The organism is Chromobacterium sp. FG89, from assembly GCF_057808735.1.
The window spans coordinates 109199-166230 of the sequence record NZ_JBMDIQ010000012.1; the positions used below are offsets into that span (position 1 = coordinate 109199).

Annotated in this window: 38 protein-coding genes and 1 pseudogene (1 of these 39 cut by a window edge); 13 read left to right on the forward strand and 26 right to left on the reverse strand. The window is 64.9% G+C overall.

Features of this window, described 5'->3' with window-relative positions; genetic code table 11:
• The 10 genes from ACODRW_RS13775 to ACODRW_RS13820 form a co-directional block, all read right to left on the reverse strand.
• On the reverse strand, window positions 1-1275 hold the 5' portion of the coding sequence (locus tag ACODRW_RS13775) for a penicillin acylase family protein (RefSeq protein ID WP_488905981.1). It extends 891 nt beyond the left edge of the window; the window shows 1275 of its 2166 coding nt (coding positions 1-1275); its start codon is at window positions 1273-1275; the stop codon falls past the left edge of the window.
• A 402-nt stretch (window positions 1276-1677) separates the two neighbouring features.
• On the reverse strand, window positions 1678-2787 hold the full coding sequence (locus tag ACODRW_RS13780) for an ABC transporter permease (protein ID WP_107799353.1): 1110 nt from the start codon (window positions 2785-2787) through the stop codon (window positions 1678-1680).
• Window positions 2780-3727, reverse strand: coding sequence for an ABC transporter ATP-binding protein (locus ACODRW_RS13785; RefSeq protein WP_107799354.1), 948 nt, complete (start codon window positions 3725-3727; stop codon window positions 2780-2782). Before ACODRW_RS13785 ends, ACODRW_RS13780 begins: the two co-directional genes overlap by 8 nt.
• 94 nt (window positions 3728-3821) lie before the next feature.
• Entirely contained in the window at window positions 3822-4601 is a 780-nt protein-coding gene (locus ACODRW_RS13790; protein WP_227108047.1) for an amidohydrolase, read from the reverse strand.
• A complete protein-coding gene (locus ACODRW_RS13795; RefSeq protein WP_107799356.1) occupies window positions 4583-5215 on the reverse strand; it encodes a hypothetical protein in 633 nt (210 codons plus the stop codon). The genes ACODRW_RS13790 and ACODRW_RS13795 overlap by 19 nt, the downstream gene beginning before the upstream one ends.
• Window positions 5216-5426: 211 nt before the next feature.
• Window positions 5427-6683, reverse strand: coding sequence for an SDR family oxidoreductase (locus ACODRW_RS13800; RefSeq protein ID WP_107799357.1), 1257 nt, complete (start codon window positions 6681-6683; stop codon window positions 5427-5429).
• A gap of 156 nt (window positions 6684-6839) precedes the next feature.
• Entirely contained in the window at window positions 6840-7604 is a 765-nt protein-coding gene (locus tag ACODRW_RS13805) for an SDR family NAD(P)-dependent oxidoreductase (RefSeq protein ID WP_488905982.1), read from the reverse strand.
• Window positions 7601-10693, reverse strand: a complete 3093-nt coding sequence (locus ACODRW_RS13810; protein ID WP_253315476.1) for a PfaD family polyunsaturated fatty acid/polyketide biosynthesis protein — start codon at window positions 10691-10693, stop codon at window positions 7601-7603. The genes ACODRW_RS13805 and ACODRW_RS13810 overlap by 4 nt, the downstream gene beginning before the upstream one ends.
• Window positions 10694-15022, reverse strand: a complete 4329-nt coding sequence (locus ACODRW_RS13815) for a hotdog fold thioesterase (protein ID WP_488905983.1) — start codon at window positions 15020-15022, stop codon at window positions 10694-10696. It lies immediately after the preceding gene.
• 241 nt (window positions 15023-15263) lie between these two features.
• The gene (locus ACODRW_RS13820) at window positions 15264-21986 is read right to left on the reverse strand and encodes an SDR family NAD(P)-dependent oxidoreductase (protein WP_488905984.1); all 6723 of its coding nucleotides are present in this window, start codon (window positions 21984-21986) and stop codon (window positions 15264-15266) included.
• 715 nt (window positions 21987-22701) lie between these two features.
• Between ACODRW_RS13820 and ACODRW_RS13825 the strand changes: the two genes are divergently transcribed.
• The 4 genes and pseudogenes from ACODRW_RS13825 (at window position 22702) to ACODRW_RS13840 (ending at window position 26873) form a co-directional block, all read left to right on the forward strand.
• Entirely contained in the window at window positions 22702-23829 is a 1128-nt protein-coding gene (locus ACODRW_RS13825; protein ID WP_107799362.1) for an ABC transporter permease, read from the forward strand.
• Between the two features lie 97 nt (window positions 23830-23926).
• Window positions 23927-24559 (forward strand): annotated as a pseudogene (locus ACODRW_RS13830) (ABC transporter ATP-binding protein); the annotation flags it as partial.
• Window positions 24556-25476: an HlyD family secretion protein gene (locus ACODRW_RS13835; RefSeq protein ID WP_235088887.1), complete on the forward strand. Its 921-nt coding sequence runs from the start codon at window positions 24556-24558 to the stop codon at window positions 25474-25476. The pseudogene ACODRW_RS13830 and the gene ACODRW_RS13835, both read left to right, overlap by 4 nt.
• Complete coding sequence (locus ACODRW_RS13840; RefSeq protein WP_488905985.1) at window positions 25473-26873, forward strand: efflux transporter outer membrane subunit; 1401 nt, start codon at window positions 25473-25475, stop codon at window positions 26871-26873. Before ACODRW_RS13835 ends, ACODRW_RS13840 begins: the two co-directional genes overlap by 4 nt.
• A 33-nt stretch (window positions 26874-26906) precedes the next feature.
• Here ACODRW_RS13840 and ACODRW_RS13845 read toward each other — a convergent pair whose 3' ends face one another.
• From ACODRW_RS13845 to ACODRW_RS13880, 8 genes are all read right to left on the reverse strand, one after another.
• Window positions 26907-28292: an ATP-binding protein gene (locus ACODRW_RS13845; RefSeq protein WP_107799366.1), complete on the reverse strand. Its 1386-nt coding sequence runs from the start codon at window positions 28290-28292 to the stop codon at window positions 26907-26909.
• Window positions 28289-28939 (reverse strand): response regulator, encoded by a 651-nt coding sequence (locus ACODRW_RS13850; RefSeq protein ID WP_107799367.1) that lies wholly within the window; start codon window positions 28937-28939, stop codon window positions 28289-28291. The genes ACODRW_RS13845 and ACODRW_RS13850 overlap by 4 nt, the downstream gene beginning before the upstream one ends.
• 72 nt (window positions 28940-29011) lie before the next feature.
• Window positions 29012-29440 (reverse strand): MarR family transcriptional regulator, encoded by a 429-nt coding sequence (locus ACODRW_RS13855; protein WP_107799368.1) that lies wholly within the window; start codon window positions 29438-29440, stop codon window positions 29012-29014.
• 4 nt (window positions 29441-29444) lie between these two features.
• Window positions 29445-29864, reverse strand: coding sequence for a DUF488 domain-containing protein (locus ACODRW_RS13860; RefSeq protein WP_107799369.1), 420 nt, complete (start codon window positions 29862-29864; stop codon window positions 29445-29447).
• A gap of 270 nt (window positions 29865-30134) precedes the next feature.
• On the reverse strand, window positions 30135-31265 hold the full coding sequence (yiaY, locus tag ACODRW_RS13865) for an L-threonine dehydrogenase (RefSeq protein ID WP_107799370.1): 1131 nt from the start codon (window positions 31263-31265) through the stop codon (window positions 30135-30137).
• A gap of 99 nt (window positions 31266-31364) precedes the next feature.
• Complete coding sequence (locus ACODRW_RS13870) at window positions 31365-32084, reverse strand: MarC family protein (protein ID WP_488905996.1); 720 nt, start codon at window positions 32082-32084, stop codon at window positions 31365-31367.
• Window positions 32085-32333: 249 nt separating this feature from the next.
• Window positions 32334-33860 carry an amino acid permease gene (locus tag ACODRW_RS13875; RefSeq protein ID WP_107799371.1) on the reverse strand — a complete coding sequence of 509 codons (1527 nt, stop codon included), beginning with the start codon at window positions 33858-33860 and terminating at the stop codon, window positions 32334-32336.
• A 701-nt stretch (window positions 33861-34561) separates the two neighbouring features.
• Window positions 34562-34810, reverse strand: a complete 249-nt coding sequence (locus ACODRW_RS13880; protein WP_488905986.1) for a hypothetical protein — start codon at window positions 34808-34810, stop codon at window positions 34562-34564.
• Between ACODRW_RS13880 and ACODRW_RS13885 the strand changes: the two genes are divergently transcribed.
• The 7 genes from ACODRW_RS13885 (at window position 34800) to ACODRW_RS13915 (ending at window position 47989) form a co-directional block, all read left to right on the forward strand.
• Window positions 34800-35780, forward strand: coding sequence for an isocyanide synthase family protein (locus tag ACODRW_RS13885; RefSeq protein ID WP_235088899.1), 981 nt, complete (start codon window positions 34800-34802; stop codon window positions 35778-35780). The two genes, ACODRW_RS13880 and ACODRW_RS13885, sit on opposite strands and share 11 nt — an antisense overlap.
• Before the next feature lie 35 nt (window positions 35781-35815).
• Window positions 35816-37552 carry an isocyanide synthase family protein gene (locus tag ACODRW_RS13890; protein ID WP_488905987.1) on the forward strand — a complete coding sequence of 579 codons (1737 nt, stop codon included), beginning with the start codon at window positions 35816-35818 and terminating at the stop codon, window positions 37550-37552.
• Between the two features lie 204 nt (window positions 37553-37756).
• Window positions 37757-39010 (forward strand): glycosyltransferase, encoded by a 1254-nt coding sequence (locus tag ACODRW_RS13895; RefSeq protein ID WP_235088902.1) that lies wholly within the window; start codon window positions 37757-37759, stop codon window positions 39008-39010.
• Between the two features lie 116 nt (window positions 39011-39126).
• Complete coding sequence (locus ACODRW_RS13900; protein ID WP_146176643.1) at window positions 39127-40380, forward strand: MdtA/MuxA family multidrug efflux RND transporter periplasmic adaptor subunit; 1254 nt, start codon at window positions 39127-39129, stop codon at window positions 40378-40380.
• Between the two features lie 15 nt (window positions 40381-40395).
• Window positions 40396-43497, forward strand: a complete 3102-nt coding sequence (locus ACODRW_RS13905; RefSeq protein WP_488905988.1) for an MdtB/MuxB family multidrug efflux RND transporter permease subunit — start codon at window positions 40396-40398, stop codon at window positions 43495-43497.
• Complete coding sequence (locus ACODRW_RS13910) at window positions 43494-46592, forward strand: multidrug efflux RND transporter permease subunit (protein ID WP_488905989.1); 3099 nt, start codon at window positions 43494-43496, stop codon at window positions 46590-46592. Before ACODRW_RS13905 ends, ACODRW_RS13910 begins: the two co-directional genes overlap by 4 nt.
• A 5-nt stretch (window positions 46593-46597) precedes the next feature.
• On the forward strand, window positions 46598-47989 hold the full coding sequence (locus tag ACODRW_RS13915) for an efflux transporter outer membrane subunit (RefSeq protein ID WP_488905990.1): 1392 nt from the start codon (window positions 46598-46600) through the stop codon (window positions 47987-47989).
• A gap of 52 nt (window positions 47990-48041) precedes the next feature.
• Here ACODRW_RS13915 and ACODRW_RS13920 read toward each other — a convergent pair whose 3' ends face one another.
• The 3 genes from ACODRW_RS13920 to ACODRW_RS13930 form a co-directional block, all read right to left on the reverse strand.
• Window positions 48042-48302 (reverse strand): hypothetical protein, encoded by a 261-nt coding sequence (locus ACODRW_RS13920; protein WP_227108020.1) that lies wholly within the window; start codon window positions 48300-48302, stop codon window positions 48042-48044.
• Between the two features lie 507 nt (window positions 48303-48809).
• Window positions 48810-49781, reverse strand: coding sequence for a protein kinase family protein (locus tag ACODRW_RS13925; protein WP_253315606.1), 972 nt, complete (start codon window positions 49779-49781; stop codon window positions 48810-48812).
• Window positions 49782-49835: 54 nt separating this feature from the next.
• Window positions 49836-50246: a CesT family type III secretion system chaperone gene (locus ACODRW_RS13930; RefSeq protein WP_081544576.1), complete on the reverse strand. Its 411-nt coding sequence runs from the start codon at window positions 50244-50246 to the stop codon at window positions 49836-49838.
• A gap of 273 nt (window positions 50247-50519) precedes the next feature.
• Here ACODRW_RS13930 and blaCRH point away from each other — a divergent pair, with 273 nt between their 5' ends.
• Together blaCRH and ACODRW_RS13940 are read left to right on the forward strand one after the other, a co-directional pair.
• The gene (blaCRH, locus tag ACODRW_RS13935) at window positions 50520-51392 is read left to right on the forward strand and encodes a CRH family carbapenem-hydrolyzing class A beta-lactamase (RefSeq protein ID WP_253315607.1); all 873 of its coding nucleotides are present in this window, start codon (window positions 50520-50522) and stop codon (window positions 51390-51392) included.
• Window positions 51393-51761: 369 nt separating this feature from the next.
• Window positions 51762-52091, forward strand: coding sequence for a hypothetical protein (locus tag ACODRW_RS13940; RefSeq protein ID WP_488905991.1), 330 nt, complete (start codon window positions 51762-51764; stop codon window positions 52089-52091).
• A 264-nt stretch (window positions 52092-52355) separates the two neighbouring features.
• Here the strand turns inward: ACODRW_RS13940 and ACODRW_RS13945 are convergent, their stop codons facing one another.
• The 5 genes from ACODRW_RS13945 to ACODRW_RS13965 form a co-directional block, all read right to left on the reverse strand.
• Window positions 52356-52829, reverse strand: a complete 474-nt coding sequence (locus ACODRW_RS13945) for a hypothetical protein (protein ID WP_253315609.1) — start codon at window positions 52827-52829, stop codon at window positions 52356-52358.
• A gap of 9 nt (window positions 52830-52838) precedes the next feature.
• Window positions 52839-53954, reverse strand: coding sequence for a hypothetical protein (locus ACODRW_RS13950; RefSeq protein ID WP_488905992.1), 1116 nt, complete (start codon window positions 53952-53954; stop codon window positions 52839-52841).
• 36 nt (window positions 53955-53990) lie between these two features.
• On the reverse strand, window positions 53991-54458 hold the full coding sequence (locus tag ACODRW_RS13955) for a hypothetical protein (protein ID WP_488905993.1): 468 nt from the start codon (window positions 54456-54458) through the stop codon (window positions 53991-53993).
• Between the two features lie 416 nt (window positions 54459-54874).
• Entirely contained in the window at window positions 54875-55450 is a 576-nt protein-coding gene (locus ACODRW_RS13960) for a hypothetical protein (RefSeq protein WP_488905994.1), read from the reverse strand.
• On the reverse strand, window positions 55447-57032 hold a 1586-nt coding region (locus tag ACODRW_RS13965), incomplete at its 5' end, for a hypothetical protein (RefSeq protein ID WP_488905995.1). The genes ACODRW_RS13965 and ACODRW_RS13960, both read right to left, overlap by 4 nt.

The window sequence follows — 57032 nt, forward strand, 5'->3', positions numbered from 1 at the left end:
CCTCAGCGCCTGACGCCAGATCAGATCGCTGCGGCTGCCGTCCACCGGCTGCGCCCAGAAGGCGGCGTCGCCGCCGGCACGGCGCGGGGTCAGACCGCCGAAAGCCGCCCAGACATTGCGTTGGGCATCGGCGTAGATGATGTTGTGGTAGGGATTGCGCAGCCGCGCCACGACGCTGCGGAAGGCCTTGAAGTCGGGCGCTTGCGCCATGTCCCACCATTGCTCCAGCACGCCGGGGGTCTGCAGCTGGTCCACGCCGACAATGCGCAGCGCGTAGCTCTGGCCGTCCTTGTCGAACACCGGGCCCTGCTCGGCGCGGCGCAGCGTCAGCTGCTCGGCTTGCAGGCTGCCGTCCGGCTGACGGATATACAGGGTTTCGCGCTTGGTTTCGAAGTCGCGCGCCACGCCGTCCAGCAGGTATTGCCGGCCGCTGAGCTTGAGTTGGTACAGGTCGCAGCCGTCCTGGGTGTTGACGGTGTGCACCCAGCCCAGCCGCTGGTTGAAGCCGATGCGCATCACCGGCAGGCCCACCAGGGTGGCGCCGTAGATATCGTATTCCGGGCTCTTGAATTGGGCTTCGAACCAGGTGTGGCTGCCGCCCCACAGCAAATGCGGGTTGGCCAGCAGCATGGCGTTGCCGGAACGGCTCTTGGCCGGCCCCAGCGCCCAGCCGTTGGAGCCGCCGATCAGATTGATGGGGGTGGCCACCGCGTCCGGATAGATCAGCGAGCAATTGGCCGCGCCGGTGGCGGTGGAGCCGCTCAGATAGCCGAAGAAGATGCGCAGGGTGTGGGCCAGCACGTCCTCGCTGCGCACCGGCAGCACCGCGCGCGCTGCCGGGCTCAGACCGCCGCTGGCGGCGGCCTGGTCGTTGACGCCGGCGACGAAGGCGTCCAGGTAGGCGCGCATGCGCGGGCTTTGCTGTTGCAGCCATTGTTTGGAGCGCTCCGGGAAGCCCATCGCGCGCACCAGGCGGTCCACTTCCGCCATATTGCTGGGGAAGGGCTCGCCGGCCTCGAACACCGCGCCGTAGTATTCCGCGCCGCGGCCGCGGCCCTGGGCGTACAGCCGCAACAGCAGCTCCGGATGCGCCTGCATCTGGGCGCGGCCGAAGGCGTAGGCCAGGCTGTCGGCGCGCGCGGCGTAGATGTGCGGCACGCCGCTGCGGTCCCACAGCACCTGGCTGCCGCGCGGCTTGCCGTCTTCGTCCAGTTCGCAGGCTGTCAACAAGGACAGCATGGCGATGCCCAATAGGGCGAGGATCAAGCGTTTCACTACCTTTCCTCCTTTTTGACAACTTAACAATGAGCTGTCGGCCAGCATGCTCAACAGCGATGCCCGGTTCTTCACACTCTTGAAACGACGGAACTGGCCAGCAAGAAAGGAAGCACGTATCCAACGCGCCCAAAGTCCCTTCAAGTCTGCCGCCGGGTGGCAGGCCCGAGGTTTTAGCTACGCAGAAACTTCGCTTCGCTCGTTTTAAGCGGCTGCCTGTTCGAGCTGCGCGACGTTAGCGTGCCATCACTGAGCGAATCCTTGATTCGCTCAGTGATGGGGGAATTTGGCCGAGTGGTTCCCCTTCCTGCCTTATTCCCTCGCGACGCTACGCTTGCCTCGCTCGGTCAGCGCAGCCCCGGCAATCAAAACCATCATCCGCGCAGCGGATGCCTCATGCCCCTAATACCAGCGAAACACCCGCGCGCCGCTGACGAAGCCGGCAATGCCGATCAGCGTGAGCACCACCGCCGAACGCGCGATTTCCAGCACTCCGGCCCCCTCGACGAAGATCATGCGCATGCCGTCCGCCAGGATGGTCAGCGGCAGCACCTCGATCACCGCCACCATCCACTCCGGGAAGTGCTTGTAGCTGAAAAAGATGCCGGAAAAGATCACCAGGAACAGGATGGTCATTTCCAGCAGGCCGTTGGCGGTCTGCGCCTTGGTGGCGCGCGAGGCGGCCAGGATGGCGATGCCGGCGAAGCAGACGTTGCCGGCCAGCAGCAGCACGATGAAGGGCAGCGCCCCGCCCTGGGCGTGCACGTCGAAATAACTGCTGGCGAACAAATACAGCACCAGGGTTTCCAGCAGGCTGAACACCAGGCAGGCCAGCACATGGGCCAGCAGGAAGTCGGTTTTGCGCATCGGGGTGATGCGCATCTGCCGGGTGACGCGGGTGGCGCGTTTTTCGATCAGCGACCAGCCGACGGCGATCAGGCAGGTTTCCATCACCGCCATCGCCACCAGGCCGGGCACCAGAAAGTCGATGTAGCGCAGGCCGGGGCTGTCCAGCACCGACATATTCTTGTCCACCGCCTGGCTCAGCGCGTCCGGGTCGTCGCCGAGGAAGAAGTAGGTCAGCAGCGCCTCGTTGTTCTGCGGGTCCAGATAGTAGATGCGCTTGCCGCTGTCGGCGCTGGGCTCCATGAACACCTGCACGTCGCCGCGCTTGAGGCCGCGCAACACCGATTCGCGGTCCGGGTAGTACTGGAAGCGGTATTTCATCCGTATCAGGTGGTCGCGCTTGATCTCGTCGGCGTTGATGACGCTGGACAGCGGCTGGTTGCGGGCCTCCACCTTGCTGATCCAGGCCTTGACCGCGGCCTGCTCCTGCAAGCTGGGCGGCAGCACCACGCCTATGGTGCGCTCCTTGATTTCGCCGCCGGAGAAGGACACGCCCAGCAGCCACACCAGCAGCAGCGGGAAGCCGAAGGACCAGAACAGGATTTGCGGTTCGCGCAGGTATTGGCGGAATTGAGTGACGATCAGATTGAGCAAGGCGTTATTCATGGAAACCTCGGCCGGCCAGTGACAGGAATAAATCGTCCAGCGTTTTTTTGCGCACGATGATTTCGTCGATGTCGATTTGTTGTTCGCGGATGAACTCGGACAGACGGAACAGGAAGGCCGAGCCGTTGCGCACCAGCAGCCTCGCCTTGGCGGACGCCTGGTCGTAGCTGTAGCTGATGATGTTGTCCTTGTGCTTGGGCTCGGCGCCGCCGGCGCCGCTCTTGACCCGGTACTCGACCACTTCGCCCGGCTCGTGCGCGGCCAGCAGCTCGTCCAGCGTGCCCTGGGTCAGAATCCGGCCCTGGTGCATGATGCAGATGCGGTCGCACAGGTATTCGGCTTCTTCCATGTAGTGGGTGGTCAGCAACATGGTGGAGCCCAGCTCCTTGTTGAGCTTGCGCAGGATGTCCCAGGTGCCGCGCCGCACCTGCGGGTCCAGGCCGGTGGTGGGCTCGTCCAGGATCAGGATTTCCGGCTGGTTGAGGATGGAAATGGCCAGGGCCAGCCGCTGGCGCTGGCCGCCGGACAGCCCTTCCACCATCACCTTGCGCTTGGGGGTCAGTTCCACCAGCTCCAATACCTCGTCGGCGCGGCTGCGCGGCCGGCGGTAGAAACTGGCGAACAGGTTGACGGTTTCGTCCACCCGCAGCTTGTTGATGAACAGCGATTCCTGCAGCACCCCGGCCAGGCGGTGGCGCAGATAGCTTTCATCCTTCTGCCAGCTGCGCCCCAGGATGCGGATGGAGCCGGCCTCCGGCTGTTTCAGTCCCTCCAGCATTTCCACCAGCGTGGTCTTGCCGGCGCCGTTGGGCCCCAGCAGGGCGACGAATTCGCCGCGATAGATGTCCAGCGACACGTCGTTGACCGCGGTGTAGTCGTTGAAGCGCTTGGTCACCGACTGGAATTCGATGACTTTTTCTCTTGTTGTGGCTTGGTGCATTTCACTTTCCATAGAAGCCGAAGGAGAACCGAAGCAGCGGAAAACCCCGCGCAGCCGCAGGGCTTATCCGCCTCTTTTCATTGCCGCCGCGCGGTCAAACGAGTTGATAACGGTCCGCATCCTTCAGGAAAGGGAACTGGGCGCGCACATCGTCCAGCTGCGCGCGCGACAGCCTGGCCTGATACACGCTTTCCAGTTGGCGGCCGTGGTACAGGGTGTCGCCCAGCGGATCGATCAGCATGGAGTCGCCGCTGTAGCGGATGTCGTTGCCGTCCACGCCCACCCGGTTGACGCCGATGACGAAGGCCTGGTTTTCGATCGCCCGCGCCGGCAGCAGCGTCTGCCAGTGCTTGGCGCGGCGCTCCGGCCAGCTGGCGATGTAGAGCGCCAGGTCGTACTGGCTGTTGTTGTTGCGCGACCAGACCGGGAAGCGCAGGTCGTAGCAGACGAAGGCGGCCACCGACCAGCCGTCCACCTTGACGATCAGCGGCGCGTCGCCGGCGGTGTAGTGCTCGTGCTCTCCGGCGAAGCTGAACAGATGCTTCTTGTCGTAGCTGAACAGGCTGCCGTCGGCCTTGGCCCACAGCAGGCGGTTGTAGTAGCGGCCCTGCTCTTCTATGGCCACGCTGCCCACCAGGTCGGCGCGCTTGGCGCGCGCGGTGTCGCGCAGCCATTGCACCGCCTTGCCGTCCATGGTTTCGGCGATCTTCTCCGGCCGCATGCTGAAGCCGGTGGTGAACATTTCCGGCAGCACGATCAACCGGCTGTCGTTCACCGCACTCAGGTGGCGCTCCATCCGCTGCAGGTTCTGGTCCACCGATTCCCAGGCGATGTCGCTTTGCACCAGGGTGACGGCTAAGTCTTGATTTGGCATGGTTTGCTTTCCCAATGGGTCAATATCACTTCGTTGTGGTCGCCGCGCTCGCGGCTGCTCTGGCGCACCAGCACTTCGCCTCCGTCGTCGGACAGATACCAGCCGGTGCCGCTGATCTTGCGCCGCTTTGATTGATAGGCCACCACCCTCGCCTGCCGCGGCTGGCCCAGCAGGTCCAGGGTTTCGTCCGGCAGCCGCTGGTAGCGGACCTCGTCGATGTCGAAGTGCTCCAGATCCAGCACCCGCAAGGTGGCCTCGGCCTGGCCGCCGACGAGAAAGCGCTCGGCGGCGTCTTCGCTGCTGGCGTCGAAATCCCCCAGCTTGAAGCGGCGCACCTCCAGCTGGCCGTCGTGCAGACGCAGGGTCAGCACGCCCTGACGCAGCCGGCCCTTGATCACGGTCTTGTCGCCGTCCTCGTCGGAGACGCCGGCGTAGCGGCACAGGCCGTCCGCGCCGAAATCCATGCTCTCGTCCGATTGCAGCGAGTAGTCGAACCACAGCCCGCTGCAGCGCAGGTCCATCCGGTTGCTGACCTGCAGCACCGGCATGTCGTCCAGCCAGCCGCGGCGGCGTTCGGTCCGCAGCCGGCCTATTGGTTCGCCGTTGCTCAGCACCTGATAGTCCAGCAGCAGTTCCGCGACCGGTGGGGACCTCGAAAAACCTGCTGCGCCGTCCGATAGCTGCGTTGCTCCGTGCTCGCTCCCTCGCTGTACTCCTTGTACTATCTCGGTCGCTGCGCGCGGTGCGTCTTGCTCTCGAACCGCTCGCGACGGTTTTTCGAGCGCCCCCGGCGCTTCGATCAGCGCTTCCTCGTCGGCCAGCATCTCAGCGCACCGCCGCCGCGTCGCTCAGGTCGGCGTCGTACAAGCTCTCCATATAGCCGCCGGCCATGCTGGTGTGACGCTTGATTTCCGCCAGCGGGGTCTGCTCCGCCGGCGCGTTCAGGAAGCCCACCTTGCAGGCGTAGTCCAGATAGCGGCCGAACAAGGCCTGGTCCGAGTCCGGGCAGCGGATGTCGGTGTTGGCCAGCAGCTCCTGGATCTCGCTGGTGTCGTACTTGGCGTGCTCCTTGCAATCGCTGCCATCGTAGAAGATGGCCATCAGATCGGTGAAGGTGGAGCGGTAGCCGGTGCCGCCGCGGTGCATGCGGCCTTCCTGCAGCGCTTCGAAGTAGTCCTTGGACGATACGTCGCGCAGGGTGTAGCCGTAGCCGCGCAGGCGGGCGACGATGCCGTCGTAGTTGATCGGACGCGGATTGGTCAGGTTGTAGGTGCGACGATTGCTGGACTGCAGATTCATCGCCGCGAACAGCGTGGCCTGGGCCACGTAGTCCACCGGGGAGATGTCGAAGGCTTCGTCCGAGGCGAAGGTCAGGCCGGTTTCCACCAGCGATTTGAGCATTTCGTAGTAGATGCCCTTGACCTTGGTCTGCTTCAGCGGGTAGCAGCCGGTCCGGCTGTCGCCCCAGATATTGCCCGGACGCACGATGACCCAATCCAGGCCGCGCTCGCCGGCCTCGTGCACCATGCGCTCGGCGGTGAATTTGGAGCGTTCGTAGTCCATGTTGACGAAGCCCTGGCCCACGTCCAGATCGGTTTCGCGCAGCACGAAGTCCGGCTGGTACAGCTTGTCGCCCACCATGCTGAAGCTGGAGGTGAACACCAGCGGGGCCTTGCCGGCCAGGCACAGCTCGATCAGGTTGGCGGTGCCGCCCACGTTGACCGGGGCGATCTTGTTGTAGGAGGCCACCAGGCTGACGTTGGCGGCGCAATGCAGCACCAGGTCCGCCAGATGAGCCAGGTCGCGGTAGGCGCTGGCGTCCAGGCCCAGCATGGGCTGGCTGATGTCGCCCAGCACCGGGATGATGCGCCAGGCTTCGGTGGCCAGTTTGCGGCCCTCGTCGTAGCAATACAGCACGTCTTCGATGCGGGCGCGCGCGGCGTCCTTGTTCTCGGCCCGCACCACGCAATACACGTTGGCGTCGGTGGTGGCCAGTATTTCCTGCAGCAAACGGCCGCCCAGCACGCCGGTGGGGCCGGTCAGCACGATGTTCTTGACGCTGGTCTTGGCTCGGTAATCCATGACTTCACCTCTGAATTTGGTTTGGTTCCAGTCGGGGGCCGGCGCGGCCGGCCCCCTGTCACGCTATGCGGCAGAACCTGATCCAAGTCTCGCGAGCTAGAGCGAAACCGGTTTCAACGCCGTATCGCCGAAGCGCAGCAGGCCTTGGACAGATTCTTACAAGGTGCCTACCCGCATGCCTCCATCCAGCGGAATGACGGTGGCGTTCAGATAGTTGGTCTTGCAGGTGGCCAGGAAGGTGACCACCTCGGCGATGTCCTCCGGCAGCCCCCAGCGCCCCACCGGCACGATGGACTTGACGATGGCATCGTCGGACGGCTCCACCATCTGACGGTCGACGAACTGGCCCAGCATCTTGGTCTTGCAGATGCCCGGCGCAATCGCGGTGACGCTGATGTTCAGCGGCCCCAGCTCCCGCGCCCAGGACTCCGACGCCTTGATCAGGCCGGCCTTGGACGCCGCGTACGCCGACCCGCCGGCCGCGCCCCAGATGCCGGCCACGGAGGCGATGTTGATGATGCGGCCGTACTTCAGCCGCGCCATGTGGCGGGAGAACACCGCGGTGGCGTTGAAGGCGCCGTTGAGGTTGACGTCGAACACCCGTCTCGCCAGTTCCCCGCTTTTTTCCGCCATGCAGTAGCCGCGGCCGATAACGCCGGCGTTGTTGACCAGCACCGTGATGTTGGCGCCCATGCGCTCGACAATGGCGGCGCTGGCGGCGTCCACGCTGTCGGGGTCGGTCACGTCCATCACGAAGCCGCGCAGGCTGTCCGGGCAATCCAGCTCCCGGCCCAGCTGCTCCAGCGCGGCGGCGTCCACATCGGTGGCCGCCACCGCGTAGCCCACTTCCAGCAGCGACTTGACGATGGCGCTGCCGAAGCCGCCGGCCGCGCCGGTGACGACGGCGACTTGCCGGGTCACGCCACCTCTCCTTCCTTGAAGGCGATGTCGATCACTTTGCGGGCGTTGGCCATGGCGTCGAAGATGCGTTCTTCGAAGAAGCGCACGTCGTCCTGGTTCATCAGCAGGTTGGAGTAGATCCGCGACAGCGGCGAGAACTGGATGCCGTAGCGCTTGGAGATCTCGCGGATGATGATGTCGCAGAACTTGACCTTGTCGCTGTAGCCCTCGGAGCGGTCCACCATGGTGTCCTGCGAGTGGTAGACCAGCGCGGTGGGCATGCCCTGCACCACCAGCGGCAGATCGTTGGCGTGAGCGGCCTTGATGAAGGTGTCGGAGATCTGCTCGGTGAAGCGGCCCATGCGCTCGTAGCAGCCCGGGTCCTGTTCGATCAGTTCGAAGGTGCTCTTGATCGCGGCCAGGCCCAGCGGGTAGCCGTTGAAGGTGCCGGCGTGGATCACCTTGCCGCGGGTGTAGAGGTCCATGATGTCGCGACGGCCGGCGATGGCGGAGATCGGCATCGAGCCGCCGCCCAGCGCCTTGCCGAAGGTGGACAGGTGCGGGGTGACGCCGAGGATGCCCTGGGCGCCGGACAGGCCCAGACGCACGCCGGTGATGATCTCGTCGAAGATCAGCACGATGTTGTACTTCTCGCAGATTTCCTTGGCGCGTTCCAGATAGCCTTCGCGCGGGAAGATGCCGCCGCCGTTGACGCAGATCGGCTCCATCAGCACCGCGGCGATTTCATTGTGGTAGCGCTCGATGGTGGCTTCCAGCACCTGGATGTCGTTCCACGGCAGCATGAAGGACTGGTCTTCCAGCGCGCCGTCGGCGCGGCCCAGGGTGTCCAGCAGGTCGCCCTTGAAGGTTTCCGGCACCGGGAAGCTCAGGTCCTGGCGCTTGCGGCCGCCCATGATGTTGTCGGCGTTGCCGTGGTAGTGGCCGTGGAAGCGGATGAAGCGCTGCTTGCCGGTGAAGCCGCGCGCCAGGCGCAGCGCGTTCTGCACCGCCTCAGTGCCGCTCAGGCAGAAGCGGATCATCTCGGCGCAAGGGATGTGCTTGACCATCAGTTCGCAGACTTCGACTTCCAGGTCGCAAGTGTCCACCGAGGTCACTTTCTGCATGTAGCGGATCAGCGCTTCGTTGTAAGCCTCGTTGTGGTGGCCGACGAAGAGCGCGCCGAATTTGCAGAACAGGTCCAGGTGTTCATTGCCGTCCAGATCCCAGACCCGGGAGTTGCGGCCGCGATTGAACGGCACCACCAGCGGCCGTTCCGGGTCGCCGAAGTTGTAATGGGTGCCGCCCGGCAGCAGCTCCCAGCATTGCTTGTAAAAATCCTTGGACTTGATCAGCGACAGCTTGGTATTGCCTTCCATATTCCTGCTCTCCTCTTGCTTGCCCTGTGATGCTACGGTTGGTGCTACGGTTGATGACGGGATGTCATTCAATTCGGGTTCGGGTCCGATGTCGTCTTCGTCCAGCGCCGTCATGCGGGCGCTGAGCGGGCGGTAACGCTCCAGCCGCTGCGGCGTCAGGACGCCCAGCTGGCGCAAGGCCGCCACGCGGCTCAGGTAGGCGGCGCCGGCCATCAGCTCCACCGCGATGTCGGCCACCTTGCGCTTGGCCACCGGCGCCAGCTCGCTGCCTTGCAGCCACTCGTTGGCCGCGCCCATCGCCGCGCCGCACCAGATCTGGTAATCGACCGCGCGCTCGGCCGCGCCGGAGATCGCCCAGCGCGAGGACTGGCCCAGATACCACTGGAACAGCAGCGCCATCTTTTTCTTGGGGTTGGCGTTGGCGGCGTCTATCAGCGCCTGGTTGCCGCGGCCGGCGAAGAAGGCCTCGGTGTCGGCCCATACCTGGGCCAGCGGCTGACGGAACACCTGCTGTTCCAGGCTGGCCACTTCGGCGGCCGGGATCTGCTCCAGGCCGGGGTACTGCTTGTACAGGCCGTGCAGCTTCTGCGCGCGCACCGCGTACATGCTGCCGCCCTTGAGCACCTGCACCTTGGCGCCCAGTTCGAACATATCGGCCGACGGCGCCATCGCCATGTCCGCGATCTTGGCCTTGCCCAGCAATTGCTTGACCGGGTCCGAGGTGCCGGCTTCGACGCAGGCCTGGTTGATGGAGCCGGTGACCACGTAGGCGGCGCCCAGCGAGAACGCCGCCAGCGTGGCGTGCGGGCTGCCGATGCCGCCGGCGGCGCCGACGCGCACGGTGAAGGGATAGCCCTGGCCGGCGCAGATTTCGTCGCGCAGCTCCGCGATGGAGCGGAAAACGCAGCTGAGCAGGCCGTTGTCGGTGTGGCCGCCGGAATCCGCTTCCACGGTGATGTCGTCGGCCATCGGCACTTTCTTGGCCAGCTCCGCCTGGCGCTCGCTGATCAGGCCGTCGGCCAGCAGCTTGCGCACGATCTTCTCCGGCGCCGGGCTGAGGAAATGCTGCGCCACTTCGCGGCGCGACACCTTGGCGATCACGCGGTTGCGGCGGACCACCGCGCCCTTGTCGCCGGCTTCCAGGCCCTTGACCCGGTAGTAGACGATGGCGGCGGACAGATTGACGTAGGCCGAGGCCTCCACCACCTTGACGTCCTGTTCGATGAACAGCTTGACGCAGTTCATCTCCCAGTCCGGCTGGCTGGGGTTGTGCAGCAGGTTGATCGCGTACGGGCCGTTGGGCAGCGCCTGCTTGATGCGGCGGATGGCGCTGCCGATGCGCTCCAGCGTCAGGCCGCCGGCGCCGAAGGCGCTGAGGATGCGGCGCGAACCCAGCGCGATCACCATGTCCTCGGAGTTGATGCCGCCGGCCATGGCGCCCGCGTAATAGGCGAAGCGCACGCCGTAGTCACGCAGGAAGGACGGATCGCCGAAGTACTCCGGCAACATCGCCGGCACCATGCCCAGGCAATCCACCTGGCCGTTGCCGGCCAGGCCGCCGGCCGGTTCCAGCAGCACCGCGTCCTGCTGGCGCAGCACGTGCAGCGGCCGCGCCAGGTCCAGCAACTGGGCCTGGGCCTGCTCCGGCGTCTGCTGGAACTTGCCGGCATGGCCCTGCCATTTGTACACCGGGGCCGCAAAGCGCGGCGCCACGCAAAGCTTGTCTTGGTTCATTCATGCCTCTATCGCTGTCAGCGCCGGCGCCGAAGCGTCCGCCGCTGCCGGCGCTCGGCTGAAGCCGGCGCCTAGGTTGTCGCACATACCGATGACGTTGCCGCGGTAGATGATCTCCGCGAGGAAGACCAGCGCCATCCGCTCCAGCTGGCCGTCGGCCTGGTAGTCGCAGTGGATGGATTTGCAGGTGAGCCGGTAACGCAGGGTGTCGGCCTCGCACTTCACTTCGCCGCGGAACTTGGCGCTGTAGCTGTGCGGGCTGAGCGCGTGCGGCACCATGCCCGGCAGCGAATACAGCCCCAGGTAGCACAGGTAGAACTTGACCAGTTGCTCGCAGCCTTCCACCAGGAAGGTGCCGGGCATCACCGGGTCGTTCTTGAAGTGGGCGCGGAACACCCAGTGGCTGGGGTCGATGTCGCGTTCGGCCACCGCCTCGCCCAGGCCGAAGGCGCCGCCGGAGGCGGAGATGGACACCACCCGGTCCAGCATCTTGGCCGCCGGCGCGTACAAGCGCGGCGCGCGCGACGCAGCGTAGGCGGCGTCGCCGAAGCAGGCGACGAAATCGCCGCGCTGCAAGGCCTCGATATGGCTGTTGTCGAAGGACGCGCGCCCGCAGCGCAGCGGCGGCTGGAACGGCTCGGCCGGCTGGCCGGCCTTCAGATAGGGCGCGGTGTTGACCCCCTTGGATTTTTCGATGTCCTTGGGCAGGAAGAAGCCGGAATTGGCCTCCAGCTTGAAGCTCAGCCTATCGCCGACGTAGCACAGATACTCGTAGGCGATCAGCACGTTCTTGCCCACCTTGAGGAAGGACTTGATGTTGACCCGTCCGCGCAGCACTTCGCCGGCCTTGGGCAAGGGACCGTAGACCGTGGTCTGGCTGTCCACCGCCCGGTAGCGCAGCTGGCCCTTGAACAGCTGGTCGCAGCCGATATAGGTGAAGGCGACGATCATCGCGTGCGAGGCTTCCAGCGACACGAAGGCCGGCACCAGGCCGTCGGACACGTACCAGGCGTCGGGGTGCAGATCGTATTCCCACTCGATGAAGCACGGCTCCAGCTTGCCCGGCTGCGCCGACAGCGCGGTGATGCGCGAGGCGAACATATACGGCGGCGACGGCATGCGGGTGCGGATCGGGTAGCTGTCGGCCTCGGCGTAATCCGGGCCCAAGACCTTGGCGATGGAGCCGTCGGTCAGCTCCACCAGCTGCGCTTCGTCGAACAGCGGACGCGGACGCGGCGGCACCGGCGCCGCGGCCTTGGGCTTGGCCGCGCGGCGCTGGCCGGCCGGCGCGCCGGCGCCCAGCAGTTGCGCGATGCGCTGGTAGAAACGCTGCTCGGCCTGCAGATAGCTGAGCTGGGTCTGCGCCTGACGGCTGTGCTGCCTTTGCAAGACCGGCGCTTCGCTGTCGGCCGGCGCCGCGGCGGCCGGCTGCGCCGGTTCCGCCACCGGCTGCGGACGCCGCCAGGGCTTGACGTCGCCGAACAGCGCGCGGTTGGCCTCGTTGACGATCATCTCGGCGATGGTGTGTTCGCGGCCGGTGTGCACGGTGGCGACCAGGGCCGGACCGCCCGCCTGCGGCGGCGTCGGCGTTCTGGCTTCCAGGCGATTGGCCTCGCCGGGCTCTTGCAGAATCATATGGGCGTAGCCGCGGTCCAGGCCCAGGCTGTTGACCGCCGCCAGCCGCAGACCGCCGGCCGGCGCCGGCCAGGCCGCGCCGGTTTCTCCGGCGCGGAACACGGCGCGCAGCGCGGCCTCCGGATAGGCGGCCAGCGCCGCCGCGCCGGGCAGCTGCCGGCGATGCAGGCAGAGCGCGGCCTTGATCACGCTGACGATGCCCTGGGCCGAGGCCAGCTGGCCGTAGTTGGCGGCCACCGAGCCGGCGGCGACGCCGCTGTCGCGGTAAACCCGGGACAAGCCGTCGATTTCCACCTGGTTGTCGCTGGCCAGCGCGCCGCCGCTCAGTTCCAGATAGCCCACCGACGCCGGATCCGCGCCGGCCTGGCGCAAGGCCGCCGCCGCCGAGCGCGCCACCGCGTCCGCCGCCGGTTGAAACTCGGTGCTGTCGCCGCAGGCGTGGCCGATGGCCAGGCCGCGCATCACCGCGTAGACGCGGTCCTTCGCTTCCAAGGCCGCCTGCTCGCGCTTGAGCACCACCACGCCGCCGCCCTCGCCCACCGGCGCGTCGACATGGCCGGCGCCGCGGCGCGGCGCCCACAAGACGTTTTCCAGACCGCCGGCGAAGCTGCCGCCGGCGACGATGACCGCGTCCACCAATTGCTCGGACAACATGAATTGCGCCAGTTCTATCGCCTTGAAGGCGGCGTTTTCATGCGCGCACAGCGAGAAGGCCGGGCCGTCCAGCTTCAGATGGGCGGCGATGCGGCTGGCCACCACATTGCCGATGCCGCCGGTGATGCCCTCCGGATACGGTTCCGGGAACAGGCTGTCCTTGACGATGGTTTCCAGCGCCGCGGTCTGCGCCTCGCTCAGCGAGATGCCGCTGTGCGCCAGGCTGTCGCGCACCTGCCAGGCCATCTCGTTGCGCGCCTGATAGCGCGAGCAGCTGTAGTCGACGTCGCCGGCGACGATGACGGCGATATTGCGCTTGTGGCCGTCCAACTGGTAGCCGGCGTCGTAGAAGGCGCGCTCGGCGATGGGCATCAGGAACAAATGCGACAGCAGATGGCTGCCCACCACCTTGGGCGGCAGCTTGAAGCGCTTGCAGTCGAAGTCGAACTGCTCGATATAGGCGCCGGCCGGCGCCTGACGGTAGCCGCGCGCGCCCAGCACGTCGGCGCGCCGCTCCAGGCCCAGCCAGCGGGTGCGCGGCAGCGGGCGGAAGTGGCGGCGGCCCTCGGCCACCGTCCGCAACAGGGCGTCCGGGGTTTCGGTGTCCGCCAGCGCCACGCCCACGCCGACGATGGCCAGGCTTTGTTGTTCGGCCGGCAGTTGCGGCCAGGCGGTCACCGGCGCGTCGGCGCGGTGTTCGCGCAGCACCATGTGGCCGTTGACGCCGCCGAAGCCGAAGGCGTTGATGCCGGCGCGCTTGGCCTGGCCGCGCTGCGGCCACGGCGTGGTGTCGCGCACCACGTGGCGGATGTCCAGCTGGCCGCCCGGGGTGCTGACCATGTCTTCCACGTTCAGCGTCGGCGGGATCACGCCGCTGCGCATCGCCAGCAGCACTTTGAGGATGCTGGCCATGCCGGAGGCGGTCAGCATATGGCCGATATTGCCCTTGTTGGCGCCGATCAGCGGCCGCTGCGCCTGGTCGGCGAAGAAGGTCTCCACCGAGCCCAGCTCCACCTGATCGCCCACCGGGGTGCCGGTGGCGTGGCATTCCAGATAATCGATGTTCTTGTCCACGCCGTCGTAGGCGCGTTTCAGCGACAGCAGCTGGCCGTTGAGGTCGGGCACCAGAATGTGCTTGGCGCCGCCGTCGTTGGACAGGCCGATGGATTCGATCACGCCGTAGATGCGGTCCTTGTCGCGCACCGCGTCGGCGTAGCGCTTGAGCGCGATCACGCTGGCGCCCTCGCCGGCCTTCAGGCCCTGGGAGTTGCGGTCGAACGGCACCGACTGGCCGTCGGCCGGGAAGGCCTGCAACACATTGAAGCCGTGATCGATGTAGATGTGGTCGGCGTGGCAGACCGCGCCGGCCAGCATCAGGTCGGCCTTGCCGCTTTGCAGGTAGTAGCTGGCCACGCGGATGGCGTACAGCGCGGAGGCGCAAGCCGCGTCCAGCGCGAAGCTGGGGCCGGCCAGGCCCAGCGCCTGGGCCGCCAGCGTGGCGTTGTGGCTGCCGGTCATCAGATTGAGATCGGACAAGCCTTCCGCCTGCCAGGGCTGGCGGAAATGGAAATCGTCGCGTTGCAGCAGTTCCTGGACGTAGGGTTCCAGGATGCCTTGGTAGAAACCGTTGAGCAGCTTCTTGCCGGCGTGCGTGGGCATGCCGATATTGCCGATGATCAGGCCGCAGCGCTCCAGCGCCTCGGCGCTGTAGCCCACACCCTGGCCGGCGTCGATCAGCGCCTGTTCCGCCGCGTACAGCGTCCATTGGAACAGCGGGTCCAGCGCCTCCAACTGCGCGGCCGGCAGGCGGTAGCGGCCGGCGTCCAGCTTGAAGCCGCGCACATGGCCGTTCTTGTTGTAGGCGATCTTGTCCGCGGTGCCCGGCACCGGGTGGCGATACAACGCCGGGTCCACGCCCAGCTCTTCCCGGCTCAATTCCGAGGTGCAATCCCGCCGCTCCAGCAGGTTGCGCCAGTACTGTTCTGGCGTTTCGGCGCCTGGAAACAGGCAGCCTAATCCGATAATGGCGATTTCTTCCATAGTGCATTCATGCCTAAAGTAGAGCCAACATTCCCAAACCTTGGGCGCAACCGTCCCCCTCCGCCGCCGGCCGCTGTTGAGGCGGCGGGCGGCGGCGCGGGATCAGGATTGAACCGGCGCGGGCCGATTTCGAGTGCGGCGGCGGCAAGGCGGACCTTCCGCCGCCGCGCCTCGGCTGTATGGCCGGAACGCGTCGCCGCGCTCCGGACCGGCGGCGCCCGCAGGCGCAGCCTTGCTCGCGTCACACCGCCACGCTGGCCTCCGGGTCGCACATCAGCTGCCGCAGCTTCTTCGACACGGTGAACTGCAAGCCGGACAGCTTGCTGTACACCTTGCCGTCGGCGCCGTGGACGGTGACGTCGGCCAGCAGAGTGGTCGCGGTTTGCGCCGTGACCGCCATGCTCAGATAGAAGGCCTGGTCGAAAGCCAGCGGCGCGTACTGCCGCCACTCGGCGATCTGCAGCGGCAACCCCGCCTTGTCCGACTGCGACATCAGCCAGATCAGCGGCGTTTGCAAGGCCACGTCCGCCAGGTAGGGGTTGAAGGAGTTCACCGGGAACTGCCCCTGTCCGCCCGCGGCGGCCAGCCTACCGCCGGCTTGCAAGCCCTGGCCGTCGAGACGGAACAAGGACTGCACGCCGCGGAAGGCCGGGCCGTGGAACAGCCAGGCGCCGTCGCGCATGTCGCCGTACAGCGGCGCATGCTCCAGCGGCTCGCCCGCCGGCGCCTTGGGCCCGTCCAGCGGCGCTTCCGCCGCCAGCCGGCTCATGGTCACCCGCGCCTGGTAGCGGTTCAGCGCGGCCCCGTCCACCTGGTTGAAGATGCTCACCTCCAGCGTGTGACGGTCGCCGTTGCCGCCGGCTTCGGCCACCGGCCGCAGTTCGGCGATGAAGCGCCGCTGCTCGCCGGCGTCGAACACCACGCCCTTGAGCACGCGGAAGTCCGTCAGCGTCTCCAGCCGATAGCCGGGCAGCAGGTCTTCGCACAGCTGCACCATCCAGCCGGCCGCGGCGGTGGCCGGCAGCACCGGCTGCCCGCCCACCACGTGATCGCCCAGGAAGCCGTTGACGGCCGGGTCCAGCTCGCGCTCCACCCGGGTCAGCGCCGGCAGGGTCTTCTGCTTGCGCCCCACCTTGTAGCTGCCGCCGCCCACGATCACCTGCGGCACCAAGCCGGCGGCGAACTCGTCGACGAAGAACTGCGCGCCCACGGCGGTGGGGATGATGGCCAGGCCGCGGTCGGCGTAGGCCTTCTTCAGCACGTCGTTGACCATGCCGCTGTCCCACGGACCCCAGTTGATGCTGCGCACCTGCTGTTTCGGGTACAGGGTCTGGTACAGATAGGCGAACTTGTTCAGCGCTTCGTTGGCCATCGCGTAATCGGTCTGGCCGGCGTTGCCGAAGAAGCCCGACACCGAGGAGAACAGCACCAGATGACGCAAACCGTCCGGCTTGACCGCCGCCAGCAGGTTCTCCAGCCCTTTCACCTTGGTGTGGAACACCGAGCGGAAATCGGCCGGAGTCTTTTTCTCGATGCGCTTGTCCGCCAGGTTGCCGGCGCCGTGGATGATGCCGCGGATGGGGCCCAGCTGCCGCTGCGCTTCCGCCGCCGCCCGCGCCACGTCCTTGGCGTCGCCGATGTCGCAAGCCAGATAGATGGCCTGGCCGCCGGCCTGCTCGATCCGGGCGATGGTGTCGCGCACCTCGGCCAGTTGCAGCAGTTCCTTGAGCAAGGCGTCCACCTTGACCGGGGTCACCGTCTCGCCCTGCTGTTGCAGATGACGGATGGCGCGCGCCTTGAGCTCGGCCACTTCGCCGCCGCCCTCCGCCCATTCCGGCAGCGGCGCGTCGATGCGGGTGCGGCCCAGCAGCGCGAAGCGGGCCGGATAACGCTTGGCCAGCGCGATCACGCACTCGGCGGTGATGCCGCGCGCGCCGCCGGTGACCAGAAACACGGTCTTGGCGTCGATGCCGGCCACGGCCTGCGGATCGGTCGGCGCCGCCTCGAAGCCCAGCGTCATCCGCTCGCCCTTGACGCCGCGGCCCACTTCGGCCACGTCGGACTGCACGTCGCGCAGTTCTTCCAGCAACATCGCGGCGATGGCGCTCTTGCCGCATTTGGGATCGAAATCCACGGTGCGGCAGAACACGTCTTCCCACTCGATGTTCAGCGCCTTGCTCAGGCCGCTGACGCCGGCGGCGGCCACCGGGAAGGCGGCGCGCCGGGCGGTGCCCAGTTCGCCGTCCAGCTGGCTGGCCACGAAGAAGCAGGCGCGGCCGAGGCCGGGCTGCGTCAGCGAGGGCTGCGTCAGCGAGGGCTGCAGCAGCTTGGCCAGCAGGAACAAGGCCTGAGCGGTGTCGTACTCGGCCGCGGCGAAGGCGTTGGCCAGCGATTTGACGTTGCCGGCCGGCGCTTGCAGGTGGATGAAGCCGCCCACCTGCCCTTCGGCCACCGCGATCCGCGACAGCACGTCTTCCAGCGCCAGCTCGTCGGCGCGTTCCAGCACGTAGTCGTTGACGTGCTTGATCGCCTTGCGCTGGCCCTTGGCCTGCTGCCACTTGAACACCAGCCGCGCCACCTGCTGGCCGTGGGCCAGCAGCTGTTTGGCCACTTCTTCGCTTAAACCCTTGCCGTCGTCGGTCAGCAGCCAGAGCCGGCCGGCGGCCAGCTCCAGCAGATCCGGCTTGGGCAAAGCTTGTTTCCGCGCCTGAAAACGATGGATGGACGCGGCTACCGTATGGGCATCACTTACAGGGGATTGCTGAGCGAGGGCAGATGCCGTCTCCCGGGGCTCAGCTAGGGATTTTTTTGCTGCGGAGTCCTCCACGGCAACGTCGGACACCAGTTTCTTGGTGGACGACACCACGCCCAGCTGACGCAAAGGCTTGGCCTCCGCCGCCGGGGTTTCGTGCAAGGCTGGCTCGCTGGAGACCGGGGCCGGCGCAGCCACCGGCGCCGGAGCGGCTTCCGCGGCCGGCGCGGCGGCGCCGCCCTGCTTCAGCTCGGTCAGCAGTTCGGAGATGGTCTGCTTGAAGAAGCCGCCCATCTTGCGGATGTTGCTGAAGGCGTCGATGTCGAAGGTTTCCATGTCCTTCTGTTTTTCCATGTCCTGGAAGTGCGGCACTTCGGCGGACAGCTGGTCGAACATGGCGCCGAAGATTTCCAGGCGCTTGATCGAATCGATGCCCAGGTCGGCTTCCAGATCCATGTCTTCATTGATCATGTCGGCCGGGTAGCCAGTGCGGTCGCTGACGATGGCGATCAGTTGCTTGATCAGGTCGGCCTCGGTCAAGGCTTCGAAGCGCTGGATCAGGGCCTGGTCCTCGGCGCTGATCGCGGCGGCTGCCGGAGCGGGCGCGGCCACCGGGGCCGGCGCGGCGGCCGGCGCGACCGGAGCAGCTGCTTGCGGAATCTCCTGCAGCGTCGGCTTGGGCGCCTGCACCGCGCTCACTTGAGCCACCGGGGCGGCGGGGGCGGCGGCGGGCTGAGCCAGGGGCGCGGCCGCCGGCAATTCCACCGCGGCGCGCGGCGTCGGCAAGCTCACTTCCAGCGGCGCGCGCTGTTGCAGGCGAGCGGCCACCTGGCCGCCGCGGGCGGCGATGTCGGCGCCCAGCAAAGCTTGCTGGTTGTCGAAATAATGTTCGTGGTTGACGTGGTAGAGCTCCTGATTCTTGTCCAGCAGCTGCAGGCTCTGGCCCAGGCTGGCCACCACTTCCGTCAGTTGCTGGCTGCCCTGGAATTTCTCCAGCAAGGTGTATTGCTTGTTCATCAGCGAATCCAGCAGCTGAATGTAGTCCTTCTGATTCAGCTGGAACTGCTGGTGCACCTGGCTGAGCATGTTCTGCGCCTGGATTTGCGCGTCCAATACGCTCAATACTTCGTTGTCCGAGCTACTGCGTTGCATGATTCCCTCTCCGCTTATGACATGGACCGGCTCCAGCCACACCATGTCGTCCCTGTTGTCGACCAAAGTTTCCACCACTACCGTACTATCCCGCTCCGTCTCCGGCGCCCGCGGCGGCGAGCTGGCGGCGAGCCGCTCGTCGATGAAGGCGTCGATGACGCGCGTATCCTTGCGCATGGCGTGCGCGCGGCGCTGCTTGGCTTTCTCCGAGTAGAAGAAGCCGCCGCTCATTGTGTAAGTCAGCGCTTTTTTCTTGGGCGCCGTCGCCAGCGGCAGCGCCGCCTGCGGATCGGTGGAGCTCAGCTCCACGCCCTCCACCGCCAGCCGCGCCAGCGCGCGCTTGAATTGCAGGGCTTCCTCGCCGTTGGCGCTGGGGTTCAGCGACACCACCGCGTGCGGCTTGTCCTTGAGGATGTCCGCCACCAGCTTGCCCAGAATGCCCTTGGGGCCGATCTCGACGAAGAGATAACCGCCCTGCTGATGAATGCGTTCAATGGTTTGCTGGAAGCGCACCGGGCTGACCAGTTGGCCGATCAAGGACTGCTTGATCTTGGCCGGGTCGTCGGCGTGGCGCTCGCCGCTGGCGGTGGAGTACACCGCGGCTTGCGGCGCCTGGAACGGAATCCCGGCCAGGCTGGCCTCGAACGGCGCGCAAGCGTGGCGCACGAAGTCGGTGTGGAAGGCCGCCGACACCGCCAGCACCTGGCTGCGCACCTTGCGCTCGTTCAGGAACTCATGGGCCTGGCGGATGATGTCGCCGGCGCCGCCGAACACCAGTTGCTGCTGCGAGTTGTAATTGGCCACCACCAGCTCCGGGAAGCGCTCCAGCACCGCGCTGGCTTCGCTCTCCGGCAGCGAGGCCGCCAGCATCGCGCCCGGCTCGCCGCCCGGCACCGGGCTGGCCACCGCCGCGCCGCGCGCCAGCGAGGCGCGGTAGAAGTTCTCGTCGCTCAAGACGCCGGCGGCCCACAGAGCGGTCACCTCGCCGTAGCTGTGGCCGGCCAGGAAGTCCGGCCGCAGGCCCAGACCGCGCAGCAGCTTGTAGTAGCCGGCGCTGATCGCGCCTATCGCCGGCTGCGCGGTGCGGGTCTGGGTCAGCTCCGCCATCTGACGGTCCGCCGTCTCCGCGTCGAAGGCCGGCGGCGGGAAAATCGCCGCCGAAGGCAGCGGCAGCCCGTCGGCGTGCGCCGCGGCGTCCAGTCCTTCCAGGGTTTCCCGCATCGCCGGGTAATCGTTGGCGATGTCGCGGCCCATGTTCACGTACTGCGCGCCCTGTCCGGGGAACAAGGCCACCACGCGGCCGGCCAGCGGGGCCGCCTCGCGCTTGTAGTAAATGCCCAGCGGGTGTTCCCAGTCCTGATCTGGCCGCGCCCGCAGCAGCTTGATCGCCTCGTCCAGCAGGCCGGCCGCCTGTTCGGCGGAGCCCGCGACGAAGGCCAGGCGCGCGGAAGCGGCCGGCGCGCGCGCCGCCGCGCCTTGGTGCAGACGGAACTGATAACCGGCGTCGTCGGCGCGGAAGGACTCCAGCTTGTGCTCGGCCAGCGCCAACAGCTGCTCCGGGTCGTCCGCGTGCAGCAGCACCACTTCCGGGCGCAGGTTCAGGCGGAAATCGCCCTGCGGCCGCGCCTGATGCTCTTCCATGATGGCGTGGTAGTTGGTGCCGCCGAAGCCGTAGGCGCTCAAGGCGGCGCGGCGCGGCGCGCCGTCCACCGGGCTCAGCCAGGGCCGGCTGTCGATGTTGACGTAGAAGGGGCTGGCGCTGTCCGCCAGTTCGCAGCTGGGCTGGCTGACGTTGATGGTGGGCGGCAGCACCTTGTGATAGAGGCCGAGCGCGGCCTTCATCATCGCCGCCGCGCCGGCGGCGCAACGGGTATGGCCGATCTGCGATTTGACGCTGCCGATGGCCACCGAGCCGGGCTGAGCGCCGCCGGCCTCGAACACCGCGCGCAAGCTCTTGATCTCGGTCTCGTCGCCGGACTGGGTGCCGGTGCCGTGCGCCTCCACCAGCTGGATCTCGGCCGGAGAAATGCCGGCGCGCGCGTAAGCGCGTTGCATCGCCTTGACCTGGCCTTCGTGACGCGGCGCGAAAATGCTCTTGGCGCGGCCGTCGCTGGAGGCCTGCAGGGATTTGATCACCGCGTAAACGCGATCGCCGTCGCGCTCGGCGTCTTCCAGGCGCTTGAGCACCAGGAAGCCCACGCCGTCGCCCAGCATCATGCCGTCCGAGGATTCGTCGAAAGGCCGCGACAGATTGCTCTTGGACAGGGCCGGCGTCTTGCTGAAGCACAGGAAGGAGAAGATCGAGTTTTCCAGGTTGACGCCGCCGGTCAGCACCACGTCGCAGCTGCCGTCCACCAACTCGCCCACCGCCGCCTTGATCGCGGCCAGGCTGCTGGCGCAAGCGGCGTCCACCATATAAGAGGTGCCGCCCAGATCGAAGTAGCTGGCGATGCGGCCGCAGGCGACATTGCCGAGGAAGCCGGGGAAGCTGTCCTCGTTCCATTCCAGATAGAGATGGTTGACGCGGTCGATGACCTCGTCGGCCACCGCGCCGGGCAGGCCGGCGTGGTTCAGCACCTTGCGCAGATACGGCTCCTGCTGGCGGAAGGCCAGCGAGAAGGAAGTGTTGCCGTTGCCGGCGCCGCCCAGGATCACGCCCACGCGGTCTTTATCCACCGGCAAGGCGTCCTCGCCCACCAGCCTGGCGTCCAGCATCGCCTGTTTGGCCACGTGCAGCGCGAAGATCTGCGCGGTGCTGATGGACTCCAGCATCAGCGGCGGCAGTTTGAATTCCACCGGATCGAAATCGATGGCCGGCACGAAACCGGCGCGATGGCCGTAAGTCTTGTCGGCGGCGCTCGGGTCCGCGCTGTAATAGTCTTCCTTGCGCCAGTATTCATCGCCGTTCTTCTGGTCGATGTCGGTCAGGGAATCCTTCTTGTCGACGATATTGGTCCAGAAATCGTACAAGGTGGCCGCATCGGGAAAGTGGCTGGCCATGCCCACAATCGCGATATCCACCGTGCCCGGTCCTATCCTGCTAGCTACGGTCTTGCTCATTGCTCCTCCCGCGGTGAACCTGCTGTTTCGCATCATTCGCTTGCCGCCGCGCACCAACCGGGAAGCGCAATCGCCGGCCGCACGGCCAGGGTCGACTGCCTTTCTTTAAATCCGGTCCCGCACGCAAAGCCTGGATCGAATTCGCGTCCGGCGAACCGCCGCACGCGCCTGCTGCCTATTACGCAAACCACATCCAAAACCGCGATCTCAACTTGACAAAATCTTTACAACCGAAACTGTCAAATCCGGTTTTGGAAAATTATGACGTTGAAATCTTAGTGTTTCCTTAGGGCTTTCTTGCAGTTGACTGATTTACCTCCACAGATCTGGAGAAAAATATATACAGAACAAAGCAACTAATTGATTTTGATGATGTATCTTTATTGACACACCAATGCCAAAGTCATTATTTTTTAGTAAATCCATTACTGAAAAATAAAAAAACCAAGCTTGAAAAAGAAAACTGAGGAGAGTCTGAGCAGGCAATAAGAACAGCGGCTTATTGAATTGGCATTCAAATTCAATATCCAGACTAATACCAGTGGTATTAATACTAGGGAAATCCCGTACGCCGACTCCGCCTTATTCACGCTTGGCCGCGCTCAGAAAACCCTAAGCAGGAATAGGCATACTGCCCTCATTTCACCCCGGAGACAGTCATGCCCCAGCCCAACCATCCCCCCTGCCGGCCCGGCGACAACGCGGAGGCCTGACCATGGTCTCCCTCGCTCGCGCCTCGCTGATCTACGAGTGGCGCCGCTTCCTGCCGGCGGTGCTGGCGGTGGCTTTCGCCGGCCTGCTGGTGCAAGTGCAGCTCAGCCTGCTCTTGGGCATGTTCAGCTCGGTAGGCGTTTACATAGACCGCTCCAGCGCCGATCTTTGGGTGGGCTACCCGGCCACTCAGAGCGTGGATCTGGCCCGGCCGATTCCCGGCAAGACCGAGAACAACCTTTGGGCGCATCCCGAGGTCACCTCGGTGGAACGCTTCACCTGGACCATGGCGGACTGGCAGCGTCCCGGCGGCGGCAAGCTCAGCGCGGTGCTGATCGGCATCGACCCGCGCCCGCAGGCGATGACCTTCGCCACCTTGCTGACCCCGGCGCTGCGCCAGGAGCTGACGGTGCCCAGCACCGTGCTGGTGGATGAGAGCGATCTGGAAAAGCTGGGCGTCAAGATAGGCGACTACGCCGAACTCAGCGGCAAGCGGGTGCGCATCGGCGGCACCGTCAACGGCATGCGCGCAATGGGCGGGGCCAACATCCTGACCTCGCTGAACACCGCGCGCCGCATCGACCCCAATCTGCGCAACGACGCCACCGACTACTTCCTGGCCCGGCTGCGCGACCCCAGCCGCGCCGAACTGGTGCGCGACCAGCTGCAGCCGGCCGGCAGCTTCAAGCCCTTCCAGGTGTGGACCGCCGAGGAGTTTTCCATCCAGTCGCAGGTGTATTGGCTGTTCGAGTCCGGCGCCGGCTCCGGCTTCCTGTTCTCCTCCGCGCTGGGCCTGCTGGTCGGCATCGTCATCACCAGCCAGACGCTGATGGCGGCCATCGTCGCCGCACTGCGCGAATACGCCACCTTGCGCGCCTTGGGCGTGTCCTCCTCCTCCTTGCGCGCCGTGATTCTGGAGCAGTCCTTCTGGGTCGGCCTCGCCGGCCTGGTGATCACCGCCGTGGTCGGCGCGCTGCTGGTGATGGCCGCGCGCCACGCCCACATCGCGCTGGAAGTGCCGGTGTGGGGCTGCCTGGCCACCGGCACCCTGGTGCTGGGCATCGCTCTGCTGTCCGGTCTGTCCGCGCTGCGCGCGCTGAACCAGGCCGAACCCTCCACCCTATTGCGATAAGGAGACTCTCATGTCCGCCTCTCCCGCCATCGTCGGCGAAAACCTGAACCGCTCGTTCAGCAACGGCAAGACCGAGCAAACCGTGCTCACCAATATCTCGCTGTCCATCCTGCCCGGCGAACTGACCCTGATCATCGGTCCGTCCGGCTCCGGCAAGAGCACCTTGCTGTCCGTGCTATCCGGCCTGCTGCCGCCCAGTTCCGGCCGCGTCACCGCGCTGGGTCTGGAGCTGACCCGGCGCTCCATCGAGGAGTTGAGCCGCTTCCGCCTGGAGCATTGCGGTTTCGTGTTCCAGGGCTTCAATCTGTTCGCCTCGCTGACCGCGCTGGAAAACGTGCTGCTGCCGCTGAACTACGGCCCCAAGATCAGCAAGCCGGAAGCCGAGAAGCGCGCCCAGGAGGCGCTGGAACTGGTGGGCCTGGGCCCGCGCGCCAAGCTGCGGCCCATGGAATTGTCCGGCGGCGAAAAGCAGCGCGTCGCCATCGCCCGCGCGCTGGTCAAGCGGCCCAAGCTGATGTTCGCCGACGAGCCCACCAGCGCGCTGGACAGCCATAACGGCCAAGTGGTGATCGACCTCTTGCACCAGATCGCCCAGGAACAAGGCACCACGGTGCTGGGCGTGTCGCACGACAACCGCCTGATCAAACACGCCGACCGCGTCATCACCCTGGAAGACGGCCAGGTGGTCAAAGACCTGCGCGTCCATAACACGCCGATGGAGGTAGCATGAGCAGCCCTATTCCCAAGACCCCGCTGCGCCTGGGCCCGCTGCTGGCCTTGAGCCTGTTGCTGGCCGGCTGCTCCGAGCCCCCGCCTCCCGCGCCGGTCCAGCAATCGCCGTGGGCCGCCATCGCCAAGGGCCGCGTCAGCATAGAAGGCGGGGTGATCAATATCGCCGCGCCGCGCGCCGGCATCATTCGCGAGGTGTCGGTGGAAGAAGGCGCCGAGGTCAAACCCGGCGCGGTGCTGGCCCGCATCGACGACCGCGAGGCCAATCTGGCGATGAAGGTGCGCGAGCAGGAGCGCGACGAGGCGCGGCAGGCGCTGACGCTGCTGCAGGTCAAGCACGCCATCGCCCAGCGCGAGCTGCAACGGGTGTCCGCGCTGAGCGGCGACGAGGTGGTGTCCAAGCAGGAAAAAGACAACGCCCGCGATCAGGTCAAGCTCAGCGCGTCCGAACTGGCCCGCCAACAGGCGGCGGTGGCCACCGCCGACGCGCAAGTGGCGGCCAGCAAGCTGGAAGTGGATCAACACGTGGTCCGCGCGCCGCTGGCCGGCCGCATCATCCGCCGCCAGGCCCGCCCCGGCGACGGCACCTCCACGCTGAACGTGACGCCTCTGTTCATGTTCGCCCCCAACGGGCCGCGCATCGTTCGAGCCGACCTGGAAGAACGCTATGTGGGCTTGGTGACGGCGGGACAGGCGGCCGAGGTGACGCTGGAAGCGGACGAAACCAAGGTCTACAAGGCCAAGGTGCTGCGGCTGGGCCAGGTGTTCGGCAACCGCCCGGACAACGACGACCCCAATGAAAAACAGGACGTGCGCGTGATCGAATGCGTGCTGGCGCTGGTGGACGCGCCGGAAATCCGCATCGGCCAGCGAGTGCTGGTGCGCATCGCCCGACAAGACAAGGCGGGCAAGCCATGATGCGCCCCATCGCTCTGCTGCTGCTCCTGGCGCTTGGCGGCTGCGCCGGGCTGGAGCCTTCGCGCCCGACGCCGGCGCTGCCGGAACGCTACGGCCGGACCCTGCCCGGCGCCGGCCCGGACGCCCAGGCCTGGGACGGTTTCGGCGATCCCGGCCTCAGCCGCTGGATAGCCGCGGTGCGCGAGGGCAACACCGATCTCGCCGCCAGCCTGGCGCGGCTGGACGCCGCGCGCGCCGAACTGGGCGTGCTCAACGCCGACCGCTATCCCAAGCTGGACTTCGAACAATCGGTGGAGCGGCGCAAACTGTCCAAATTCGATTTGGGCGAAGTGAGCGAAGACACCGCCAATCCCAGCACCCGCTATAGCACGCGGCTGGCGCTGGGCTATGAAGTGGACTTGCGCGGCCGGGTCAGCGCCGCGACGCGCGCCGGCCGCGCCGACCTCAAAGCCAGCGGCGGCGACCTCGACGCGCTGGGCCTGAGCCTGGCGCGGCAAACCGCCGAACTGTGGCTGACCCGGGCGGAGCTGGCCGCCGACATCGAACTGGTCCAGGAGGCCGCGCGGCTGCGTCAGCGGCTGCTGGCCGGCGTCGCCGCCAAACGCCGCGTCGGCCTGGCCAGCGGCCGGCAACTGCTGGAACCGGACAGCGAGGCCAGCGAAGCCGCCCGTCTGGTCGCTCAACAAGGCGACGCGCTGAAGCGGGTGGAGCGCAGCCTGTGCCAGCTGGCCGCCAAAATGCCGGACGCCTGCGGGCTGCCGCCGGCGCGTCCGCTGCGCGAACTCCGGCTGCCGGAAGTGGGCGGCGACGTGCCGGCCCGGCTGCTGCAGCGCAGGCCGGACCTGAGCGCGGCCCAGGCCCGCTACGACGCCGCGCGCGCGCGCATCGACGAAGCCGAGGCCGCCCGCTGGCCGTCGCTGACCCTGAACGGCGGGCTGGGCATCAGCGCCGGCAGCTGGTCCGGTCTGCGCGGCAGCAAGGTGCTGAACTGGTCGCTGCTGCCGCAGCTGGACATTCCGCTGTTCGACGCCGGCAAGCGCAAGGCCGAGGCCCAGCGCGCGCGCTCCGCCGCCGCCGAGCAATACGCGGCCTGGCGCGGCGCCGTCACCCGCGCGGTGTACGAGGTGGAAGACGCCGCCGCCTCCGCCCATTTCGCCAAAACCGATCAGGAGGCCAGGCAGCGCCAATACGTGGACGCCAGCCGCCGCTTGCGCGCCGAGCGCGACGCGCGCGGCGTGGGGCTCAGCGACGGTCAGGCGGAATGGCGCGCGCAACTGGCGGAGCTGCAGGCGGAACAGGGCGTGCAAGGCGCGCGCCGCCAGCAATTGCTGGCGGCGGCCAATCTGATCGCCGCGCTGGGCGGCGGCTGGGAGGGCGCGGACAAGACCGCGCCCTGAGAAGCGATGAAGCGATGCGGGAGCGCGGCGGCCTCAAGCCGGCCGCGCGTCGCAGCGCGGCAGGCGGATTTCCACGCCCAGGCCGTTGCCGTGCAGGCCGTCGGTCAACAGCAGGCTGCCGCCGTGCAGCTCCACCACCCGCTTGACGATGGCCAGCCCCAGGCCGCTGCCGGTCACGGTATTGTCGGGCAGGCGCACGAAACGCTTCAGCACCTGCTCCCGCCACTGCGGCTCGATGCCCGGCCCGTCGTCCAGCACCGCCAGCCTCACATTGGAAAACCCCTCGCTGACTTCCACATTGATGCAAGCGCCGTCCGGGCAGTAACGGATGGCGTTGTCCAGCAGATTGTCCAATAGGCTATCCATCGCGCTGGCGTCGCCGCAGCAGGCCGCCGTCTGCGCGCCGTCGTAGGCCAGCGTGATGTTGCGCTCCATCGCTCGCGGCACCTGGCGCGCCAGCGCCGCGCGCGCCAAGGCCGCCAGATCGAAGGATACCGGCAGCACCCGCGCCGATTCCGCGTCCAGCCGCGACAGCGTCAACAGCTTGCCCACCAGTTCGCCGCTGCGGCCTATGCTGGCGTCCAGCAAGGCCGCCAGCGCCGCCCTCTCCTGCTCGGACTCCGCGCGCGCCAGCAGATGCACTTGCGCGCCTATCGCCGCCAGCGGCGTGCGCAGCTCGTGCGCCGCGTCGGCGAAGAAGCGCTGCTCGCCCTCGCGAAAGGTCGCCAGCCGCGACAACAGCTCGTTGACGGAATTGAACACCGGCCGCAATTCCTGATATTCGGGGTCGGCGCAGGCCAGCGGCGCCGTCGATTGCACATCGCGCGAGGTGATGGTGGTGGCCAGCGTCGCCAAGGGCTGCAGGGCGCGGCCGTAACCGACGCGCAGCAGCAGCATGATGATGGGCACCGCGGCGATCAGCGGCAGCAGGAAGAAGATCAGGATTTCGGCCTGCACTCGCTGCACGAAGCTGCGCGCGATCGCCAACTGCACCCGGACCTCGTCGCCGCTCGCCGTCAGCATGCGCCAGCGCCCCTGGTTGGCCGGCGCGCCGCCGCTGGGCGGCTGCTCCAGCTCCGGCCAGGCGCTGGACACCGCCAGCAGGCGCTGGCGCTTGTCGACGATGCGATAGGCCAGCTCGTCCTTGACCGGCGGCCTTTCGCTATAACCGTGGCCGAACTGGCCGATCAACTGATCGACGACGCGGGCGCGCTCGCTTTCCTTGATGTCGGCGCTGTAGACGGTGGCCAGGGTGCGCGCCAGCCCGCGCAAATCGCCGTCCAGATAGCCGGAACCGACCCGGGTCACTTCCCAATAAAACCAGGCGAACAGGACCAGCCACACCGCCAATAGGGTGCTCAGACTGGTCCATAACAGCCGCCGGTAGAGCGAGCGCCGCGCCAGCGAGGGGATGATCATGCCGGCTTGGGCAGCAGATAGCCGACGCCGCGTATGGTGCGGATCCAGTCCGAACCCAGCTTGCGCCGCAGATTGTGGACATGCACTTCCAGCGCGTTGTCGGACTCGCAGCACAGATGCTCGACCAGGTGCTCGCGGCTGACCACCTTGCCGGCCTTGCGCACCAGTTCGAACACCAGCGCGAACTCGGACGGCGACAAAGCCACCGCCGCGCCGCCCATCGACAGCTCTCGGGTTTCGGCGTTGATGCACAAATCGCCGATCTGCCAATTGGCCGACACGAAGCCGCTGCTGCGCCGGGTCACCGCCTGCAGCCGGGCCAGCAGCTCGGGAATCGCGAAGGGCTTGACCAGGTAATCGTCGGCGCCGTTGTGCAGGCCGGCCAGCCGGCTCTCCAGCGCGTCGCGCGCGGTCAGGATGATGACCGGCAGCGTCGATCCATTGCCGCGCAGCTCCTGCAGCAAATGCAGGCCCTCGCCGTCCGGCAAGCCCAGATCCAACAACAACGCGTCCTGCGGCTCCTCGGCCAGAAAGGTGCGCGCCTCCTTCAAGCGCCTCACCCAGACGGTGCGAAAGCCGGCCTGGCGCAAAGCCTGCCCCAGCGCCTCGCCCAATGCCAGATCGTCCTCCACCAACAGTATGTTCACGGGATATCTCCGCTCGCCAAAACAATGTCAAAATCATGCCAGAGCGCCATGGCAAAAGCTACCGCGCCGACGTCAATCCTCGGGCTGCAAGAGATGATCCAGCGACAGCACATCGCCCAGCCGCCGCAGGGCCTGCAACTCCTCGCGATGCTCTCGCGCCAGACATTCCGCCAGCGCCTCGCCCTTGGGCAGCAGCCGCACTTCCACGCAGCGGCGGTCGTCCCGCCCCGGGCTGCGCGCCACCAGCCGCTGTTGCTCGCAGCGGCTGATCAGGCCCACCACGCTGTGGTGGTGCGACTGCAGCCGCTCGGCCAGTTCGGCCACCGTGGCCCAGTCGCGGCCGGGAAAGCCCTTGATCTGCAGCAATAGCAGGTATTGCAGCATGGTGATGCCGTGGCGCTGGGCCGCCTCCTCGCTGAAACGCTGGAAGCGGCGCAAACGATAGCGGAAGTCCGCCAGACGTTCGAAATCCTGTTTGGAGAAGCTGGATGGCTCGGGCATGCGGTCAATGATCCAGCAAGGCGCGGTAGCACACCGGCGACGCCAGCTCTCCGGCCTCGATGCGCGCTATCTCGTCCAGCTTGTCGCCCAGGAATTGCGCCAAGGCCTGCGCCGGCTGCTTGTCGCCGCCGCCTGCGTGCAGCAACACCAGGCCGCCGCGGCGGCTGGCCTTCCACAAGGGCCACCAGCGCTGCGGGTTCGCCGCCAGGTCGGCCCAATACACCTCGCAGAAGGTGGGCCAATGACGGTCGTCCTGGCGCAGCCATTTCAGCAAGCCGGGCGCGGGCGCCACGCTTTTGAGCCAGTGGGCGGCGTCCAGCGCCTGCCGCGGCAAGCCCTTCGGCCAGGTCTCCTCGATCAGAAAAGCGTTATCAAGCCCCGGCCGGTATTCGCTCACCGGCAATAGGCGAATGGTTGCGTCCATTGCGTCACTCCTTATTTCATCTGGCGGCGGAGGCGGTGCGGCGTCGTCAGAAATATCGTATTACGATATTTAATGGTCAAAAAAAGGCGGCTGGGCCGCCATTGGAAGCTGTGTTCAAAGTCTTGCGAGCTTGAGCGAGACAAGGCGAAAACGAGCGCAAAAGCGGAATGTACTCGTGGCACATAAGCATTTTGAGCGGGTTGTTAACGTCATATCGCCGCAGCGCAGCAGATCGTGAAGGCCGCGGCGAATCGCCGCGGCCCTTTACCGCTACAGCGCGGCCTTGAAGATCGCGCAGATTTCCTCGTGGCTGGCCTGGATCGGATTGGTCAGACCGCAAGCGTCCTTCAAGGCGTTGGCGGCCAGTTCAGGAATATCCTCTTCCTTGACCCCCAGTTGCGTCAATCCCGCCGGAATGCCTACATCGGCCGCCAATTGGCGTATGGCGGCGATCGCCGCCTCGGCGCTGGCTTCCACGCCCAGCGCCGCGCCGACATCGGCCAGCCGCTGGCCGGCCGCCTTGGCGTTGTAAGCCTGCACATGCGGCAGCAGCACCGCGTTGCACACGCCGTGCGGCAGATCGTAAAACCCGCCCAGCTGATGCGCCATCGCATGCACATAGCCCAGCGACGCGTTGTTGAAGGCCATGCCGGCCAGGAATTGCGCGTAAGCCATCTGCTCGCGCGCCTCCATATCCATGCCGTTGCGCACCGCGCGGCGCAGATGGCCGGCGATCAGCGTCACCGCCTTCAAGGCGCAGGCGTCGGTAATGGGCGTGGCGATGGTGGACACATAGGCTTCCACCGCGTGGGTCAGCGCGTCCATGCCGGTGGCGGCGGTCAGCCCGGCCGGCATGCCGGCCATGGTTTCCGGATCGTTGACCGACAGCACCGGCGTGGTGTGCTTGTCGACGATGGCCATTTTGATGTGACGGCTCTCGTCGGTGATGATGCAGAAGCGAGTCATTTCCGAAGCGGTGCCGGCGGTGGTGTTGATCGCCACCAAGGGCAGTTGCGGCTTGGCGGACTTGTCCACGCCCTCGTAATCCTGGATCTTGCCGCCGTTGGCTGCCACCAGGGCGATGCCCTTGGCGCAGTCGTGCGGCGAGCCGCCGCCCAAGGACACCACGGCGTCGCAGCCGTGCTCGCGCAACAGCGCGAGGCCGGCGCCTACGTTGGCGGTAGTGGGATTGGGATGCACGCCGTCGAACAGCACGGTGGCGATGCCGACGCCGCCCAGCAGCTCGGTCACTCGGCCGGCCAGACCGGTTTTCACCAGGCCGGCGTCGGTCACCATCAAGACCTTGCGGTAACCGTAGCCGCGCATGGTTTCAACGGCTTGTTGCAGACAGCCCGCGCCCATCAGATTGACGCAGGGGATGAAGAAAGCGCTGGTGGCCATGGCAAACTCCTGTTCTTAAGACATTTGTCATAATCGCAGTATGCTCAATTTGGCCGATGCGGCATTTGCCTCACATCAAAAGATGTCCAATCGCCCCGCTCACTTATGCGGCAACACATCCTGCGCCAGCTGGGTGATCAGGGCGCCGAAGCCGTCCCACATGATCTGTACGCCCAGGCATAGCAGGATGAAGGCGGACAAGCGCAGGAACACCACCGAGCCGGTCTGGCCCAGATAGCGCAGCAGCTTGTCGGCGTGGCGGTAGCACAGATAGACCAGCAAGCTGCACACCAGCACCGCGAAACTGCCGGCCAGCGGCGAGATCGCGTATTTGACGATGCCCTTGCCGGTATCGGTCAAGGAAGCGCCCATGGTGATGGCCACCGAGATGGAGCCCGGCCCCACCGTCAGCGGGAAGGTCAGCGGATAGAAAGCGCGCTGCTTCAGGGCGTCCTGGTTTTCCGCCTGGATGGGCTGGTCGGTGGAAGTGGGGCTGCTTTCCGGCGGCGCGTCGTTGAGCATGCGCCAGGCGGCGAAGGTGATCAGCAGGCCGCCGGACAATTGCACCACCGGCAAGGACACGCCGAAGAAGGACAGCACATAGCCGCCGGTGAACATGCTGCCCAACAGCAGCAAGGCGCAATACATGGCGATGCGGCGCGCCAGGTAGCGGCGCTGCTGCGGCGTATTGCGCGCCGTCATCGAGATGAAGATGGGCACCAGGCCCGGAGGGTTCATGATCGGCAGCAAGGCGGCCATCACAAACAGAAACTTTGTTATGAATATTGTCAGCAACTGCATGAATGACTCCGAAGCCATCGAATTCAGATCGGGAACGCCGGCGGGCGGCGCCGCGCCAGCCGCCATATTACACAATTCATCAGTATTGCAAGCCGGCTCTCGCTCGGACTGCGGCGCCCCGCCCCGGTTCCGGCGCGCCGCGCGCATCCGCGGCGCCGGCATGGGCCGGCGCCGAATCCAAAACAATCAAGCCCTTACGCAAAACAGCCCGGCATGGCCGGGCTGTTGGCGAACTGCCGCGCTAAGGCTGGCAGAATTCACAGAGGATCAGCGCGTGGCGGCGGCCAGCTTGCCGTCCTTATTCTCTTGGCGCAAGGCGCGAGCCTTGACCAGCGCCTCGCTGAAATCAATCTCTTCCAGCGCCACCATCCGGGTTTTGTGCTTGTACTTGTAGCCCAGCCACAGCGCCAGGAACAGCGGGATGCCCAGATAGGTGGCGATCACCGCGCTCCAGTCGATATGGCCGCCGATGAAGGCCTCGTAGTTCTGGCCCAGCATGATCAGCAGACACAGCGCGAAGGCGAACAGCGGCCCCAGCGGGAACCACTTGGCCTGGTAGGGCAAGTCCGCCAGATCGTGGCCCTGCTTGACGTAGCCGCGGCGGAAGCGGTAGTGGCTGATGGCCACGCCCAGCCAGGCGATGAAGCCGGTCATGCCGGAAGAGTTCAGCAGCCACAGATAGACCGCGTTGGTTTCAAACAAGGAGGTCAGGAAGCACAGCGCGGCGATCACGCTGGTGGCGTACAAGGCATTGCGCGGCACGCCGTTGCTGGACAGCTCGGCAAAGCGCTTGGGCGCCATCTTGTTGCGCGCCATGGTGTACAGCATGCGGGTGGACGCGTACATGCCGGAGTTGCCGGCGGACAGGATGGCGGACAGGATCACCGCGTTCATCAGGCTGGCGGCCATGGCGAAGCCGGCGCGGTTGAACACCAGGGTGAACGGGCTGGCGCCGACATCCTTCATATCGTTCTTCAGCAGCAGCGGATCGTTGTACGGCAGGATCAGGCCGATGATCAGGATGGACAGCATGTAGAACATCAGGATGCGCCAGAAGATCTGCCGCACCGCGCGCGGGATGGTCTTGCCCGGATTGGCGGATTCGCCGGCGGCGACGCCGATCAGCTCGGTGCCCTGGAAGGAGAAGCCCACAATCATGGCCACGCCGACAAAGGCGGCCAGGCCGCCGACAAACGGCCCCTGCCCCTGCTGCATCACCGACAAACCCGGCGCGATGCGCTGCGGATTGGGGTCGGTCATGATGCCGAAGATCATCAAAAAGCCGATGACGATGAAGGCGATGATGGTGGCCACCTTGAGCATCGAGCACCAGAACTCGGCCTCGCCGAAGCCCTTCACCGAGAAATAGTTGAGCACGAAGATGATCAACAGGAAGCCGGCGCTCCAGACGATGCCGGGCACCGCCGGATACCAGTAATGCATGATGATGGCGGCCGCGGCCAGCTCCACCGCCACGGTGATGGCCCAGTTGTACCAGTAGTTCCACCCTTGGGCGAAGCCGAAGGCCGGATCGACGAAGCGCGAACCGTATACCTGGAAAGAGCCGGATTCCGGCATGAAGGCGGCCATTTCGCCCAGGCTGGTCATCAGGAAGTAAACCATCAGGCCGATCAGGGCGTAGGCGATCAAGGCCCCGCCGGCGCCGGCCGACGCCACGGTGGCGCCGGAGGCCAGGAACAGGCCGGTGCCAATGGAGCCGCCGATGGCGATCATCGACAGGTGGCGCGCCTGCAAGGTGCGCCTAAGCTCTTGGCTTTCTTGCTTTTTTTCCATCTCTTTGTCTCAAGTGCGCCTGCTCGGCGACATTGCTTTCGGCTCGCTGCGGCCAGCCGGCGGCCTGCTGTCGCTACGACAGGCAGTCGTAATCGAAACGCAAAAGAATGACAGCAACCACGACTGTTGACTAGTCAAACATGGCTTTGAAGCTTAAAAAACGAAAATGTCATGTTCGCAAAGGAATACCGCACCCGCTTGGATTGCGGCCGAAAGCCGGCCCAAAGCCCCGCCGGCCGGCACGGGCCGGGCCTGCGGCGGAAGACGCGGCTTTGCCCATCCGCGGCGCGGCGCTCTGAAACGCGGCGGACCTTGAGTACGACAAGTCGGCGCAACGCAGCATCCGGGGTGTGTTCGCCGCGCTTCGCCGTCGCTGCGTGCAGCATCTGTCGCGTGAATCATACAGTTTTCACCCGCCCCGCCCGCGCCGGCGCGCCGCAGGAAAGGCGCCGCGACCGCAGCGCCACAACGTGGTTGCATGGGAAAACTCACAGTCTCCGATGGTCTCCCGCCGTTTACAAATAGGAATGAATCTCATTTGCAAAAATGACAAATAAGATCTTGTCATATAAAGACAAATTTAAATTTAATCCAAATTAAAACAAATAAGACATCACAAACCGTCACAATCGCATTTACAATTTTCACACCGCCCCATTGAATAAAAACCCACCTAAAACAAATAAAATTTCCATCCGCCTTTATTCATCCAATCCCTTCGCCATATCAATATAACGATTGCTCATAACCCTATAGCGGCTAATTTGTTCGCCCGCTCCCGACATCTGCCATAGAATGGCCGCGCTAACTGAAGCTAAACCTGTTCTTTCCATCATTTTTATTTTGGTTATCACATAACGATAAGTGAAACGCCCGCGCATGAACGCGGGCCAGTCGCAATTCAATCGCTTTTGATTCCACAACCATTTGAGATAAACCATGAACGCCATTGTCGATCCTGTTTTTCACCCTTTTGGAGTTTCCGCCCCGGATCTCGCCCGGCAAATACTGGAACGGGTTTTCAAGCTGCGCCGCGTCCACCCGGAAGACCTCGCCGCGCCGGAGGACCTTGCCGCGGAAATGGCTCCTCACCTGCCCAAGATTCAGGCCGCCGTCAGCCGACGTCAGCCGCTGCAAATGATTTTGCCGGCCTTTCCCGGCAAATCGCCCAATCGCAATAAAACCCTGGGCGCCATGCCCGACCTGGCCGAACGCCACGCGCTGGATAATCTGCACCAACTCTGCCGGGACATTCAGAGCATCTACCCGCCGGGCGCTCAAGTCGCCATTTGCTCGGACGGCTATTGCTTTTCCGACGTGGTGTATATCCCGGACGCGGAAGTCGCCGCCTATATGGACGACTTGATTCGCTACGCGCGGCAACGCCATGGCGACAGCTTCCGTTTTTACGATCTGAAAGACCACTTCAGCTATATCGGCGATCTGGATTCCCAGCGCGAAGAGTTGCTGATTCTTTACAGCGACTCCATCGAACAGATCAAACGCCAATGCCAGGACGAACCGGCGATGCGCGCGATGTACCAGGGCATTACCCGTTTCCTGTTCGAAGACGCGCAAGGCATGCCGCGCTTCGCCGGCCACAGCAAGACCAGCTTGCAGAAAATGGCGCGCGCCAACGCCTACCGGGTGATCCAGCGCAGCAATGCCTGGAGCCGGCTGCTGGAGCGCGCGTTTCCGGACAGCCTGCGCCTGTCCATTCATCCGCAATTCCGCGTCTCCGCCAAAATCGGCGTGCGCCTGGTGGACAGCACCGACGCCTGGCTGACGCCCTGGCACGCCGCCGCGATCAAGCACGAGCACGGCGTGATGCTGAAAAAACGCAGCGACATCGACGAGAACCAGTCCGCGCTGGTCTTTGTCGACGGCCGGCCCAGCCACTTCATCGCCACCGCCGCCTGAAGCCCCGCCTTTCATTGTTCATTTCGAGTATCGCCATGCAAAACGAACCTATTGTCGCTTCCATTGTTTCCATTCTGCTCGACGCCTTCCAGGGCGAAGCCGACCACCCGCAGCGCGAATCCTACCGCCAGGCGCTGAGCGCCCAGGTGGAAGGCTTCGTGCGCCGGCAACAGCCGCTGCAATTGCTGCTGCCGGGCTTTCCGCTGAAATCGCCCAACACCCGCGACAAGACCGCGTCCGACCGCCCCGACTACGCCGAATACGCGGCGCTGGAACGGCTGGACCGGCTGTGCCGCGCCGTCGGCCGCGTCTACCCGGCCGGTTGCGCGCTGGAACTGTTCAGCGACGGCCTGAGTTTCCACGATCTGCTGGACATCCCGCGCGACACCGCCAACGACTACCACCGCCGGCTGCGCGCGCTCTACGCCAGCCCGGTGCTGCGCTGGCATGATTACGCCAGCGTCCAGCCCGGCTTCGACCGCCTGCGCGACCGCGCGGAAAGCGTGCTGCGCCGCTACCTGCCCGCCGCGGCCGCGGACTTCTCCCAGCCGCTGCCGGAAAACCAGGCCGGACGCCAGCCGCAATGGCTGGGTCTGCTGCGCGAAGACAATGCGGCGCGCGGCATCGCCGAGGCCGAGGACTGGCCGCAGCGCGCGCGGCGCCTGGCCTGGCGCGGCATCGCGCTGGACGCGATGCTGGCCGAGCACTTCCCGGAAGCCATCCGGCTGACCATCCACCAATCCGGCGCGCCCGGCGGCAAATTCCCCATCCGCCTGTCTCCGGCCCAGGCCGAGGCGGCCTTGCCCTGGCACCGCGTCTACCTGCTGAACCTGGCCGGCCACGGCGAGCTGGTCTCCAAGCGCCAGGCGCTGGACGCGCGCCGCGCCAAGGCGGTGAGCTTCGACGGGCAGCCCTGGCTCTATCTGGAACAGGCCGGCGCGGAATGGGAAGGTTGCGAGTTGTCGGTGATGCGGGCCGGCCGCTTCGGCCTGCTGATAGAAAACCGCCGTCCCGGCGCCAACTGCCTGTCTCTGCCGCGCCCGGCCTTGACCCGCTTGGCCCAGATGTTCGGCTTCGTCGCCCTGCGCGGCTTCGCCGTGGCCGACGAGGACAATCTGATCGACTTCAGCGCCCAGTTCGGCACCCCGTATATCTGGCAGTTCGGCGCGGTGCACAAGGTCAAGCCGGAGGAAGACGCCGACGGCTTCGTCCACTCCTTCGAGGAGCTGCCGCTGCACTGGGACTTGAGCATGCTGCCGGCCGACAATGCGTTCGTGCGCAAGAATCCGCACTTCAGCGCCAGCCTGTTCGCACTGTATTGCAAGACCGCGCCGCAACACGGCGAAGGCCAGACCACCCTGGTGGACGCGCGCAACATCCTGCGCCAGGTGCCGGTGGCCACCCTGGCCGAATGGGAGCGGCTGGAAATCCGCTACCACACCAAGTTCACCTATTTCGGCGGCGACGCCCGCGTCTACCCGCTGGTGGAAGCCCACCCGGACACCGGCGAATCCGTGCTGCGCTTCCAGGAAAACAGCAACTCCGAACTGCAGAAGTTCTTCGTCGACGTGGAAGAGCGCGCCGACGACTATCCCAACCTGGTGCAGGAACTGCTGGAACGGGCCTATGCGCCGGAAAACCTGATCGAGCACGACTGGCACGACGGCGACCTGGCGCTGATAGACAACTACAACAGCCTGCACGGCCGCCGCGCGATGACCCGCGCCTCGCGCGGACGCGAGCTGTGGCGTGTCCAGGTCCACAAAGGCTAAGCACCTGTTTACGATCTGCTGCGCGTCGGCGATACAGCGTTGAAACCCGCTTCGAAATGCTCATGTACCACGCGTACATTCCGCTTTCTCAGCCGCAACGCCTTGTCTCGCCTTAGCTCGCGAGATCGTAAACACGTTCTAAGGCCCGCCCCGCGCCGTCCGGCCCCGCCGGGCGGCATCGCCCCCCATCCCCCGAAAACCGCCATGAACCCACGCAAGCAGAAAATCCTCTTCGTCGGCGAGGCCGTCACCCTGGCCCATGTCGCCCGCCCCTACACCCTGGCCGCCGCGCTGCCCGCAGCGGACTACGACATCCACCTGGCCGCCGCGCCGCGCTTCGATCATATTTACCAACGCCAGGACATCCAATACCACCCGCTGATCACCAAGCGCTGCGAAGACTTTCTTGACGCCGTGGACAACGGCAAGCCGCTGTACCGGCGCGAGGAAATCATCGCCTACGTCGAAGAAGAATTGCGCCTGATCGAACGCCTGGACCCGGACATCATTGTCGGCGACTTCCGCCACTCGCTGGGCATCAGCGCCGCGCTCTCCGGCAAGCCCTTGATCAATCTGATCAACGCCTACTGGAGCCCCTACCGCCGGCCGCAGCCGCTGCCGGTGCCGGAACTGGCCAAGATCAATCTGCACCGCCTGCCCGTCATGCCCGCGCTGATGCGCTGGATCACCCCGCTGGCCACCCGGCTGCTGGCCCGCTCGCTCAACCGCGCCCGCGCCCATTACGGCCTGGCGCCCTTCGCCAACTGCTTCGAAGCCTGGAGCCACGGCGATCAAGTGCTCTACTACGATTCCCCGGAACTGGTGCCGCTGGATCCGCTGCCCGCCCACCACCGCTATCTGGGCCCGGTCACTTGGTCGCCCGGCGGCGCGCTGCCGGACTGGTGGCCGCAATTGCAAGACCGTCCCACCGTCTACCTGTCGCTGGGCTCTTCCGGCAACCTGGCCCTGCTGCCCACGCTGATTGAGCAGCTCCTGGGCGAAGGCCTGCAAGTGATCGCCAGCACCGGCCGCCGCCAGCGGCTGCCGCAACGCTCCGGCCTGTTCAGCGCCGACTTCCTGCCCGGCGAGGCCGCCGCCGCCCGCGCGGACCTGGTCATTTGCAACGGCGGCAGCCCCACCAGCTACCAGGCGCTGGAACAGGGCCGGCCGGTGATCGGCATCCCGTCCAATATGGATCAGCTGCTGGCGATGCGGCATATCGAAGCCTACGGCGCTGGCGCCACGCTGCGCCGCCGCCACATCGAAACCGGCCAGCTGCCACCGCTGCTGCGGCGCATGCTGGCCACGCCGTCCTACCGCCAGCGCGCGCAGCAACTGGCCTGGCATTTCGCCGCAGCCCGGCCTCACCTTACATTCCGTCAAGTCTTGCAACAATTCGACATACAATCGCCGGCGCAAGCAAAGCCCGGTTCAAACACGGAGCGCATAATGCCGTAAGCATCGACCCTCAGCCTGCTGCGGCGCCATCCCTCGCCCCATCCGCGCCGGCGGTCGCCTTCGAATGATCCGGAGCGGCCCTCGCCGCTCCAAGGCCGTTTTTCTGGAGCCCCGCCGTGACCCAATCCGCCGCGCCTCGCCGCCCGTTTTACCGTTCCCCGCTGTGCTGGGGCCTTGTCGTCGCGCTCGCGCTGGGCGGCGGCTGGTGGTGGCGGCAGCACGCGGCCGCGGACGCCGCCGGCCAACGCCGCGCCGCGCCGCCGGCGGCCGTGGGCGTGGCCGCCGCGCAGCGGCAAAACGTGCCCTTGCAGATCAGCGCGCTGGGCACCGTCAACTCCACCTACACCGTCACCGTGCGCAGCCGCGTGGACGGCCAGCTGGACAAACTGCATTTCGAGGAAGGCCAGCCGGTCAAACAAGGCCAGCTGCTGGCGGAACTGGACCCGCGCCCGTTCCAGGCCGCGCTGGCCCAGGCCGAAGGCCAGTTGCTGCGCGACCAGGCCTTGCTGCAAAACGCCCAGCTGGACCTGAACCGCTACCGCCAGCTGCTGGAGCAGAACTCCATCGCCAAACAACAGGTGGACACCCAGGCGGCGCTGGTGCGCCAGTATCAGGGCACGGTCAAGCTGGACCAGGGCGCGGTGGACAACGCCCGGCTGCAGCTCAGCTACAGCCGCGTCACCGCGCCGGTGTCCGGCCGCGCCGGCCTGCGTCAGGTGGACCCGGGCAACATCGTCCACGCCAGCGACGCCAACGGCCTGGTGGTCATCACCCAGACCCAGCCCATCAACGTGCTGTTCTCGGTGCCGGAAGTCAGCCTGGGGCCGGTATTGCGGGCCAGCCGCGCCAAGCCCGGCCTCGCGGTGGAAGCCTGGGACCGCGACAACCGCAACAAGCTGGCCGACGGCGCGCTGCTGGCCATAGACAACCAGCTCAACACCAGCACCGGCACCGTCAACCTCAAAGCCCGCTTCGCCAACGCCGACGAGGCCCTGTTCCCCAATCAATTCGTCAATGTGCGCCTGAGCCTGGGCGAGCAGGAAAACGCCGTCACCGTGCCGGCCGCCGCGGTGCAGCTGGGCAAGGCGGGCAGCTACGTCTACACCGTCAACGCCGACAGCAGCGTCAGCCTGAACAAGATCAGCGCCGGCGCGCGCGTCGGCGACATCGTCATCGTCGAGCAAGGCCTGCAGCCCGGCCAACGCGTGGTGGTGGACGGCCTGGACAAGCTGCGCGACGGCGCCAAGGTCACCGTGGTGGACCGCGCCGCGCAAAACCGCCAGGCCGCCCAGGGCGCGGGCAAAAACGGGCGCCACAAGCGCGACGGCAGCGGCCCGGCCGGCAAACGCCGCGCCTCGGCGGCGCAGTAAGCGCGGAGAGACGGCATGAATCCCTCCCGTCTGTTCATCCAGCGGCCGGTGGCCACCACCTTGCTGATGATCGCCATCCTGCTGACCGGCCTCGCCGCCTGGCGCATGCTGGCGGTGTCCGCCTTGCCGGAGGTGGACTATCCCACCATCCAGGTGGTCACCCAATACCCGGGCGCCAGCCCGGAGGTGATCACCTCTTCCATCACCGCGCCCTTGGAGCGCCAGTTCGGCCAGATGCCCGGCCTGTCGCAAATGTCGTCCACCAGCTCCGGCGGCGCTTCGGTGATTACCTTGCAGTTCGGCCTGGAACTGGGCCTGGACGTGGCCGAGCAGGAAGTGCAGGCGGCGATCAACGCCGCCGGCAATCTGCTGCCCTCCGATCTGCCCAATCCGCCGGTGTACAGCAAGGTCAATCCGGCGGACACCCCCATCATGACCATCGCCGTCACCTCGCCCACGCTGCAGCTGACCAAGCTGGAGGATCTGGTCGACACCCGGCTGGCGCAGAAGCTGTCGCAAGTGCCCGGCGTGGGCCTGGTCAGCATCAGCGGCGGCCAGCGCCCCGCGGTGCGCATCCAGACCAATCCGCGCCAGCTGGCCTCGCTGGGCCTGACGCTGGAAGACGTGCGCACCGCCATCGCCAGCGCCAACGTCAACCAGGCCAAGGGCAGCTTCGACGGCCCGCGCCAGGCCTCCACCATAGACGGCAACGACCAGCTCAAGTCCGCCGACGAATACCGCGGCGTCGTCATCGCCTACCGCAACGGCGCGCCCATCCGCCTGTCCGACGTGGCCCAGGTGGTGGATTCGGCGGAAAACACCCGCCTGGCCGCCTGGGCCGGCGCCACCCCGGCCATCATTCTCAATGTGCAGCGCCAGCCCGGCGCCAACGTGATCCAGGTGGCGGACCGCATCAAGACCCTGCTGCCGCAGCTGCGCGACGCCCTGCCCGGCGCGGTGGACGTCAAGGTGCTGAGCGACCGCACCGTGACCATACGCGCCTCGGTGGCGGACGTGGAGTTCGAGCTGATGCTGGCCATCGCCCTGGTGGTGATGGTCATCTTCCTGTTCCTGCGCAATGTACCGGCCACCGTCATCCCCGCGGTGGCGGTGCCGCTGTCCCTGGTGGGCACCTTCGGCGTGATGTATCTGGCCGGCTTCTCCATCAACAATCTCACCTTGATGGCGCTGACCATCGCCACCGGCTTCGTCGTGGACGACGCCATCGTGATGATAGAAAACATCGCGCGCTACATCGAAGACGGCGAAACGCCGATGGCCGCGGCGCTGAAAGGCTCCAAGCAGATCGGCTTCACCATCATCTCGCTGACCATCTCGCTGATCGCCGTGCTGATTCCGCTCTTGTTCATGGGCGACGTGGTGGGCCGGCTGTTCCGCGAATTCGCCGTCACCCTGGCGGTGTCCATCCTGATCTCGGCTTTCATCTCGCTGACGCTGACGCCGATGATGTGTGCGCGCCTGCTCAAACACGTGCCGGAAGACAAGCAAGGCCGCTTCTACCACGCCAGCGGCCGCTTCTTCGACCGGGTGATCGCCCGCTACGGCCGCATGCTCAGCTGGGTGCTGGAGCGGCAGACGCTGACCCTGCTGGTGGCGCTGGCCACCGTGGCGCTGACCGCCGCGCTCTACCTGGCCATGCCCAAGGGCTTCTTCCCGCTGCAAGACACCGGCGCCATCCAGGGCGTCAGCGAGGCCTCGCAATCCATCTCCTTCAGCGCCATGGCGCGCCGGCAGGAAGCCTTGGCCCAGCGTCTGCTCAAAGACCCGGCGGTGGACAGCCTGTCCTCCTTCATCGGCGTGGACGGCAACAACGCCACGCTCAATAACGGCCGGCTGCTGATCAACCTCAAACCCAAGGCGGAACGCGACGACATCCGCACCGTGCTCGCCCGGCTGCAAAGCCAGGCCGACGCGCTGCCGGGCATGGCGCTCTACCTGCAGCCGGTGCAGGACCTGACCATAGATTCCCGCGTCAGCCGCACCCAATACCAGTTCACCCTGCAAGCCACCAGCGCCGAGGACCTGTCCGCCTGGACGCCCAAGCTGGTGGAGACGCTGCGCCGGCTGCCGCAGCTGGCCGACGTGGCCAGCGATTTGCAGGACCAGGGCCTGCAGGCCTACGTCAACATCAACCGCGACACCGCCGCGCGCCTGGGCGTCAGCACCGCCGCCATCGACAACGCGCTCTACGACGCCTTCGGCCAGCGGCTGATCTCCACCATTTTCACCCAGACCAATCAATACCGCGTGGTGCTGGAAGTGGACCCGCAGCACCAGCAAGACCCGCTGTCGCTGAAAAGCCTGTACGTGCCCACCGCCAACGGCGGGCCGGTGCCGCTGGACGCGGTGGCCAGCATAGAGGAGCGCCCCGCCGCGCTCGCCGTCAACCACCTGGGGCAATTCCCCACCGCCACCGTGTCCTTCAATCTGGCCCCCGGCGCCTCCCTGGGCGCGGCGGTGGACGCCATCCGCCAGGCCGAGGCCGAACTGGGCCTGCCGGCCAGCATAGACACCAAGTTCCAGGGCGCGGCGCTGGCCTTCCAGGCCTCGCTGTCCAACACCCTGTGGCTGATCCTGGCCGCCATCGTCACCATGTACATCGTGCTGGGCGTGCTGTACGAAAGCTATATTCATCCCATCACGATTCTCTCCACCCTGCCCTCGGCCGGCATCGGCGCGCTGCTGGCCTTGCTGCTATCCGGCAACGATCTATCGGTCATCGCCATCATCGGCATCATTCTGCTGATCGGCATCGTCAAGAAAAACGCCATCATGATGATAGATTTCGCGCTGGAGGCCGAGCGAGAGCGCGGCATGAGCCCGCGCGACGCCATCTACCAGGCCTGCCTGCTGCGCTTCCGCCCCATCCTGATGACCACGCTGGCCGCGCTGCTGGGCGCGCTGCCGCTGATGCTGGGCGGCGGCATGGGTTCCGAGCTGCGCCAGCCGCTGGGCGTGGCCATGGTGGGCGGCCTGCTGCTCAGCCAAGTGCTCACCCTGTTCACCACCCCGGTGATCTACCTGGCCTTTGACCGGCTGGCGCGCCGCCTCCGCCCTAAGACCAAGCCGAAACTGAGCGCCGAGGGCGAGGCATGATCCCCTCCGCCCCCTTCATCCGCCGCCCGGTGGCCACCACTCTGCTGACCCTGGCCATCCTGCTGGCCGGCTTGCTGGCCTTCAAGCTGCTGCCGGTGTCGCTGCTGCCGCAAGTGGACTTTCCCACCATCTCCGTCAGCGCGCGCCTGCCCGGCGCCAGCCCGGAGACCATGGCAGCCACCGGGGCCACCCCGCTGGAACGGGCGCTGGGCCGCATCGCCGGCGTCACGGAAATGACCTCGTCCAGCTCCCTGGGCTCCACCCGCGTCACCCTGCAGTTTGAGCTGGACCGCGACATCGACGGCGCCGCGCGCGACGTGCAGGCGGCCATCAACGCCGCCCGCTCGCTGCTGCCCACCGGCATGCCGTCCAACCCCACCTATCGCAAGGTCAACCCCGCCGACGCGCCCATCATGATCATCGCGCTGACCTCAGACAGCCTGAGCCGCGGCCAGATGTACGACGCCGCCGACACCATACTCGGCCAGAAGCTGGCCCAGGTGGAGGGCATAGGCGACGTCAACGTGGGCGGCGGCGCGCAGCCGGCGGTGCGGGTGGAACTGAACCCGCGCCAGCTCAACCACTACGGCATCGGCATGGAAACCGTGCGCGGCGCCATCGCCGGCACCAACGCCAACCGGCCCAAGGGCTTTCTGGAAAACGACGAGCGCCACTGGCAGGTGCAGGCCAACGACCAGGCCACCAAGGCCAGCGACTACCTGCCGTTGATCGTCAGCTACAAAGACGGCGCCGCGGTGCGCATCGCCGACGTGGCCGAGGTCAAGGACTCCGTGGTGGACCTGCGCAACGCCGGCCTCCTGGGGCAGCAGCCGGCGGTGATGCTGATGCTGTTCCGCCAGCCCGGCGCCAACATCATCGAAACCATAGACCGGGTCAAGGCGCTGCTGCCGCAGCTGCAAGCCTCCATCCCCGCCGCCATCAACATGCAAGTGGTGATGGACCGCAGCCCCACCATCCGCGCCTCGCTGCAGGAAGTGGAACGCTCCCTGCTGATCTCGGTGGCCCTGGTCATCCTGGTGGTCTTCCTGTTCCTGCGCAACGGCCGCGCCACCGCCATTCCCGCCATCACCGTGCCGGTATCGCTGGTGGGCGCCTTCGCCGTGATGTACCTGGCCGGCTTCTCGCTCAACAACCTCAGCCTGATGGCGCTGACCATCGCCACCGGCTTCGTCGTCGACGACACCATCGTGGTGCTGGAAAACATCGCCCGCCACATCGAAGACGGCATGAAACCGATGCAAGCCGCCTTGCGCGGCGCGCGCGAAGTGGGCTTCACCGTACTGTCCATGAGCGTCTCGCTGATCGCCGTCTTCATTCCCATTCTGCTGATGGGCGGCGTGATCGGCCGGCTGTTCCGCGAATTCGCCGTCACCCTGTCCGTGGCCATCCTGGTGTCGCTGCTGGTCTCGCTGACCACCACCCCCATGCTCTGCGCGCGCTGGCTCAAACCACGCGAAGAACGGCCTCCCGGCCGGCTGTTTCAATGGAGCGAACGCGTCTTCGACACCATGCTGGACGGCTATCGCCGCAGCCTGGACTGGGCCTTGCGCCACGGCCCGCTGATGATGCTGATCCTGGCCGCCACCATAGGCCTCAACGTCTACCTCTATCTGGCGGTGCCCAAGGGCTTCTTCCCGCAACAAGACACCGGCCGGCTCAACGGCATGATACGCGCGGACCAGAACATCTCCTTCCAGGCCATGCAGCAAAAGCTGCAGCGCTTCATCACCGTGGTCAGCCAAGACCCGGCGGTGGACGCCGTGCTCGGCTTCACCGGCGGCGGCCAACGCAATAGCGCCAATATGTTCGTCAGCCTCAAGCCGCTGAGCCAACGCGGAGAAAGCTCGGACCAAGTCATTGCCCGGCTGCGCAAAACCCTGGCGCGCGAACCCGGCGCCCAGCTCTTTTTGCAGGCGGTGCAGGACATCCGCATCGGCGGCCGTTCCAGCAACGCCCAGTACCAATACACCCTGCAAGGCGATGATCTGGCCGAACTGCGCGAATGGACGCCCAAGGTGCAGCAAGCGCTGATGAAGCTGCCCATGCTGGCCGACGTCAACACCGATCAAGAAGTCAAAGGCCTGCAAACCACCCTGGTCTTCGACCGCGACGCCATGGCGCGGCTGGGCCTGACCCAGGCCCAGGTGGACGCCGCGCTCAACGACGCCTTCGGCCAGCGCCAGGTATCCACCATCTACAACGCGCTCAACCAATACCGCGTGGTGATGGAAGTGGCGCCGCAATACTGGCAAGGCCCGGACGGCCTGGACAGCATCTTCCTGCAAACGCCGGGCGGCCAGCCCACCCCGCTGTCCGCCGTCGCCCGCTGGGCGCCCGGCAACACCGCGCTGTCGGTCAACCACCAAAGCCAGTTCGCCGCCGCCACCGTCTCCTTCAACCTGCCGCCGGGCGCCGCGCTGTCCGACGCCACCGACGCCATCAACCAGGCGCTGGCCGGCGTCGGCCTGCCCAGCAGCATCCACGGCAGCTTCCAGGGCAGCGCCAAAACTTTCCAGGCCTCGCTGGACAGCCAGCCGCTGCTGATCCTGGCCGCGCTGATCGCCGTCTACATCGTGCTGGGCATGCTGTATGAAAGCGTGGTGCACCCGGTCACCATTCTCTCCACCCTGCCCTCCGCCGGCGTCGGCGCGCTGCTCGCCATCATCGCCACCGGCGGCGAATTCAACGTCATCGCGCTGATAGGCGTGCTGCTGCTGATCGGCATCGTCAAAAAGAACGCCATCATGATGATAGACTTCGCGCTCAACGCCGAGCGCGAACAGCAGATGACGCCGGAACAGGCGATACGCCAGGCCTGCCTGCTGCGCTTCCGCCCCATCATGATGACCACGCTGGCCGCGCTGTTCGGCGCGCTGCCGCTGGCCCTGGGCCGCGGCGACGGCGCCGAGCTGCGCACCCCGCTGGGCATCTCCATCGTCGGCGGCCTGCTGCTCAGCCAGCTGCTGACCCTGTACACCACCCCCGTCGTTTACCTGTATCTGGACCGCTTCCGGCTGTGGTGCCGCCGCTGGCGGCCCGCGCGCGCCGCGCTGAACCGCGGAGCCGAGGAATGAAACCCATGAAAACACAAAGCCTTACGCTGGCCTGCGCGCTGTTGCTGGCCGGCTGCGCGCTGGGCCCGGACTACGCCAAGCCCAAGCTGGACGTGCCGGCTGCATACAAAGAGGACGGCCGCTGGAAAAGCGCCCAGCCGCAAGATGCAGTGCCTCGCGGCGACTGGTGGCGCATCTACCAAGACCCGCGGCTGGACCAGTTGATGGACACCCTGAACCGGCAAAGCCCAGGCATCGCCCAGGCCGAAGCCCAATACCGCCAAGCCCAGGCCTTGCTGAAGCAGGCCGAAGCCGGGCTCTTTCCCAGCCTGGGCCTCAGCGCCGGCCAAAGCCGCGGCGTCAGTTCCCCCGGCCAGGCCACGTCCACCAGCTATAACCTGAGCGCCAACGCCAGCTGGGAGCTGGACCTGTGGGGCGGCCTGCGCCGCTCCGTGGAAGCCGGCGCCGCCAAAGCCCAAGCCAGCGCCGCGCAACTGGCGGCGATACGCCTCAGCGCCCAGGCGCAGCTGGCCACCGCCTATCTGCAAATCAGCGTCGCCGACCTGCAACTGCGGCAACTGCAAGCCAATGAACAAGCGCTGGCGGAAACGCTGAAGCTGACCCGCAATCAATACCAGGCCGGCATTGTTTCCGACGCCAACGTGGCCCAGGCCGAAAGCCAATGGCAAAGCGCCCAGGCGCAGCGGGCGGACAAACAGCTAACCCGCGCCCAGCTGGAACACGCCATCGCCGCCGCGCTGGGGCAGACACCGGCCAGCTTCAGCCTGCCGGCGCCCGGCGCCGAACCGCGCTTGCCCAGCATCCCCGCCGGCCTGCCCTCGCAACTGCTGGAACGCCGCCCGGACATCGCCGCCGCCGAACGCGCGGTGGCGCAGGCCAACGCCGAAATCGGCGTCGCCCAGGCCGCCTTCTTCCCCACCCTCACCCTGTCCGCCAGCAGCGGCTATCGCGGTGCCAGCTTCGCCGACTGGGTCAGCCTGCCCAACCGCGTCTGGTCGCTGGGCCCGGCGCTGGCGCTCAGCCTGTTCGACGCCGGCCTGCGCAGCGCCCAGAAAGAGCAAGCCGTCGCCGCCTACGACGCCAGCGTCGCCGGCTACCGCCTGACCGTGCTGTCCGCCTTCCAGAGCGTGGAAGACAATCTGGCCGCGCAAAGACTGCTGGGCGAGGAAGCCGCCTCGCAACAGGCCGCGCTGGACGCCGCCCGGCGCGCGGAAACCATCGCGCTGAACCAGTACCGCGCCGGCACCGTCAGCTATCTCAATGTCTTAAGCGCGCAAAGCGGCCGCATCAACGCGGAAAGCACGCTGTGGAACGTGAAGAACCGGCAATACGCCGGCAGCGTGGCGCTGATCGCCGCGCTGGGCGGCGGCTGGCAGGTGCCGACGCCGGCCCCATAGCGAGCGGCGGCGCCTAGGGCGGGAGATTGCAAGACTCGCGGAGCGCCCCCTCTCACCCCTCATCGCTCAAAGCCGTGGCCGCCTCCTCACGCACATTGTCCAGCATGCCGTGGTAGTCCTCCATCGCCCAACGCACCAGCCGGCACAGCCCGGCAATCGGCACACCGTCCTCGGCATCCAGACTCAGGCACAAGCGCTCCGCCGCCTCCACGGCGGGGATCACCAGGTCCAAAGCCTCCAGCCCCAGCTGGCTCGCGTCCAGCACGCGGCCCAGCAACTGCCGGCGCTCGTCTACCTCGCATAGGGCGTTCATAGCCGCGCCTCCTGTGGCCAGGACAGCGGATCAAGAGAAAAACGGGGAGAAAAAAGGAAGGATCGCATCGCGGCCTCCAAGTCGTTTCCTGAGAGAAGGCCCGCTCGAGCGGCAGGTTTGAGCAGGCTCGTGACAAGGGTAGAAGACCGGTTCACTCGACCAAAGACCGGTAGCCCGTTAAGGCTCCCTGCCACGGCCCGCCCAGGATGGGCATGCATGGCAGCAGACGTAGAAGTGCCAAAGCGGACACCTCCTGTCTGCGATCAAGTGACTCTGGGCTTCTACTCCCGGCGCGGCGTGATTGGGTGCAGCGCGAGCCACAGGGTACTGAGCCGGGCAAGCAGCGTCAAGGCGCCGGCGTCGCGGACGGAAAGAAAGCCAAACGGCGTGCATCCCGAGCAGGAGCACGCCGTTTCCACAGCCACCCATCAGACGGATGGGCCATGGCTAACAAAACTCAGTTTTACGACCTAGGCAAGTCGGCGCAACGCAGGATCAGGGGGTTTGTTAGCGGGTCTTATTGAACCAGCCCGCCATCTGCAGCTTCTTGACGTTGACATTGCGCGCCGGGCTGTCCTTGCCCAACACCTGATCGAACTCGCGCATCGCCGCCAGATAATCGCCCTTCAAAGGCTCCGGCACAAAGCGATAGCCGCCCTTGACGTAGTCATGCACGATCTCGCTCATCACGCTGCGGCACACCGCGCCGCGCTCGCCCGTCTTGAACATCAGGCCAAAATCCACCGGCACCACCTTGCCGCCCTCGGTTTTGACGAAATTGGCCGAAGACGGGTCCCCCATCATGAAGCCCAGGCGGAACAACTCGCCCACCGCGCCCTTCACCTCCTCCGTGGTCGGCGTCGAGCCGGCGATAAAGGGCATCGCCAGCGTATCGCCCTGCATCCGCGCCTCCGGCAGGGCCCGCTGGCTGGCCTTGAGATGGCTGTTGCACATCGCCAGCTCATGAGCGACGGCGCCCTTGTCCATCGCCTTGAAGGATTTGACCACCATATCGCCGGCCTGCTGCACTCGGCCGCGAGAGCCGGCGGCGCTGAAACCCTTGCCGGCGCCATCGGCCTCGGCGCGCGGCGCGGACTGAACCGGCCGCTTCTCCGCCACTGGAGCGGTCTCGTCGGCAAAACGCAAACGGCGGGTGCGGCTAGCGGCAGCCGGCTCATCCGCCTGCGGCTGGGCGCGACGGCCATTGGAGACGGTATTCAGGCTGGTGATCAGATCGACCAGGCGGAAACGGCGCGACCCCGACTCCGCCTGCTGCGGGTCCAGCTGGCGCAGAAACTCGCTGGCGCGTCGGGTCTGATCCGGATGCAGCAAATAAGAACGGCCGGTGTACAGCACCAAAGTGCCGTCCTTGCGCATGCCGATGCGCGCCTTGTCGGCGTTCACATCGGCGCAGCTCTCGCGCAAAGCCTGGGCGGAGTGCAGCCCGCGCATGGGGATATGGGTGGAAATCGTGCTCATGAGTGTCCTTTTCTTAGGAGTTTGCCCATCAGGGCTTATAGGCGGAACAAGGGTTTAACAAACGACAAGTTCGTCCACCGCCGACAACAACTCTTCGGCGCAGACAATCACGGCGTCCAGGGCGGACGCCATCGACGGCAAATCGCAGCCCTGGCACGGCAAACGCAACCAGCAGCCCAACCGCTCGTCCTGATCCAGGCTGACCACCGGCTGCCAGGCTTGAATCGCCAGCTGATTGCGGCGCAAGGCCTGCGCCAACACGGCGGGACCGGGCGACGGCAAGGCGTCGCCAAGGTCCGCCTGCATGAACCAGCTATCCTGATCGAGACAGACAAAATGGAGGGAGAAGCGCTGCTCCAACTGCAGACTGAGCACCTCCTGATCCGCGGCCAGTTCCGGCGCGTCAAAACCCAGGTGTTGCAACAGCTCCGCGACGCAGCGATGAAAAGCGATCAGGTCCGGCATGAAAATCCTACAAGCGAAATGGCGAATGCCGCTTTATACCTTCGCCGGTGCGCGGCGCACTTCCAGAATTCGCCCAAGCGCGCCACCTGCGCCGGCATGACGCAGTCCCTCCTCAGACGGCTCCGCGCCTGATTACGCCCGGCGGCGACACCCCGCCTCACCGCTGCCGCCGGCGCAAAAAGTTACAGACGTTACAGTTTGCGCGATTTACAGCCCAAGCCTTCGCCATCAGGATAGCGCCACACTTTCCCACCAGACAGAAGGACCCAAACCATGTTCAAGCATCTGATTTTATTCGCATCGCTAGCCGCGCCGCTGACCCAGGCCGTCGCCGCGGACCCGCTCGCCGTCGCCGCCGACAAGCTGGCCAAACTGGAGCGCGATTTTGGCGGCAGCATCGGCGTCTACGCCATCGACACCGGTTCCGGCGCCACCGTGGCCAATCGTCCCAACGAACGCTTTCCCATGTGCAGCTCTTTCAAAGGCTTTCTGGCGGCGGGGGTGCTGGCGCAGAGCCAAGCAAAACCGGGCCTGCTGGACAAACGCATCCGCTACAGCAAGACGACTCTGCCTAATTGGTCCCCGATTACCACCAAACATCAGGCAAGCGGCATGACCGTGGCCGAACTCAACGCCGCCTCCGTGCAATACAGCGACAACGGCGCGGCCAATCTGCTGCTCGAGGAAATCAACGGCCCCGCCGCCCTGACCGCCTTCATGCGCTCCATCGGCGACGCCAGCTTCCGCCTGGACCGCCGGGAGCCGGAACTGAACTCCGCCATCCCCGGCGACCCGCGCGACACCTCCACCCCCAAGGCAGTGGCGGAAAGCATGCAAAAACTGGCGCTGGGCAAGGCGCTGCCGGAACCGCAGCGCCAACAGCTGGCGAACTGGCTGAAAGGCAACACCACCGGCAACGCCAGAATCCGCGCCGCAGTGCCGGCCGGCTGGGAAGTGGGCGACAAAACCGGCACCTGCGGCGTCTACGGCACCGCCAACGACTTCGCAGTGATCTGGCCGCCCAAACGCGCGCCCATCGTGCTGGCGGTTTACACCAAGCACGCCAAGAAAGAAACCAAGCACAGCGACGAAGTGATCGCCGCCGCGGCGCGGGCGGCGTTGGAAGCGTTTAACGTGAAGAAGTAAGCTGGATGAGGCGCGGCCGAGGGGCCGCGTTGCTGGTAGCGGGCCATGACGTAGGTTCAAGCCCCGTCGGCGCAGGTTTCGCTGCGAAGCAATGCGAAACCCTTGCCTCCCCGCCACAAGCACGTGATAATCCGGCCGTGCTGTTTATAGCACCGGGATTAGCGTTCCGAAACACTATGGCGGACAGCCGCACATGCGGCATTTTTTGTCCGGACACACTATAGATACGTCTGCTTTCAGGCGGGTCATGGTGGGAGCGTGCTTGCACGCGCCGGTTCCATAGTGCCGGTAACGCTAATCCTGCCATGTTCCCGCCGCCCCGGTTAGCGTCGGACGGTGGGCTTCATCGCTCACTATTGGAGGCTTACCATGCCTAGCACCATGCCTTCCCAGTCCCACTACATCCCAAGCCTGTCAACCTTGCTGTTCCAGCTGAAAAGCTTGCGCCAGCAAAATACCTCGCTCCACCCAATCGACCCGCTGCTGCACCAGCTCGACGAATCCTGCCAGCATTTCGATCACAGCCTCCATCTGCTCAGCCTGGAATTCGGCCAAGTCAGCACCGCCTTGACGACACTAGTAACCATGTTGGAGCAACCCAATCTAGGCACACTGGAGTGCGAGCAGGTGTATTGCTTGCTGGAACCTTTCGCCCATCGTTTGCAACAGACTACGAGGCAGATGCAGGAACTGGCTTGAGCCTTATTAACGCCCAAAGCCCCGCGAGGGGCTTTTGGGGAGGCTTGGGCTTATAAATTACGGCGCGGTCAAAGAGGTGTTGCCAAGGTGCTGCGTGGGCAAGCCTTTTGGCTTGCCCACCCTACTTGCGGGAGTAAGAGCCGAGGTATTGCTTGCTGAAGCCCTTCGCTGGTTGTTTGCAATAGACTACGATGCAGGCACACAATTGGCATAACCCTTCTGGACAATCACAATCCTACAAGGGACCTTGAGCCAAGGCTTACCTCAAGAAGCCCCAGTTGCAATAAACCCTTCCAATTTTTCCTTCCTATCCAGAACACTTCTAATTTTCAGATAAACCCAATCAGAGTTTTTCTGACTATAAACATAGTCAACCACCTCGCCTTGAGGCTCAAAAGCAAAGATAGCGCCAGGCGACAGCAAAAAAGCCATTCTAATCAAACCACCCAAATCAGGATCAATCACATCCCACTCATCTACCCAATTATTTACTTCTTCTTCTATTTTTTCAAGGAAATCGCCTTCAAGAACATAACAGCGCCACGAACCCTCAGAATCAGAAATATGCTTTACAAGCTCCGGCGGAATGGGACGAGGCAACAAATTAATATGATCACTCCATCTATAAGCAACTGGATCAACCCCCATTTCACTTAATCGACGAGCATGAGCAGCCTCAAATCTCTCGCAACCCCAGTCCTTCACTCCATTTACAAGCAAAAAAACAATAGCATCCATTTTCAACCCTCAATGACCAAAGAATGGGGCGATATTCCCTTGTTGCCAATCAACAACAACTCCACTTTTATTCATAAGAGGTTTCAATGGGTGGATATGTACTCTCGGATGATCCAATGGCAAGCCATAATCATACCAATCAACCCGCCCCCAAGGTATACCACTACCATTGATAAATATTGCAGACTGTCTATAAGTCACACCCGTTCGGCTACTTACAGTAGAGCCAAGAGCAGTATGAGCCCTCCCCTCCGCCTCCACCATTGGGTAAACGACAACTTTTCTGTCATCCATCAACAATGGAAGGACCTCCCCATTACGACTACGTGACACATAAGCTCTGCTCAAATCAAGTGGAGGTGGTGCATTTAAATTTAACTCACCAGGCGAAATATAATCGAAATCAAGTGAACGATAATAACTCTTCAAACGAGAATAATTTGCAACATTATGAGCAGGTCCCATTTGAAAATTTAAAGGCCACCCCTCACCTGCCCCCGTCAATCTCAATCCTCGAGCTGCTAAACCTCCAGCTCCCATCGACAACAACTCGAACCCAGACTGACCAATTCGGTCCGGGCTGTGTAGGTATAAACCGCTGGCAAAATCAGCAGTAGTTCGCATCGGACCAGACATCATGCCCCAAGCGGTGTAGCCCAGCGTCGTCCCCCACCCCTTCTGATCCACCGATTGGAAGAACTGGCTTTGGGCATCCAGGCTTGCATTACCTTCAATACCCAACAAGCTGGCCATACCAGATTGGCTTCGGTTCAGCACATCCCCAAAGAAAGCATCACCTTCGCGCAGCAGACCCATGCCTGCCCGACCAACCGCTCTTATTGTCTGACCTACCGGGTTGAAGGCAAAGAAACCTTCTGCTTCGGTCATTTCCCGCATTTGTGCAGGCACTTCAACTCTGGACGGATCATAATCGTCCACCGCCAACGGCTGCAATGGCTGACTCACCTGTCGCAAGGCCGTACCATCCACCGAGTAGCCCGGCCCGGCATCACTCAAGATCTCCTGCCCGCGCGACCACTTACCCCCATCCGCCACCATCACTCCGCGCGTGTCGTAACGGGTCTGCTTGGCTTCGGCAAGCTGTTCGGCCATCGCGTCAGCCAAGCGTTGTTGCTGCTGTTGCCGCTGCTGATCCCTACTCTAAATGCTGCCCACCACCTGGTCTCCCAGCGCGCTGCCGAAGGATTCCGCCGCAATCGCGCTCCAGTTCGGACGCTGGCCGGTCAGTTGCGATTGGATTCCGCCCGACACCAGGCCGCGCAACGTGCCATAACCAACGCCGGCCACCGGATCCGAACTGTTCCAACCCAGGCTGTCGCCCATCCAGCCGCTGGCCCCGGCCGCCGCGCCGCTGGCCGCCACCGAGGTCCAGTTGAAGGACTTTTGCAGCCCGGTGGCCAAGCCCACGCCCTGGGTCATCGCGTTGACCGCCATCGTCCGCGTCACCGTCTCGCCCAGCCCCTTGCCGGCAAAGGCCGACAAAGAGGAGGTGTTGGACGCGCCCGCCAGGCCGGCGGTCGCCGCCGCCGAGAACGCCGACAACCCCACCTGACCCCAGGAGAAGCGGTCCTGCATCCCCATTGCCATCGCCACGCCCTGGCTAGCCATTGAACCCAGCGGCGCCGCCTCATACGCGGCGCGATGCCCGACGGCTAAGTGCACAAATGGAGGGACTTATAGCCGGGTGTCACACCCTGCGAGTGCACCGTACGGCCGTGGAGCCTTTCGCCCATAGCTTGCAGCAAACTACGATGCAGATGCAGGAACTAGCTTGAGCCTCATGAACGACCAAAGTCCCTAGTGGGACTTTGGCAGGGGCTTGGGCCTATAAATTACGGCGCGGCCAAAGGTAGTGTTGCGTGGGCAAGCCTTGTCGCTGGCCCACGCTACTTGCTACACCAACCACGCTAAGAAAGAAGCCAAGCACAGAAATGAAGTGATCACTGTTGTGACGCGGGAAGCACTCAACGTGAAAAATTAAGGGACCGAGGGGCTGCAACAATAGCAATAGGCCACAACGCTCATTACACTTCAAGCTCAACCAATTCAGTTATTGAAATTTTCTTTTCTTCTAGAACAGAGAAATCATCAGAACCATCATGCAAACCATGGGATGCAATGAAACTCTTTCCATTTTGAAAAACAAAACGCAGACCCAGCTCACTCGGCACCCCTTCCTCTTTAGCACTCATCACTCTCTTCTTCAGCACCGTCAGCTCAATCAAAACCGACCCAACAATCTCCCTCCAAAAAGCAGACGCATACAACTCATCCTGAGCAGATATCGGAAACAACTCCTCATCCTGATCTAAAGTAGAAAATAGGGAGGCATGACATCGAGCACTCTCATCCCAAACAATGACACTATTTATAGCCGGATCACTAGCAACCCCCATGATCTCACCACTCTCAAATTGCACACTCAAAGGCCCAGCTGTCAATGAAAAAACAGCTGACCTATCAACATTGCACTCTACTGCTGCCTCCTCTGCAGGCCACCAACTATAACGAACAAGTCTTGTCGCACGAAGACCAACAAATGATTTTAAGTAATCAGCAGCTATCAAAGGAGGCATTGGATTCACCATGGATGCTTTCATTTAAATGGTCCATTTCGCTTGGCGGATTGAATCAGCAAGTCAATCATTCGCAGATTATTTTTTGATGGCACCGTATTAACATTAACAGCAAGCGGATCAGCAATCACAACTCGACCTCGTTCACTAATCAAAAATTGAAGGTCATTGATTTGAATTTTCTTTGTTTCCATAGCGCTCCTAATACCTTGAAGATCAACCACACTTTGCGCATTCAAAAGTGGAGACTCTCCAACAATACGTATTTTCCCATTTTCAAGCCTAACAATCTCTTTCGAACCCTGTGCAAAGCGATCAAACACCAAACCTGGTTGTCCTGCAACATTAATAGGTCCCCTAGCATTTACGGTGGGTAACCCTAGCTCATCAAGTTGCGTTAACAATCTAAGCTCCTCCACCAAGACTTGAGGATTCTTACCAGATCTCAACACGCCAACCGCTTGGCTCTCTCTATAGGCAAAAACATCTTTATTACCACCACGGCCAAGCAGCACCCCCAAATCAGAAGATGCTATCGTACTTGGCAAAGACAATCCCTCCGCCCCTAACACCTTACGGACAGAACCCCCGAAAAACATCGTTCCTACATCCAACCCCAGTTGTGCACGCATGGAGCCCGCTTCAAAATCCCGCCCCATGTTCTCCAAAACATCAGCCTGCTGACGACGATTATTCAACGAATCGACGAACCCCAACGCTGATGCGACCGGGTCACTCAACAAAGAAGTGACGGCTTGTCCTCGCACATTCTGCCGTGCCCATACCCCTTGGGCAATTGAGCTATCATGACCCATACCAAGGCTAACGATATCACCCAGCTGATACAAGCTGTCCGCAGCAGTCCGAGCCAAACCATCCACGCTATTCAAAGCGAATTTCGCCACGCCATGCATTTGGCCTAATAGATAGTTCCAACTAAATTCTTTCGGACTGAACATACCTTGCAATTCAGTACGAGAGGCCTGGACTCTGGACGGGTCATACTCAGCTTCTCCTGGATAGTTACCCCCACCTACAATAGAAATCACCATTTCATCTTTACCCGCAGGCAGCCTCTGTCGCGACTTGCTTGGCGCTTGGGCCTTGGCCGCCGTCGCGCGTTGTGCCACCGGCTCGTCGTCCACCACAGCATAAGCAGCCTCGTTGCTCAATGAATCCAGGCTGAGCCAAGCCGGCTCTAGGGCTTCCGCCCGGCCGCTAAAGCCCCAGTCGCGTACCTGTTTGGCAAACGCCGCCTTCTGCTGTTGCCGTGCCCTATCCTGACTTTGGATGCCGCTCACCACCTGGTCCCCTAGCGCGCTGCCAAACGATTCCGCCGCGATCGCGCTCCAGTTCGGACGCTGGCCGGTCAGTTGCGATTGGATTCCGCCCGACACCAGGCCGCGCAACGTGCCATAACCAACGCCGGCCACCGGATCCGAACTGTTCCAACCCAGGCTGTCGCCCATCCAGCCGCTGGCCCCGGCCGCCGCGCCGCTGGCCGCCACCGAGGTCCAGTTGAAGGACTTTTGCAGCCCGGTGGCCATGCCCACGCCCTGGGTCATCGCGTTGACCGCCATCGTCCGCGCCACCGTCTCGCCCAGCC

Bases quoted from the DNA above. Each gene is read 5' to 3' on its own strand.
- ACODRW_RS13780 (WP_107799353.1), bottom strand. From the start codon at position 2,787: ATGAATAACGCCTTGCTCAATCTGATCGTCACTCAATTCCGCCAATAC.
- ACODRW_RS13785 (WP_107799354.1), bottom strand. From the start codon at position 3,727: ATGCACCAAGCCACAACAAGAGAAAAAGTCATCGAATTCCAGTCGGTG.
- ACODRW_RS13790 (WP_227108047.1), bottom strand. From the start codon at position 4,601: ATGCCAAATCAAGACTTAGCCGTCACCCTGGTGCAAAGCGACATCGCC.
- ACODRW_RS13800 (WP_107799357.1), bottom strand. From the start codon at position 6,683: ATGGATTACCGAGCCAAGACCAGCGTCAAGAACATCGTGCTGACCGGC.
- ACODRW_RS13810 (WP_253315476.1), bottom strand. From the start codon at position 10,693: ATGAACCAAGACAAGCTTTGCGTGGCGCCGCGCTTTGCGGCCCCGGTG.
- ACODRW_RS13815 (WP_488905983.1), bottom strand. From the start codon at position 15,022: ATGGAAGAAATCGCCATTATCGGATTAGGCTGCCTGTTTCCAGGCGCC.
- ACODRW_RS13820 (WP_488905984.1), bottom strand. From the start codon at position 21,986: ATGAGCAAGACCGTAGCTAGCAGGATAGGACCGGGCACGGTGGATATC.
- ACODRW_RS13825 (WP_107799362.1), top strand. From the start codon at position 22,702: ATGGTCTCCCTCGCTCGCGCCTCGCTGATCTACGAGTGGCGCCGCTTC.
- ACODRW_RS13835 (WP_235088887.1), top strand. From the start codon at position 24,556: ATGAGCAGCCCTATTCCCAAGACCCCGCTGCGCCTGGGCCCGCTGCTG.
- ACODRW_RS13840 (WP_488905985.1), top strand. From the start codon at position 25,473: ATGATGCGCCCCATCGCTCTGCTGCTGCTCCTGGCGCTTGGCGGCTGC.
- ACODRW_RS13845 (WP_107799366.1), bottom strand. From the start codon at position 28,292: ATGATCATCCCCTCGCTGGCGCGGCGCTCGCTCTACCGGCGGCTGTTA.
- ACODRW_RS13855 (WP_107799368.1), bottom strand. From the start codon at position 29,440: ATGCCCGAGCCATCCAGCTTCTCCAAACAGGATTTCGAACGTCTGGCG.
- ACODRW_RS13860 (WP_107799369.1), bottom strand. From the start codon at position 29,864: ATGGACGCAACCATTCGCCTATTGCCGGTGAGCGAATACCGGCCGGGG.
- yiaY (WP_107799370.1), bottom strand. From the start codon at position 31,265: ATGGCCACCAGCGCTTTCTTCATCCCCTGCGTCAATCTGATGGGCGCG.
- ACODRW_RS13870 (WP_488905996.1), bottom strand. From the start codon at position 32,084: ATGGCTTCGGAGTCATTCATGCAGTTGCTGACAATATTCATAACAAAG.
- ACODRW_RS13875 (WP_107799371.1), bottom strand. From the start codon at position 33,860: ATGGAAAAAAAGCAAGAAAGCCAAGAGCTTAGGCGCACCTTGCAGGCG.
- ACODRW_RS13885 (WP_235088899.1), top strand. From the start codon at position 34,800: ATGAACGCCATTGTCGATCCTGTTTTTCACCCTTTTGGAGTTTCCGCC.
- ACODRW_RS13880 (WP_488905986.1), bottom strand. From the start codon at position 34,810: ATGGCGTTCATGGTTTATCTCAAATGGTTGTGGAATCAAAAGCGATTG.
- ACODRW_RS13890 (WP_488905987.1), top strand. From the start codon at position 35,816: ATGCAAAACGAACCTATTGTCGCTTCCATTGTTTCCATTCTGCTCGAC.
- ACODRW_RS13895 (WP_235088902.1), top strand. From the start codon at position 37,757: ATGAACCCACGCAAGCAGAAAATCCTCTTCGTCGGCGAGGCCGTCACC.
- ACODRW_RS13905 (WP_488905988.1), top strand. From the start codon at position 40,396: ATGAATCCCTCCCGTCTGTTCATCCAGCGGCCGGTGGCCACCACCTTG.
- ACODRW_RS13910 (WP_488905989.1), top strand. From the start codon at position 43,494: ATGATCCCCTCCGCCCCCTTCATCCGCCGCCCGGTGGCCACCACTCTG.
- ACODRW_RS13915 (WP_488905990.1), top strand. From the start codon at position 46,598: ATGAAAACACAAAGCCTTACGCTGGCCTGCGCGCTGTTGCTGGCCGGC.
- ACODRW_RS13920 (WP_227108020.1), bottom strand. From the start codon at position 48,302: ATGAACGCCCTATGCGAGGTAGACGAGCGCCGGCAGTTGCTGGGCCGC.
- ACODRW_RS13925 (WP_253315606.1), bottom strand. From the start codon at position 49,781: ATGAGCACGATTTCCACCCATATCCCCATGCGCGGGCTGCACTCCGCC.
- ACODRW_RS13930 (WP_081544576.1), bottom strand. From the start codon at position 50,246: ATGCCGGACCTGATCGCTTTTCATCGCTGCGTCGCGGAGCTGTTGCAA.
- blaCRH (WP_253315607.1), top strand. From the start codon at position 50,520: ATGTTCAAGCATCTGATTTTATTCGCATCGCTAGCCGCGCCGCTGACC.
- ACODRW_RS13940 (WP_488905991.1), top strand. From the start codon at position 51,762: ATGCCTAGCACCATGCCTTCCCAGTCCCACTACATCCCAAGCCTGTCA.
- ACODRW_RS13945 (WP_253315609.1), bottom strand. From the start codon at position 52,829: ATGGATGCTATTGTTTTTTTGCTTGTAAATGGAGTGAAGGACTGGGGT.
- ACODRW_RS13955 (WP_488905993.1), bottom strand. From the start codon at position 54,458: ATGGCTAGCCAGGGCGTGGCGATGGCAATGGGGATGCAGGACCGCTTC.
- ACODRW_RS13960 (WP_488905994.1), bottom strand. From the start codon at position 55,450: ATGAAAGCATCCATGGTGAATCCAATGCCTCCTTTGATAGCTGCTGAT.